This window comes from Pseudorhodoferax sp. LjRoot39 (genome assembly GCF_964253035.1).
GTDB lineage: Bacteria > Pseudomonadota > Gammaproteobacteria > Burkholderiales > Burkholderiaceae_C > Pseudorhodoferax.
In genome coordinates, this window is record NZ_CAXUQL020000001.1 from 5,885,440 (window position 1) to 5,941,276 (window position 55,837).

50 protein-coding genes (2 of these 50 running past the window's edge) are annotated in these 55,837 nt (G+C 69.8%); 14 read left to right on the plus strand and 36 right to left on the minus strand.

Annotated elements, in window-relative coordinates; all coding sequences use genetic code 11:
* Window positions 1-334, minus strand: partial view of a type II toxin-antitoxin system HipA family toxin gene (locus tag ACSQ4M_RS27535; protein WP_436192570.1) — the 5' portion only. The gene continues 968 nt to the left of window position 1, outside the view; 334 of the gene's 1,302 nt are visible here — the first part of the coding sequence; the start codon lies at window positions 332-334; its stop codon lies beyond the left edge, outside the window.
* On the minus strand, window positions 331-648 hold the full coding sequence (locus tag ACSQ4M_RS27540) for a helix-turn-helix transcriptional regulator (protein WP_436192571.1): 318 nt from the start codon (window positions 646-648) through the stop codon (window positions 331-333). The genes ACSQ4M_RS27535 and ACSQ4M_RS27540 overlap by 4 nt, the downstream gene beginning before the upstream one ends.
* A 222-nt stretch (window positions 649-870) precedes the next feature.
* Here ACSQ4M_RS27540 and clsB point away from each other — a divergent pair, with 222 nt between their 5' ends.
* From clsB to ACSQ4M_RS27565, 5 genes are all read left to right on the plus strand, one after another.
* Window positions 871-2,127, plus strand: coding sequence for a cardiolipin synthase ClsB (clsB, locus tag ACSQ4M_RS27545; RefSeq protein WP_436192572.1), 1,257 nt, complete (start codon window positions 871-873; stop codon window positions 2,125-2,127).
* Window positions 2,124-3,104 carry a lysylphosphatidylglycerol synthase domain-containing protein gene (locus ACSQ4M_RS27550; protein WP_436192573.1) on the plus strand — a complete coding sequence of 327 codons (981 nt, stop codon included), beginning with the start codon at window positions 2,124-2,126 and terminating at the stop codon, window positions 3,102-3,104. The genes clsB and ACSQ4M_RS27550 overlap by 4 nt, the downstream gene beginning before the upstream one ends.
* Window positions 3,101-3,844, plus strand: a complete 744-nt coding sequence (gene otsB, locus ACSQ4M_RS27555) for a trehalose-phosphatase (RefSeq protein ID WP_436192574.1) — start codon at window positions 3,101-3,103, stop codon at window positions 3,842-3,844. Before ACSQ4M_RS27550 ends, otsB begins: the two co-directional genes overlap by 4 nt.
* A gap of 44 nt (window positions 3,845-3,888) precedes the next feature.
* The gene (locus tag ACSQ4M_RS27560) at window positions 3,889-5,313 is read left to right on the plus strand and encodes an alpha,alpha-trehalose-phosphate synthase (UDP-forming) (protein ID WP_436192575.1); all 1,425 of its coding nucleotides are present in this window, start codon (window positions 3,889-3,891) and stop codon (window positions 5,311-5,313) included.
* A gap of 83 nt (window positions 5,314-5,396) precedes the next feature.
* The gene (locus ACSQ4M_RS27565) at window positions 5,397-7,412 is read left to right on the plus strand and encodes a diguanylate cyclase domain-containing protein (RefSeq protein ID WP_436192576.1); all 2,016 of its coding nucleotides are present in this window, start codon (window positions 5,397-5,399) and stop codon (window positions 7,410-7,412) included.
* Here the strand turns inward: ACSQ4M_RS27565 and treY are convergent.
* From treY to glgB, 6 genes are read right to left on the minus strand one after another with little or no spacing between them, the layout of a single operon-like run.
* Window positions 7,402-10,332 (minus strand): malto-oligosyltrehalose synthase, encoded by a 2,931-nt coding sequence (treY, locus tag ACSQ4M_RS27570; RefSeq protein WP_436192577.1) that lies wholly within the window; start codon window positions 10,330-10,332, stop codon window positions 7,402-7,404. The two genes, ACSQ4M_RS27565 and treY, sit on opposite strands and share 11 nt — an antisense overlap.
* The gene (gene treZ, locus ACSQ4M_RS27575) at window positions 10,329-12,092 is read right to left on the minus strand and encodes a malto-oligosyltrehalose trehalohydrolase (RefSeq protein WP_436192578.1); all 1,764 of its coding nucleotides are present in this window, start codon (window positions 12,090-12,092) and stop codon (window positions 10,329-10,331) included. Before treZ ends, treY begins: the two co-directional genes overlap by 4 nt.
* A 2-nt stretch (window positions 12,093-12,094) precedes the next feature.
* On the minus strand, window positions 12,095-12,793 hold the full coding sequence (locus ACSQ4M_RS27580) for a mechanosensitive ion channel family protein (protein WP_436192579.1): 699 nt from the start codon (window positions 12,791-12,793) through the stop codon (window positions 12,095-12,097).
* 15 nt (window positions 12,794-12,808) lie between these two features.
* Window positions 12,809-16,162 (minus strand): maltose alpha-D-glucosyltransferase, encoded by a 3,354-nt coding sequence (treS, locus tag ACSQ4M_RS27585; protein WP_436192580.1) that lies wholly within the window; start codon window positions 16,160-16,162, stop codon window positions 12,809-12,811.
* On the minus strand, window positions 16,159-18,261 hold the full coding sequence (locus ACSQ4M_RS27590; RefSeq protein ID WP_436192581.1) for an alpha-1,4-glucan--maltose-1-phosphate maltosyltransferase: 2,103 nt from the start codon (window positions 18,259-18,261) through the stop codon (window positions 16,159-16,161). The genes treS and ACSQ4M_RS27590 overlap by 4 nt, the downstream gene beginning before the upstream one ends.
* Window positions 18,251-20,173: a 1,4-alpha-glucan branching protein GlgB gene (gene glgB, locus ACSQ4M_RS27595; protein ID WP_436192582.1), complete on the minus strand. Its 1,923-nt coding sequence runs from the start codon at window positions 20,171-20,173 to the stop codon at window positions 18,251-18,253. Before glgB ends, ACSQ4M_RS27590 begins: the two co-directional genes overlap by 11 nt.
* 134 nt (window positions 20,174-20,307) lie before the next feature.
* On the opposite strand from glgB, the gene ACSQ4M_RS27600 reads away from it, so the two are divergent.
* The 5 genes from ACSQ4M_RS27600 to ACSQ4M_RS27620 all read left to right on the plus strand — a co-directional run bounded on the left by ACSQ4M_RS27600 (window position 20,308) and on the right by ACSQ4M_RS27620 (window position 25,568).
* Window positions 20,308-20,535 carry a hypothetical protein gene (locus ACSQ4M_RS27600; RefSeq protein ID WP_056661726.1) on the plus strand — a complete coding sequence of 76 codons (228 nt, stop codon included), beginning with the start codon at window positions 20,308-20,310 and terminating at the stop codon, window positions 20,533-20,535.
* 112 nt (window positions 20,536-20,647) lie between these two features.
* The gene (locus ACSQ4M_RS27605; protein WP_436192583.1) at window positions 20,648-21,667 is read left to right on the plus strand and encodes an ABC transporter substrate-binding protein; all 1,020 of its coding nucleotides are present in this window, start codon (window positions 20,648-20,650) and stop codon (window positions 21,665-21,667) included.
* 6 nt (window positions 21,668-21,673) lie between these two features.
* Window positions 21,674-23,887 carry an ABC transporter permease gene (locus ACSQ4M_RS27610; RefSeq protein ID WP_436192584.1) on the plus strand — a complete coding sequence of 738 codons (2,214 nt, stop codon included), beginning with the start codon at window positions 21,674-21,676 and terminating at the stop codon, window positions 23,885-23,887.
* The gene (locus tag ACSQ4M_RS27615) at window positions 23,884-24,933 is read left to right on the plus strand and encodes an ABC transporter ATP-binding protein (RefSeq protein ID WP_436192585.1); all 1,050 of its coding nucleotides are present in this window, start codon (window positions 23,884-23,886) and stop codon (window positions 24,931-24,933) included. The genes ACSQ4M_RS27610 and ACSQ4M_RS27615 overlap by 4 nt, the downstream gene beginning before the upstream one ends.
* 5 nt (window positions 24,934-24,938) lie before the next feature.
* Window positions 24,939-25,568, plus strand: coding sequence for a class I SAM-dependent methyltransferase (locus ACSQ4M_RS27620; RefSeq protein WP_436192586.1), 630 nt, complete (start codon window positions 24,939-24,941; stop codon window positions 25,566-25,568).
* 12 nt (window positions 25,569-25,580) lie between these two features.
* Here ACSQ4M_RS27620 and ACSQ4M_RS27625 read toward each other — a convergent pair whose 3' ends face one another.
* Window positions 25,581-25,733, minus strand: coding sequence for a hypothetical protein (locus tag ACSQ4M_RS27625; RefSeq protein WP_436192587.1), 153 nt, complete (start codon window positions 25,731-25,733; stop codon window positions 25,581-25,583).
* On the opposite strand from ACSQ4M_RS27625, the gene ACSQ4M_RS27630 reads away from it, so the two are divergent.
* Window positions 25,722-25,943: a TOBE domain-containing protein gene (locus ACSQ4M_RS27630; RefSeq protein ID WP_436192588.1), complete on the plus strand. Its 222-nt coding sequence runs from the start codon at window positions 25,722-25,724 to the stop codon at window positions 25,941-25,943. The genes ACSQ4M_RS27625 and ACSQ4M_RS27630 overlap by 12 nt on opposite strands.
* A 61-nt stretch (window positions 25,944-26,004) precedes the next feature.
* Here ACSQ4M_RS27630 and ACSQ4M_RS27635 read toward each other — a convergent pair whose 3' ends face one another.
* A complete protein-coding gene (locus tag ACSQ4M_RS27635) occupies window positions 26,005-27,663 on the minus strand; it encodes a tannase/feruloyl esterase family alpha/beta hydrolase (protein WP_436192589.1) in 1,659 nt (552 codons plus the stop codon).
* Between the two features lie 164 nt (window positions 27,664-27,827).
* On the opposite strand from ACSQ4M_RS27635, the gene ACSQ4M_RS27640 reads away from it, so the two are divergent.
* On the plus strand, window positions 27,828-28,535 hold the full coding sequence (locus ACSQ4M_RS27640) for a Crp/Fnr family transcriptional regulator (RefSeq protein WP_436192590.1): 708 nt from the start codon (window positions 27,828-27,830) through the stop codon (window positions 28,533-28,535).
* Window positions 28,536-28,569: 34 nt separating this feature from the next.
* On the opposite strand, the gene ACSQ4M_RS27645 is transcribed toward ACSQ4M_RS27640, so the two are convergent.
* From ACSQ4M_RS27645 to ACSQ4M_RS27725, 17 genes are all read right to left on the minus strand, one after another.
* Window positions 28,570-29,661 (minus strand): transporter, encoded by a 1,092-nt coding sequence (locus ACSQ4M_RS27645; RefSeq protein ID WP_436192591.1) that lies wholly within the window; start codon window positions 29,659-29,661, stop codon window positions 28,570-28,572.
* Between the two features lie 260 nt (window positions 29,662-29,921).
* Complete coding sequence (locus ACSQ4M_RS27650; protein ID WP_056661740.1) at window positions 29,922-30,257, minus strand: hypothetical protein; 336 nt, start codon at window positions 30,255-30,257, stop codon at window positions 29,922-29,924.
* Window positions 30,258-30,381: 124 nt separating this feature from the next.
* The gene (hisC, locus tag ACSQ4M_RS27655; RefSeq protein ID WP_436192592.1) at window positions 30,382-31,497 is read right to left on the minus strand and encodes a histidinol-phosphate transaminase; all 1,116 of its coding nucleotides are present in this window, start codon (window positions 31,495-31,497) and stop codon (window positions 30,382-30,384) included.
* A 1-nt stretch (window position 31,498) separates the two neighbouring features.
* Entirely contained in the window at window positions 31,499-32,857 is a 1,359-nt protein-coding gene (locus ACSQ4M_RS27660) for an FAD-binding oxidoreductase (protein WP_436194076.1), read from the minus strand.
* A gap of 17 nt (window positions 32,858-32,874) precedes the next feature.
* A complete protein-coding gene (gene hutG, locus ACSQ4M_RS27665; RefSeq protein WP_436192593.1) occupies window positions 32,875-33,693 on the minus strand; it encodes an N-formylglutamate deformylase in 819 nt (272 codons plus the stop codon).
* Complete coding sequence (locus ACSQ4M_RS27670) at window positions 33,690-35,075, minus strand: formimidoylglutamate deiminase (RefSeq protein ID WP_436192594.1); 1,386 nt, start codon at window positions 35,073-35,075, stop codon at window positions 33,690-33,692. Before ACSQ4M_RS27670 ends, hutG begins: the two co-directional genes overlap by 4 nt.
* The gene (gene hutI, locus ACSQ4M_RS27675) at window positions 35,072-36,298 is read right to left on the minus strand and encodes an imidazolonepropionase (protein ID WP_436192595.1); all 1,227 of its coding nucleotides are present in this window, start codon (window positions 36,296-36,298) and stop codon (window positions 35,072-35,074) included. Before hutI ends, ACSQ4M_RS27670 begins: the two co-directional genes overlap by 4 nt.
* Before the next feature lie 18 nt (window positions 36,299-36,316).
* On the minus strand, window positions 36,317-36,862 hold the full coding sequence (locus tag ACSQ4M_RS27680) for a HutD/Ves family protein (protein ID WP_436192596.1): 546 nt from the start codon (window positions 36,860-36,862) through the stop codon (window positions 36,317-36,319).
* 23 nt (window positions 36,863-36,885) lie between these two features.
* Window positions 36,886-37,554, minus strand: a complete 669-nt coding sequence (locus tag ACSQ4M_RS27685; RefSeq protein ID WP_436192597.1) for an amino acid ABC transporter permease — start codon at window positions 37,552-37,554, stop codon at window positions 36,886-36,888.
* A 753-nt stretch (window positions 37,555-38,307) separates the two neighbouring features.
* Entirely contained in the window at window positions 38,308-39,042 is a 735-nt protein-coding gene (locus tag ACSQ4M_RS27690; RefSeq protein ID WP_436192598.1) for a transporter substrate-binding domain-containing protein, read from the minus strand.
* A 59-nt stretch (window positions 39,043-39,101) separates the two neighbouring features.
* Window positions 39,102-39,947, minus strand: coding sequence for a phytanoyl-CoA dioxygenase family protein (locus tag ACSQ4M_RS27695; RefSeq protein WP_436192599.1), 846 nt, complete (start codon window positions 39,945-39,947; stop codon window positions 39,102-39,104).
* 2 nt (window positions 39,948-39,949) lie between these two features.
* On the minus strand, window positions 39,950-41,665 hold the full coding sequence (gene hutU / locus ACSQ4M_RS27700) for a urocanate hydratase (RefSeq protein WP_436192600.1): 1,716 nt from the start codon (window positions 41,663-41,665) through the stop codon (window positions 39,950-39,952).
* 20 nt (window positions 41,666-41,685) lie between these two features.
* Window positions 41,686-43,239, minus strand: a complete 1,554-nt coding sequence (gene hutH / locus ACSQ4M_RS27705) for a histidine ammonia-lyase (protein ID WP_436192601.1) — start codon at window positions 43,237-43,239, stop codon at window positions 41,686-41,688.
* 37 nt (window positions 43,240-43,276) lie between these two features.
* Window positions 43,277-44,068, minus strand: coding sequence for a histidine utilization repressor (hutC, locus tag ACSQ4M_RS27710; protein WP_436192602.1), 792 nt, complete (start codon window positions 44,066-44,068; stop codon window positions 43,277-43,279).
* A gap of 1 nt (window position 44,069) precedes the next feature.
* Window positions 44,070-44,852, minus strand: a complete 783-nt coding sequence (locus ACSQ4M_RS27715; protein WP_436192603.1) for an ABC transporter ATP-binding protein — start codon at window positions 44,850-44,852, stop codon at window positions 44,070-44,072.
* Window positions 44,853-44,860: 8 nt separating this feature from the next.
* Complete coding sequence (locus ACSQ4M_RS27720) at window positions 44,861-45,718, minus strand: ABC transporter permease (RefSeq protein WP_436192604.1); 858 nt, start codon at window positions 45,716-45,718, stop codon at window positions 44,861-44,863.
* Window positions 45,719-45,721: 3 nt separating this feature from the next.
* Entirely contained in the window at window positions 45,722-46,684 is a 963-nt protein-coding gene (locus tag ACSQ4M_RS27725) for an ABC transporter substrate-binding protein (RefSeq protein WP_436192605.1), read from the minus strand.
* Between the two features lie 346 nt (window positions 46,685-47,030).
* On the opposite strand from ACSQ4M_RS27725, the gene ACSQ4M_RS27730 reads away from it, so the two are divergent.
* Together ACSQ4M_RS27730 and ACSQ4M_RS27735 are read left to right on the plus strand one after the other, a co-directional pair.
* Window positions 47,031-47,192, plus strand: coding sequence for a hypothetical protein (locus tag ACSQ4M_RS27730; protein ID WP_436192606.1), 162 nt, complete (start codon window positions 47,031-47,033; stop codon window positions 47,190-47,192).
* Between the two features lie 3 nt (window positions 47,193-47,195).
* Window positions 47,196-47,621: a PIN domain-containing protein gene (locus ACSQ4M_RS27735; RefSeq protein ID WP_436192607.1), complete on the plus strand. Its 426-nt coding sequence runs from the start codon at window positions 47,196-47,198 to the stop codon at window positions 47,619-47,621.
* A 1-nt stretch (window position 47,622) separates the two neighbouring features.
* On the opposite strand, the gene ACSQ4M_RS27740 is transcribed toward ACSQ4M_RS27735, so the two are convergent.
* The 9 genes from ACSQ4M_RS27740 to ACSQ4M_RS27780 all read right to left on the minus strand — a co-directional run.
* Window positions 47,623-48,543 (minus strand): ribokinase, encoded by a 921-nt coding sequence (locus ACSQ4M_RS27740; protein WP_436192608.1) that lies wholly within the window; start codon window positions 48,541-48,543, stop codon window positions 47,623-47,625.
* A gap of 5 nt (window positions 48,544-48,548) precedes the next feature.
* Window positions 48,549-49,466, minus strand: coding sequence for a dihydrodipicolinate synthase family protein (locus ACSQ4M_RS27745; RefSeq protein WP_436192609.1), 918 nt, complete (start codon window positions 49,464-49,466; stop codon window positions 48,549-48,551).
* 166 nt (window positions 49,467-49,632) lie between these two features.
* Window positions 49,633-50,505 carry an isocitrate lyase/PEP mutase family protein gene (locus ACSQ4M_RS27750; protein WP_436192610.1) on the minus strand — a complete coding sequence of 291 codons (873 nt, stop codon included), beginning with the start codon at window positions 50,503-50,505 and terminating at the stop codon, window positions 49,633-49,635.
* Between the two features lie 4 nt (window positions 50,506-50,509).
* Window positions 50,510-51,298 carry an SDR family NAD(P)-dependent oxidoreductase gene (locus ACSQ4M_RS27755; protein ID WP_436192611.1) on the minus strand — a complete coding sequence of 263 codons (789 nt, stop codon included), beginning with the start codon at window positions 51,296-51,298 and terminating at the stop codon, window positions 50,510-50,512.
* Window positions 51,295-52,080, minus strand: a complete 786-nt coding sequence (locus ACSQ4M_RS27760; protein WP_436192612.1) for an SDR family oxidoreductase — start codon at window positions 52,078-52,080, stop codon at window positions 51,295-51,297. Before ACSQ4M_RS27760 ends, ACSQ4M_RS27755 begins: the two co-directional genes overlap by 4 nt.
* Window positions 52,077-53,093 carry a TRAP transporter substrate-binding protein gene (locus tag ACSQ4M_RS27765; RefSeq protein WP_436192613.1) on the minus strand — a complete coding sequence of 339 codons (1,017 nt, stop codon included), beginning with the start codon at window positions 53,091-53,093 and terminating at the stop codon, window positions 52,077-52,079. Before ACSQ4M_RS27765 ends, ACSQ4M_RS27760 begins: the two co-directional genes overlap by 4 nt.
* A 28-nt stretch (window positions 53,094-53,121) precedes the next feature.
* Complete coding sequence (locus tag ACSQ4M_RS27770) at window positions 53,122-54,399, minus strand: TRAP transporter large permease (protein ID WP_436192614.1); 1,278 nt, start codon at window positions 54,397-54,399, stop codon at window positions 53,122-53,124.
* Window positions 54,396-54,926, minus strand: a complete 531-nt coding sequence (locus tag ACSQ4M_RS27775; RefSeq protein ID WP_436192615.1) for a TRAP transporter small permease — start codon at window positions 54,924-54,926, stop codon at window positions 54,396-54,398. The genes ACSQ4M_RS27770 and ACSQ4M_RS27775 overlap by 4 nt, the downstream gene beginning before the upstream one ends.
* Window positions 54,926-55,837: the 3' portion of an FAD-binding oxidoreductase gene (locus ACSQ4M_RS27780; RefSeq protein WP_436192616.1), read on the minus strand. The gene runs 513 nt beyond the window's last position; the window shows 912 of its 1,425 coding nt (coding positions 514-1,425); its start codon lies beyond the right edge, outside the window; it ends in the stop codon at window positions 54,926-54,928. Before ACSQ4M_RS27780 ends, ACSQ4M_RS27775 begins: the two co-directional genes overlap by 1 nt.

The window sequence follows — 55,837 nt, forward strand, 5'->3', positions numbered from 1 at the left end:
ACAGCTCGAACTCGTCGTCGGGGCTGCAGCGGCGCTCGCGCGCCAGCCGCTCGCGGTTGTGGCCCTCGGGCAGCAGGTTGGCGAACCAGGCCGGCCAGCGCCCGCCCAGCTGCACCAGCCGCGCGTCATGCGGCGCGGCGAGGATGGCGCGCGTGTCGTCCTCCCGCGCACCGCGGAAGGCCAGAGACAGCGTGGGCCGGCCCGGATCGGCGATGTAGTCGGCGTCGAACGAGGCACGCAGGATGTCGCCGTACTGCGAGAGGTAGCCGATGGCGCGCCGGCTGCGGTCCGGCAGGTGCAGATGCATCCGCAGGTAGCGGATGGCGGTGCTCATCCCCTGTCTCCATCGTGCTGGCGCCCGATCGCATCGACCACCGAAGGCGGGGCGCCAGCGCCTGCCGGCTGGCCGAGCAGGCGGCCGCCGGCACGCACGAAGGCTTCGAGCTCGGGGCGCAGCGCGGCCGGAACCGCCAGCGCCTCCAGACCCAGCACCCGGCCCATTTCCAGCAGCGAGGACAGGCGCGGGTCGATGTCCCCGCTCTCGATGCGCTGGACCGTCATGCGCGACAGGCCCGCCGCCTCGGCCAGGGCGGCCTGGGTCATGCCCATGCGTTTGCGGGCTTCGGACAGTTGGGCGACGATGCTCATGACAATGATCTTTTTTAGTAAAAAGCGTAGTTATTTTATCTCTCGACAGCAATATAGATCACTTTAATATGCATTTTCTACAAAAAGCATATTTTAGTTATCATTTTCACACCATCAACCCATGTCAGGGCGTCGCGACACAGCCCCAGCCGCCCTTGTCCTACAGGAGCCCGGCCGACTGCGGGGTACACCTCAAGCCTGTCCCTTGTCACACCACCACCCATGAACGCGACGCGCTGGACCAGCGGCAACGAGTTGGAACTCCTGGAGAACGGCGAGCAGTTCTTCCCGCGCGTGTTCGACGCCATCGCCAACGCCCGCCAGGAGGTGGTGCTGGAGACTTTCATCCTGTTCGAGGACAAGGTCGGCCTGGCCTTGCACGAAGCATTGCTGACCGCCGCGAAACGCGGCGTGCAGATCGACGTGACGATCGACGGCTTTGGCTCGCCCGACCTGTCGGACCGCTTCATCGGCAGCCTGTGCGAGGCCGGGGTGCGCGTGCATGTGTTCGACCCGGGCCTGCGCATCTGGAAGTGGCGCACCAACATGCTGCGGCGCATGCACCGCAAGATCGTGGTGGTCGATGCGGAAGTGGCCTTCATCGGCGGCATCAACTACTCGGCCGACCACCTGATGGACTTCGGGCCCCAGGCCAAGCAGGACTACTCGGTGCGCATCCGCGGCCCCCTGGTCGGCGACATCCACCGCTTCGTGCACGCCATGCTGGCAGAGGGCCTGCGCCACCAGCAGGGTGTGCGCCGCTGGTTCCGCCACCGGCCGATGATGCGCCAGCGCGCCCGCGCGCTGCCGCCGGCCGGCGATGCGCAGGCCATGCTGGTCACGCGCGACAACACGCGCCACACCAACGACATCGAGCGCTACTACCGGCTCGCCATCCGCGCCGCACGCGAGCACGTGACGATTGCCAACGCCTATTTCTTCCCCGGCTACCGGCTGATCCGCGAACTGCGCCGCGCCGCCCGGCGCGGCGTGCAGGTGCGCCTGATTCTGCAGGGCGAGCCCGACATGCCCATTGTCAAGGTGGCGGCACGCATGCTCTACCACCACCTGGTGCGTGGCGGCGTGGAGGTCTACGAGTACTGCGAGCGTCCCTTGCACGGCAAAGTGGCGCTGGTGGACGACCGCTGGGCCACCGTGGGCTCGAGCAACCTGGATCCGCTGAGCCTGGCGCTGAACCTGGAAGCCAATGTGCTGATCCACGACCGCGCGTTCAACCAGACCCTGCGCGAACGGCTGGACCACCTCGTGGACAACGCCTGCCAGCAGATCGACCGCGACACCATCGGCGAACCCAGCGGCTGGCAGCTGTTGCGCAGCTATGTGGTGTTCCACGTGCTGCGCCGCTACCCCGGCTGGCTCGGCGGCCTGCCGCGCCACGTCCCCAAGCTGGTGCCCGCGCTGGAGAGCGATGGCCTGGTGGAAGCCTGCCCCACGGCTGCGCGCGAGGCGGCACGATGAGCGCCGTGGCGGCCGGCACCGTGGCGCGGCGCCCTGCCCTGCGCGCGCGCCCCTGGTGGCCTTGGCTGCGCAAGGCCTTCTGGCTGGCCTTCTTCGCGCTGCTGGGCTACCTGCTGGTCAGCCAGGCGCGCAGCATTGCCTGGGACGAGGTCGCCCAGACGCTGCGCGCGCTGCCCCTGCCCGTGCTGCTGGCGGCCGGCGGCCTCGCGTTCGCGAGCCACCTGCTCTACTCCACCTTCGACCTGCTGGGCCGGCGCGCCGTGGGCCACTGCCTGCCCGCGCCTCAGGTCATGCTGGTCACCTTCATCAGCTACGCCTTCAACCTCAACATGGGCGCCCTGGTCGGCGGCGTGGCCTCGCGCTACCGGTTGTACGGACGGCTGGGCCTGGACGAGATGCAGGTCACGCGCGTCATGGCCGTCAGCATGGTCACCAACTGGCTGGGCTACCTGCTGCTGGGCGGCCTGGCGTTCGCGCTGTTCCCGCTCGCCCTGCCGGCCGAATGGGACATCAGCGACGCGGTGCTGCAGATCGCAGGCGGCCTGTTGGCTGCCGTGGCTCTGGGCTATGTGGCGGCCTGCGCCTTCTCGCGCAAGCGCAGCCTCGCGCTGCGCGGCCAGACCTTCACGCTGCCTTCGGGCCGCACGGCGCTGCTGCAGCTGGCCATGTCCTGCCTGAACTGGTCGCTGATCGCCGGCGCCATCTTCGTGCTGCTACAGGGCCAGGTGGACTACGTGACCGTGCTCACCGTGCTGCTGCTGGCCGCCGTGGCCGGCGTCGTCACCCACGTGCCGGCCGGGCTGGGCGTGCTGGAGGCGGTGTTCGTCGCCCTGCTCGGCACGCAAATTGCGCCCGCCCAGCTGATCGGCACGCTGCTGGCCTACCGCGCGCTGTACTACCTGGCGCCGCTGGCGCTGGCCGTGCTCTGCTTCCTGTTCCTCGAGATCCGCCACAAGGCCCCCGCCCGCAACGCATGACCCAGGCCACCGACTTCTCCTTCGCCCCGCTGCTGGACGCCGATGCGTCCGCCCTGTTCCTGGACTTCGACGGCACGCTGGTCGAGCTGGCGCCCGAGCCCGACGCCATCGTGATCCCGACCGACCTGGTGCCGCTGCTGGCCGCGCTGCGCGACAGGCTGGGCGGTGCACTGGCGGTGGTCTCCGGCCGCTCGGTCGGCGCCATCGACACCTTCCTGCACCCGCTGGACCTGCCGGCCGCCGGCGTGCACGGCAGCGAGCGCCGCGCCGCCGACGGCAACCTCGTGCTGCTGCCCACGCCCTCGCTGGACACCGTGGAGCAGGCCGCGGCGCAGCTGCTGCACGACCACCCGGCCCTGGCCGTGGAGCCCAAGCGCGGCGCCGTGGCGCTGCACTACCGCCAGGCGCCCCAGCTCCAGGACCTGTGCCGGCGCACCATGGAGGCCGCCGTCGCGGCCTCGCCGGGCGTCACGCTGCTGCACGGCAAGATGGTGTTCGAGGCCAAGTCCTCGCTGGCCAACAAAGGCAAGGCGCTCGGCGCCTTCCTTGAGGAGTCGCCCTTCGCCGGCCGCAAGCCGGTGTTCCTGGGCGACGACACCACCGACGAGCCCGGCTTTCAGGTCGCCCAGCAGCTGGGCGGTGTGGGCATCAAGGTCGGCCCGGGCGACACGCTGGCGCAGCACCGCATCGCCGGCCCCGCCGCCGTGCGCGCCGGGCTCGCCGCCTGGCTCGCCCGCTGACCCGCTTCTCCTTCCAACGCCATACCCAAGAAAAGGAACAACGCGTGGCCCGTCTCGTGTGCATCTCCAACCGCGTCGCCGACCCCCGCAAGACCGAGGCCGGCGGCCTCGCCGTGGCCCTGTCGGGCGCTTTGCAGGCCAATGGCGGCATGTGGTTCGGCTGGAGCGGCAAGATCCTGCCGGAGGACGGTGCCACGCCGCCCGACACGCCAGTGCACCAGCAGCAGGCCGGCAACGTCACGCTGGCCACGCTGGACCTCTCGCAATGGGACCACGACGCCTACTACCTGGGCTACTCCAACGCCGTGCTGTGGCCGGTGTTCCACTACCGGCTGGACCTGGCGGACTTCGACGCCGGCTACATCGACGGCTACCGCCGCGTGAACCAGCTGTTCGCGGCCAAGCTCATGCCGCTGTTGAAAGAAGACGACATCGTCTGGGTGCACGACTACCACCTGATCCCGCTGGCCAGCGAGCTGCGGGCACTGGGCTGCCGCAACAGGATCGGCTTCTTCCTGCACATCCCGCTGCCACCGCCGCAGATCTTCACCGCCATCCCCGCGCACGACTGGCTGGCGCAGGCCCTGTTCGCCTACGACCTGGTGGGCTTCCAGAGCGAGGCCGACCTGGAGCACTTCAACCGCTACGCCGCCACCGAAGCGCGCGCCGAAAACCGCGACGGCGATGGCCGCCGCTGGCGCGCCTTCGGCCGCACGCTGCGCACGGCAGCGTTCCCGATCGGCATCGACGTGGAAGAGTTCGACATGCTCACCCATGCGCACGACGCCACCGAGATGTACCGCCGCATGCGCGAGGAATACTCGCGCCGCCAGCTGCTCGTGGGCGTGGACCGGCTCGACTACTCCAAGGGCCTGCCGCAGCGGCTGCGCGCCTTCCGCGAGCTGCTGCGCCGGCACCCGGACAACATCCGCCGCGCCACGCTGATCCAGATCGCCGCACCCAGCCGCGAAGACGTGGACGCCTACGGCGACATCCTGCGCGAACTGGAAAGCCTGGCCGGCTCCATGAACGGAGACTTCGGCGAACTGGACTGGGTCCCCGTGCGCTACATGCACCGCACCATGGCCCGCAAGCGCCTGCCCGGGCTCTACCGCGCCGCACGCGTGGCCCTGGTCACGCCGCTGCGCGACGGCATGAACCTCGTGGCCAAGGAGTTCGTCGCCGCACAGGATCCCGACGACCCCGGCGTGCTGGTGCTCTCGCGCTTTGCCGGCGCGGTCGAGCAGATGCGCGAAGGCGCGGTGCTGGTCAACCCCTACGACAGCACGGCCACGGCCGATGCGATCCAGTTCGCGCTGCAATTGCCACTGGCCGAGCGCAGACGCCGCCACCAGAACCTGATGGCCACGATCCGCCGCTTCGACGTGCACTGGTGGTGCCAGGCCTTCCTGGAGGAGCTGGCCACGGCCGACGCCGAGCAGACCGGGCCCGACTGGCTGCGCCTGTAAGGCTGCGTTTTTCCGCCAAGCTGCGGACAGCATGGTGCGATCCCGCTTGACGCGCGCGCCCAGCCTTCCACAATCGCCGGCCAATGCAATCCCCGGAAACCGGCTCCGCCCCCCTGGAAGCTGCCCAGCGGCGGCGCGGGCCGGTGACGTTGTTGCGGCGGCGCAGCCACCGCGAGTGGGCGCTGTGGGCCCTGACCTGGCTGCTCTTGCTGGCCCTGGCCTGGCATGCCAGCTGGCGCGCCCGCGACCGCATCGTCGCGCAGGACATGCAGCGCCTGCAGGGGCAGGCCCAGGCCGTCGAGATCCACCTCACCCGCCACCTGAAGGCCATCAGCGCGGCGTTGGCAGGCGCCGGCCAGTTGCTGCCGCAAGACCTGGCCGGCGCGCCTTCGGTGCCGTTCCCGCTGAAGCTGCTGGCCGAGGCGATGCCGGGCGTGCGCGGCCTGCAGATCACCGACCGCGAAGGCCGCGTGGTGGCGGCCAGCCAGCCCGAGCTGACGGACCGCGACGTCAGTGCACGACCCTACTTCACGACCGTGCGCGACAGCGGCCATCCCGACACCCTGTATGTGTCGCCACCGTTTCGCTCGGTGCTCGGCAACTTCACCACCGTGCTGTCGCGCACGCTGCACGACACGGATGGCCGCTTCTCCGGCGTCATCAGCGCGTCGTTCGACATCGACTACTTCGAGATCGTGCTGCGCGCCCTGCTCTACGCCCCCGACGCACGCGCCACCATCGCGCACGGCGACGGACCGATCATCGTGAGTTCGCCCCTGGAGGACGCGCGCATCGGCTTCGACCTGAACCAGCCGGGCTCGCTGTTCCGCGTCCACATGCAAAGTGGCCGCATGCACAACCTGCTGCAGGGCGAGGTCGTCGGCACGTCCGAAATGCGCATGATGGCCTTGCGCGCCGTGGAGCCGGCGGCGCTGCTGCTGGACCGCCCACTCGTGGTGTACATGAGCCGGCGCACCGACGCCGTGCTGGCCCCCTGGTGGTCCGCGCTGCGCACCGAGCTGCTGCTGCTGGCGCTGACCATGGCCGTCAGCGCCGTGTGGCTGCGCTGGCACCAGGGCCGGCGCCATCTGCAGGAACGCACCGAACGCAACGCCGCCCAGGCCGAACGCGAGAGCGCGCGCCGGCTGGAGTTCGGCCTGCGCGGTGCCGACCTGGGCCTGTGGGAATGGAACCTGGCCGACGACACCATCACCGTCAACGCGCGCGAGATGGAGATGCTGGGCTACCCTCCCACCGACGAGCCGCTGCGCGCGGAATTCTGGCGTGGCCTGATGCACCGCGACGACCAGGCCGAAGCCGAACAGGCCATCGTCGCGCACCTGCGCAACGAAACCCCGAGCTACCGGCTGGAGCACCGCTACCGCCACCGCGATGGCCACTGGATCTGGGTGCTGACGCATGCGATGGTGATGCAGCGCAACGCCCGCGGCAAGCCGCTGCGCGTGGTGGGCACGCACCTGGACATCTCCGAGCGCAAGCGCTCGCAGCTGGAGCTCGAGCGCATGAACGCCCAGCTGGCCGCGCTGTCGCTGACCGACGGGCTCACGGGCGTGGCCAACCGCCGCCAGTTCGACCAGACGCTGGCGCTGGAATGGGCGCGCGGCCTGCGCAACCACCAGCCGCTGGCGCTGCTGATGCTGGATGTGGACCACTTCAAGCGCTACAACGACCACCTGGGCCACCCCGAAGGCGATGCCGCGCTGCGCGCCGTGGCCCAGGTCCTGTCGGCCTGCCTGCGCACGCCGGTGGAAAAGCTCATGCGCTACGGCGGCGAGGAATTCGCGGTGCTGCTGATCGACGCCGATGCACACGCCGGCGCCCGCGTCGCGCAGCGCTGCCTGGATGCGATCGCCCAGGCACGCTTGCCGCACCCGGACTCACCGCTGTCGCCCTGGATCAGCGTCAGCATCGGCGTGGCCAGCCTGGTGCCCCAGCCCGAGCACGTGCACGAGCAGCTCGTGATGGCGGCCGATGCGGCGCTGTACCGCGCCAAGCAGCAGGGCCGCGCGCGCTACGAGACTGCCACCGCGGACGACGCGCTGAAGCGTCCGACCGGCATGCAGCCGCTCATGCCGTGACGGCCGGCCCGCGCGAGTCGACCCAGTAGACCGCCACCGGCAGCGCCTGCAGCGCATCGGCCAGCCGTAGCGGCCCGCGCGGAAGCCGGCGCTGCACATGGCCCATGAGTTCCAACGCCGTCACGTCGCCGGCGCTGCCGTTCCAGTCCTTGAAGGCCGGTGTCAGATCCACGCTCGCATCGCCCCAGCAGGCCTCGCCCACGGGCGCGGCATCAAGGCTCTTGAGCAGGCGCGCGAACAGGCGCGCGGCCAGCACCACGAGCAGGCCCGTGGCCGTGCGCCGCGCATAGGCCACCACATGCTCGCGCGCGCGGCCGGTGCCGCGCAGCGCGATGTAGGCACCGTCGCGCAACAGGGCCGGGTCTTCGCGGCGCAGCGCCAGCAGCCGCCAGGTGGCCCAGAGCTTGAGCCGGCCATCGGCAGGCGTGGCCGACATGCGCGCCAGGCCCGCGAGCCGGTCGGGCTCGGCAGCCAGCAGCAACGCCTCGTGCGCGGCCAGCGTGCCCTGGCGCTGCGCGTAATCCACGGGCCGGCGGTTGTCGGGGTCGACCAGGCTCAGGTCCTGCATCTCGTTGCCCTGGTAGATGTCGGGCACGCCGGGCGAGGTGAACTTCAGCGCCACCATCGACAGGCTGTTGAGTGCGCCGAACCAGGCCAGCTGTTTCGCCAGTGCACGCAGGTCCGACAGCGCGGGATTGGGCGCCAGCCGGCCCAGCAAACCGTCGATGAAGGCCTGCAGGGCCTGCTCGTAGTCCGCGTCGGGCCGCACCCAGCTCGTGCGCAGCTTGGCCTCGCGCGCGGCCTTGGCCATGTACTGGCCCACGCGCGCGCGCAGCGCGGCCAGGGTCTCGGCGTCGATCTCTCCGTCCGGCAGCACGCCCAGCAGCACCTGGTAGAGCAGCAGCTCGTCGTCGCGCGAAGGCGCCGTGCCGCCGGGCAGTTCGCGCCGCAGCGAGCGCGTGAGCTGGTGCCAGCGCATCAGGCCCAGCCGCCACAGCGCCGGCCGCTCCGACAGCACAGCGATGCGGTTGCGCACGTCCTCCGAGCGCTTGTTGTCGTGCGTGGAGGTGGCCAGCATGGTGTGCGGCCAGCGCGCCGCGCGGTCGCTGCTGGCGCCATGGAAGGCCGCCAGCGTGAGGCCCTGCGCGGTCGGGTCGCCGCCGACCTCGTTGAGCGAGACCAGTTGCAGGTAGCGGTAGAACACGCAGTCCTCCACGCCCTTGGCCGCCAGCGGCGCGCAGAACTGCTGGAAGCGCCACGCGAAGCGCCGCACCGGCAACAACGCGTCGGCACCGCTGCCCTCGCTCGGCTCGCCCAGCAGGCAGGCGCGCAGGAAGTCGAACACGCTGGCGTCGGCAATCGCCGTGCGCCGGCGCGCCTGGGCAATGGCCCAGTCGATGAAGCGCCGGTCCTCCTCGCCCGCCGCATCGACCACGTAGGTCCGGTAGACCGGCATGCCCGCAGCGGCCTCGGCCACCGCCGTGCGCAGCGTGGTGAAGCCGTAGTCGCGCGTGCGCCGGTTGGCGCCCGCCACGCGCTTGAGCTGCGTGGCCAGCAGGTTGAGCTCGGCGCCGAGCGCACCGTAGGCCACGGCCAGCTTGGCGTCGAAGACCATGTCTTCGAGGCTGCCCTCGGCGCCCGTGAAGCCGCGCCAGACGCGCTCCATGCGCGCGGCCTGGCTGCGGTCGCTGAACAGGCTGTTGAGCAGTGCACCGAAGCGGTAGCCGGTGGTGCCGTGCAGGCGCCAGTCCGCAGGCAGGTCGGCATGGGCGGCCGTGATCTTCTCGGCCACCACGTAGAGCGGCAGCGCGGGCGCGGGCGCAGAGTCGTCGGGCCGCAGCTGGGCCAGCCTGCGCGCATGGCCGTCCTGCAGCCGCGCGAAGTACTGGGCCGGGTCGCGCAGGCCGTCAGGGTGGTCGATGCGCAGACCGTCGACGATGCCGGCGGCCGTGAGGTCCAGCGCCAGCGCGTGCGTGGCCTCGAACACATCCTCGGCCTCCACGCGCAGCGCGGCCAGTTCGTTGATGTCGAAGAAGCGCCGGTAGTTGATCTCGTCGGCCGCCACGCGCCAAAAGCCCAGGCGCCAGGGCTGGGCTTCCAGCAGTGCGTGCAGCACGTCGTGGCCGGGCTCCTGGTTCAGGCGCTCCAGCGCGGCAGCGATGGCCGCGTCCGCGGGGCGGCGCTGCGCCAGCAGCTCCTGCAGGCCCTGGCGCAAGCGGCCCGCGGCCGCGGCACGCTCGCGGGCACCAGCGGCGCCGCGGTCCTCGCGCGGCGGCATGGCGTCGGCACGCTCGGCCAGCGCCGTGAGGCCCTCGGCCGTGTCGGCGTCCTCGGCCTGGTCGGCGGCCAGGCGCAGCACCGCGCCCCAGCTGGCCGGGTCGGTGGGAAAGCCGTGCTCGAAGTAGCGCAGCACGAAGCGACCGGCCTCGCCCTCCTCCTTCGTTTCCCAGGCCAGCTGCAGCTGGCCCTGGTCCAGCACCTCGCCGTAGGGCGCGCCCAGCACGGGCAACAGCACCTTGCCGGCCATGGCCGCGTCCATCGGGCGCCAGTCGATGTCGAAGAAGCCGGCATAGGCCGAGGCCTGGCCGTGCGTGAGCACGTCGGACCACCAGGGGTTGTCGCTGCCGATCACGCCCATGTGGTTGGGCACGATGTCCAGCAGCAGCTGCAGGCCCAGCGCGCGCGCGGCCAGCGCGAAGCGCTCGAAGCCTCCGCGGCCGCCGAGCTCGGGGTTGATCTCGCGCGGGTCGGCCACGTCGTAGCCGTGCATGCTGCCCGGCCGCGCGCGCGTGATCGGCGAGCAGTAGACATGGCTCACGCCGAGCGCCTGCAGGTAGGGCAGAACGGCCTGGGCGGCCGCGAAGTCGAAATCCTTGTGCAGCTGCAACCGGTAGGTGGCGCGGGGAATGGAGGCGGTCATGCGGGATGGAGGGTGACGCGGACGGACCAGGGCGGCAGGTCCGCCTCGGCATGGGTGCTGTAGATGGGCTGGCCTGCGGGCACCGGCGCTGCGAAGGACCGGTCCTGCAGATTGGCCTGCAGTTCCCAACGGGCGCCGCCGGCCAGTGGCCAGAGCACGTGCACGAAGCCGCCCGTGCCCAGAGAACGGCCGCCATGCGGCACACCGGCCAGCCGCGGCACCAGGTGCGCGTGGCGCAGCGCGAGCAGGCGGCCCACCAGCGCCAGGCGCTCGCGGTGCGGCGAGGTCTCGCGCTCGGCCCAGCGCAGCTTGGACGCGGCGAAGGTGGCCGCCGCATTGGGGTCGGGGATGCGCGCCCGCGCGGCCTCGTCGGCGAAGGCCGCGAAGCGCTGGAACTCGGCACGCCGGCCCTGGCGCACGGCCTCGGCCAGCTCGCCCTCGAAGTCGCAGAAGAACAGGAAGGGCGTGGACGCCGCGAACTCCTCGCCCATGAACAGCATGGGGATGTGCGGCGCGAGCAGCAGGCAGGCGTAGAGCGCCTCCAGCTTGCGGGCATCGGCGAGCCGGTCCAGCCGTTCGCCCATGGCGCGGTTGCCGACCTGGTCGTGGTTCTGCAGGAAGGAGACGAACGCCGTGGGCGGCAGCGCGCCGCTGGACTCGCCGCGCGGCACGCCCAGGTGCGGCGAGACCTGGCCCTGGTAGACATAGCCCTCGGCCAGCGCGCGGCCCAGGAGTTCCGCGGGCGCCTGGGCGTAGTCGGCGTAGTAGCCGTCGGTCTCGCCGGTCAGCAGCACGTGGGCGGCGTTGTGCAGATCGTCGTTCCACTGCGCCGTGGCCGCGCCCACCGGAGCCAGCCGCTGCGCCTGGTTGTGCTCGTTCTCCAGCACCAGGTGCACCTGGCGCTGCCGGCCCGGCCCCTGCACGAGGGCCTGGGCGATCTCCTCGACGATGGGCAGCGTGGAGTCGTCGCGGATCTGGTGCACGGCGTCCAGCCGCAGTCCGTCGGCGTGGAATTCCTCGATCCAGTAGCGTGCGTTGGCCACGAAGAAGGCGCGCACGGCGGCGCTGTGCTCGCCGTCGTAGTTGATCGCGGCCCCCCAGGGCGTCTGGTGCGCCGGGTTGAAGAACTCCGGGCAGTAGCCGTGCAGGTAGTTGCCGTCGGGACCAAAGTGGTTGTAGACCACGTCGATGAGCACCATGAGGCCCAGCCCGTGGGCGCGGTCGACCAGCGCGCGCAACTCGTCGGGCGTGCCGAAGCTGCTTTCGGGCGCGAACAGCAACACGCCGTCGTAGCCCCAGTTGCGTCCGCCCGGGGTGTCCGCCAGCGGCATCAGTTGGATGGCCGTGATGCCCAGCGCCGCAAGCTCGGCCAGGCGTTCGGCCGCGGCCGCAAACGTGCCCTCGGGCGTGAAGGCGCCGACATGCAACTCATAGACCACCGCCTCGTGCCAGGGCCGGCCGCACCAGCCGGTGTCCTGCCAGGCGTAGGTGGAGGGATCGACCACGGCGCTGGCGCCATGCACATCGTCGGAATTGGACCGCGAGGCGGGGTCCGGCACTGGCATGCCGCCGTCGAAGCGGTAGCGGTAGCGCGTGCCCACGCCGGCCCCGGCGACGACGGCCTCATGCCAGCCGCCGGCCAGCGCCTGCATGGCATGGCCGCCGCCGGGCTCCAGCAGCACCTCGGCCTGCCGCGCACCGGGTGCCCAGACACGGAACCGCACCCCGCCCGCGGCCAGGACCTGCGCACCGAAGTCCATGTTCAGCGCAGCCGGCTGGGCGGATCGCGCGGCTCGTCCTTGGACGGCCACCAGCGCTCCAGATGGGCCGCCGCCCAGTCCTTGCCGCCCAGCCCGAAGGCCAGCGCCAGCGCCAGCACCACGCCGCCCAGGATCAGCAGGAAGGCATCGCGCACGATGCTGCCGCCCACGCCCATCTGGTCCAGCGCGATCATGACCACGAAGGCCAGGATGGCGTAGTAGGCGATGCGGCCCAGCGCCTGGCCGTCGCGCATGCCCACGCCCTTGCAGTAGGTGGCGACCGCGTTGGACAGGAAGCGCGCGAAGTACGCGCCGAAGGCCAGCACCAGCAAGGCCACGATCAGCTGCGGCACGAACAGCATCACGCGGCTCAGCAACTCGGTCACGTGCGTGAGCCCCAGGCCGTTGAAGGCCACGATCAGCGCCGCGAGGATCACCACCCAGTACGCCAGCACGCCCAGCACGCCGATGGTGTCGATGTGCGTGCCGCCCTGCTGCAAGAAGCCGTCCAGGCCCGCGCGCTTGGTCACGATGTGGAAGTTGATCGCGCGCAGCCCCTTCTCGACCGCAAAGCGCACGGCCTTGGCCACGAGAAAGCCGGCGACCAGCACGAGCAGCGCGATCGCCAGGCGCGGCAGGAAAGCGCCTGTCTGGATCAGAAAGGCCCGCACGGGCTCCAGCATCACATTGATTTGTTCCATGTGCTTCCTTTCGGTTCAAGCCGCCCTGGCCAGTGCCAGGATGCCGGCCAGCGGGATGTGCACCCAGTCCGGGCGGTTCTCGAGTTCGTAACGCAGCTCGTACAGCGCCTTTTGCAGCTCGAACAGCGCGAGCAGGCTCAGCGCCTGGTCGGACATGGCCAGCGGCGTGCCGGCCAGCGTGTCCCGGTAGCTCTGCAGGAAGGCCGTGCGCGAAGCCGCCTCCCAGGCCCGCGCGGGCTCGGCCAGGGGCACCTCCTCCTCCGGCGTGTGGGCAGCCTGGCGCAGCGCCACGGCGCGTGCGTAGTCGAAGGAGCGCAGCATGCCGGCCACGTCGCGCAGCGGCGACTGCTTGGCGCGGCGCTCGGAGAACGCGCGGCCGGGCTCGCCCTCGAAGTCCACGATCACGAAGTCGTTGCGCGTGAGCAGCACCTGGCCCAGGTGGTAGTCGCCGTGGATGCGGATCTTGCGGCCCTCGTTCTCCAGCACACCGCCTGCGGCGATGCGCTGCGCGAGCGCCGTGCTGGAGGCCAGCACGGCGCGTCCATCGTCCTGCACGCCTGCGGGCAGCCGGCCCAGCGACGATTGCAACAGAGTGAGGCTTTGCTGCAGATCGGCCTGGGTCTGTTCGCGCCAGGCCACCACATCGGCCGTGGCCAGGGGTTCGGGGTCGAAGGCGGCGTCGCCGCTGTGCGTGCCCAGGGCCAGGTGCAGTTCGGCCGTGCGCCGGCCCAGCGTCTGCATGAGCGCCAGGTGCGCGCCGTGCACGTCGTCCGGCATGGCGGCCGCGACAGGGGTGCGCAGCTCTTCCAGGTGGCGTTCCAGGTAGCCGACCAGGTAGGCCCAGCCGTCGCCCTGGTTCTCGATGTGGGCCTGCAGCAGTGCCAGCGTGCTGGTGCTGCCGTCGGCCGCGACGAACTCCACGGCGCCGGCCACGGGCGCGCACTGCGGGAACTTGGCGACCTCGGTCAGGAAACGGCCGACCTCGAACTCCGGGTTCACGCCCTTGCGGATGCGCCGGTAGCCCTTGAGGAACAGGCGCTCGTCCACCATCACGATGGTGTTGCTGCTCTGCGCCTGCGGCCGCGCCACCGGCAGCTGTGCGACGTCGGCACCGGCCAGTTCGGCGAAGGCGCGGGTGGCCACGAAGCGGATGCTGCCGGTGTTGGTGGCGAGTGCCCGGCCTGCGCCGATGGCGGCGATCACCGCGCGGCAGAAGCGCTCGTCGGCGAAGGCATCGGCCATGTAGCCGACCTCGGCCTGCTGGCGCACGCGGGCCACGGCCGCGGGGCCGAAGGCGCGGTAGCGCTCTTCCTCGCGCTCCTCCCAGGCCAGCGCGAGCGGCGCGAAGTAGACGGAGTCGGCCGGGCCGTCGAGCTCCACGAGCGGCAGCAGCCAGCCGTCGTCGCCCTGCTCCCACAGCGTGTGCTGCACCATGCGCGCGCGCTGCACGGGCGTGCCCTTGCTCGCGTACCAGCGCTGGGCCTCGATGTGGCGCGGCAGGATCTCGTTCTCGAACTGCTGGCGCGTCTTGACGGCCATGCCGATGCGCCAGGGCACGACCTGGTCGCGGAACAGGCTGTTCCAGCCGTCGAACAGCACGAGCACGGGCCGGTCCTCGGCCGGCAGCAGCTCCTGGTGCCAGCTCGGCACGGCCACGTCGGTCGCCAGGCGCAGCCAGTAGAAGCCGTGCGCGGCGATGGTCATGAGGTAGGGCAGCTCGCCGATCGGCGGGAAGGCCGTGCGGCCCAGCATCTCCACGGGCACGCGGCCCTTGAAGGCCGAGAGGTCGAGCTCGGCCGGCTGGGCCGAGCGCGCGAGGTTGACCACGCACAGGATCACCTCGTCGCCGTAGACGCGCAGGTAGGCCAGGATCTTGCGGTTGCCGGGCTTCAAGAACAGCAGGTCGCCGCGGCCAAACGCCTTGCTGGTGCCGCGCACGGCCAGCATGCGGCGCATCCAGTTCAACAGCGAGGCCGGCTCGCGCTGCTGCTGCTCGACGTTGAGCGCCTCGTAGCCGTAGACCGCGTCCATGATGGGCGGCAGGTACAGGCGCTGCGGGTCGGCGCGCGAGAAGCCGGCGTTGCGGTCGGGGCTCCACTGCATGGGCGTGCGCACGCCGTTGCGGTCGCCCACGAACACGTTGTCGCCCATGCCGATCTCGTCGCCGTAATACAGCACCGGCGAGCCGCGCATGGACAGCAGCATGCTGTTCATGAGCTTGATGCGGTCGCTGTCGTTCTCCATGAGCGGCGCCAGGCGCCGACGGATGCCCACGTTGATGCGCGCACGCGGGTCGGCCGCGTACGTGCTGTACATGTAGTCGCGCTCCTTGCTGGTGACCATCTCCAGCGTGAGCTCGTCGTGGTTGCGCAGGAAGATGGCCCACTGGCAGCTCTGCGGGATGTCCGGCGTCTGCTGCATGATCTCGATGAGCGGGAAGCGGTCTTCCTGCGCGATCGACATGTACATGCGCGGCATCAGCGGGAAGTGGTAGGCCATGTGGCACTCGTCGCCGTCGCCGAAGTACTCGCGCACGTCCTCGGGCCACTGGTTGGCCTCGGCCAGCACGAAGCGGTTCGGGTAGTTGGCGTCGATGGCCGCGCGCAGCTGTTTCAGGATGGCGTGGGTCTCGGGCAGGTTCTCGTTGTTCGTGCCCTCGCGCTCGATCAGGTAGGGGATGGCGTCGAGCCGGAAGCCGTCCACGCCCATGTCCAGCCAGAAGCGCATGACCTCGAACACGGCCTCCAGCACGGCCGGGTTGTCGAAGTTCAGGTCGGGCTGGTGGCTGAAGAAGCGGTGCCAGAAGTAGGCCTTGGCGACCGGATCCCAGGTCCAGTTGGACGTTTCCGTGTCGGTGAAGATGATGCGCGTGCCCTGGTACTTCTGGTCGCTGTCGCTCCAGACGTAGAAGTCGCGCTCGGGCGAGCCCGGCGGCGCCTGGCGCGCGCGCTGGAACCAGGGGTGCTGGTCCGAGGTGTGGTTGATGACCAGCTCGGTGATGACCTTGAGGTCGCGCTTGTGCGCCTCGGCCAGCATCTCCTTGAAGTCGGAAAGCGTGCCGTACTGCGGGTGCACGTCCATGTAGCTGGAGATGTCGTAGCCGTCGTCGCGCAGCGGCGAGGGGTAGAAGGGCATCAGCCAGATGGTGTTGACGCCCAGGTCCTTGACGTAGTCGAGCTTGCTCGTCACGCCCTTGAAGTCGCCCACGCCGTCGGCGTTCGAGTCGACGAAGGCCTTGACGTTGAGCTGGTAGATCACCGCGTCCTGGTACCACAGGGCCTCGTCGGTGACCGGGGTGACCGGGCCCTGCCCGGCCTCGGGCAGGTGCGGGATGCTGTCGGCTGCTGCCGCCTGTTCTGGATTCTTCATGCGTTCCCTCTGATCTCGATCACATGGGCCGGCATCTGGGACGGAACCAGTATCACGAAGTTGCCACCGTCCTGCCAGTCGAAAGACCGGTCCGTGAGCAGGTCATGGGCGATGAAACTGCCGCCCGGCACACCCAGCCAGGCCGCGTCCACGTGCACCCAGCCGCTCTGCGTGAAGGTGGCGTCGATGTTGACCACGGTCAGCACTGCATTCCTGCCGTCCGGATCGCGCTTGGCATAGGCCACCAGGTAGGGGTTGCTGGTATCGAAGAAGCGCAGCGAGGCGTTGGAATGCAGCGCCGCATGCTCCTTGCGGATGCGGTTCACGGTGGCGATGAAGCCGGCGATGCTGTCCTTGCGGTCCAGTGTGAGTTCGCCCCAGTGGCGGACCTGGTACTTCTCGGAGTCCATGTACTCCTCGCTGCCCGGTTTGACGGGCTCGCCCTGCAACAGCTCGTAGGGCGGGCCGTAGATGCCGTAGCTGGCCGACAGCGTGGCCGCCAGCACCAGGCGTGCCATGAAGATGGAGCGCGGACCGTGGTGCAGGTGCTCGTTGAGGATGTCGGGCGTGTTGGGCCAGGCATTGGGGCGGTAGTAGTCGGCACCGGGGCCATGGGCCAGCTCGGTGAAGTACTCCATGAGCTCGTGGCGGTTGTTGCGCCAGGTGAAGTAGGTGTAGCTCTGCGAGAAGCCCAGCTTGGCCAGGCGGTGCATGACCTTGGGGCGCGTGAACGCCTCGGCCAGGAAGAGCACGTCGGGGTGCTCGGCCTTCACGGCACCGATCACCCATTCCCAGAACGCGAAGGCCTTGGTGTGCGGGTTGTCGACGCGGAAGATGCGCACGCCCTCGCCGATCCAGTGGTCGAACACGCTCTTGAGTTCCAGCCACAGCGCGCGCCAGTCTTCCGTCTCGAAGTCGAAGGGGTAGATGTCCTGGTATTTCTTGGGCGGGTTCTCGGCGTACTGCACGCTGCCGTCGGGCCGCTTGCGGAACCAGTCCGAATGGGCCTTCACGTACGGATGGTCGGGCGCGCACTGGAAAGCGATGTCGAGCGCAAGTTCGATGCCCAGCGCATTGGCGGCGCGCACGAGTTCGCGGAAATCCTCGGGCGTGCCGAGGGCGGGCAGCACGTCCTTGTGGCCGCCCTCGTCCGCGCCAATGGCCCAGGGGCTGCCCACGTCGCCGTCCAGGGCGACCAGCGTGTTGTTGCGGCCCTTGCGGCGCGCCCGGCCGATGGGGTGGATGGGCGGCAGGTACAGCACGTCGAAGCCCATCTCGGCCACGTAGGGCAGGCGCGCCTGCACGTCCTTGAAGGTGCCGTGGCGGCCCTCTTCCAGCGCGGCCGAGCGCGGGAACATCTCGTACCAGCTGCTGAAGGCCGCGCGCTCGCGGTCCACCACCAGCGGCAAGCCCTCGGCGCTCCACCAGACGGCGTGGCTGCGGTCGGGCCAGCGATCGGCCAGGGCAGCGAGGTCGTCGCTGAGTGCGGCGTCTTTGATGGACGCCACCTCCAGCGAGACCGAATCCATCTCGGCGATGGTGGCGCGGCCGGCAGTCTCTGCGCGGCTGCGCAGGTTCTCGGCCAGGCTGGCCAGCTTCGTGCGGTCCTCGCCCTCGGCACGCTCGGAGGCCTGGCGCACAAGTTCGGCGCCCACGCGCGCGGCGATCAGGATGTCGGCCAGGTCCACGCGACGCAGCAGTTCAGCGCGCCAGGACTGGAAGTGGTCGACCCAGGCGCAGACCGTGTAGCGCCAGCGGCCTTGCGCGTCGGGCGTGCAGCTGGCGGACCAGACGTCGTTGCCTTCGGGCTGCATCTCCGCCTCCTGCCATGCATCGCTGCCCTCCTTGCGCCAGCACAGCCGCGCACGCACCTTGTCGTGGCCGTCGGTAAAGACGTGCGCCGTGACGGTCAGCGCCTCGCCCACCACGCGCTTGACCGCGAAGCGGCCGGCGTCGACCTGCGGCAGCACCGCATCGATGACGGCGCGGGACTGGCCCTGCTCCGGCAGCACGGGTTCGGGCACGGACACGGCCGGCACCACGGCGAGTTTGGCACGCGTGCGCCTGGGCTTCTTGTCGGCTTGGGGTTCAGTCGGCATGGGCATCCGGTTCCGGGCGGAACATCAGGGTGGACAGGGGCGGCAGGGTCAGCACCAGCGAATGGGGATGGCCGTGCGCGCCCTGGTCCGAGGCCCGCACGCCGCCATGGTTCCCGAGGCCGGCGCCGCCGTAGTCGTGCGCATCGGTGTTGAGCAGTTCGCGCCACAGGCCGGGCTGCGGCACGCCGAGCCGGTAGCCCTGGCGCGGCACGGGCGTGAGGTTGCTGACGACCAGCACGGGCGGCTCGCCATCGGCGCCCTTGCGCAGGAAGGCAAACACACTGGCCTCGCTGTCGTCGTGGGCGACCCAGGAAAAACCTTCGGAGCTGAAGTCACGCTGGTACAGGGCCGGCTCGCTGCGGTAGAGCCGGTTCAGGTCGCCCACCAGCTTGGCCACGCCGGCATGCCAGGGCTCGCGCGACTGCGCCCAATCCAGTTCACCCTCGTGCGCCCACTCGCGGCCCTGGCCGAACTCGCCGCCCATGAACAGCAGCTTCTTGCCCGGGTGGCCCCACATGAAGCCGAACAGCGCACGCAGGTTGGCGAATTTCTGCCAGGCATCGCCGGGCATGCGGCCCAGCAGCGAGCCCTTGCCGTAGACCACCTCGTCGTGCGAGAGCGGCAGCACGAAGCGCTCGTGGAAGGCATAGACCAGCGAGAAGCTGAGCTGGCCCTGGTGGTGCCGGCGGTAAAGGGGATCGAGGCCGAAGTACTTGAGCGTGTCGTGCATCCAGCCCATGTTCCACTTCATCGAGAAGCCCAGGCCGCCTTCCTCTTGCGGGTGCGACACACCGGGCCAGGCCGTGGACTCCTCGGCGATCACGAGCGCGCCGGGCTGCTCGCGCGCCACGGCCGCGTTGAGCGTGCGCAGGAAGTGCACGGCCTCCAGGTTCTCGCGGCCACCGAACTGGTTGGGGATCCACTCGCCGCTCTTGCGCGCATAGTCGAGGTAGAGCATGGAGGCCACCGCGTCCACGCGCAGCGCATCGAAGTGGTACTCGCGCAGCCAGAACAGCGCCGAGGACAACAGGAAGCTGCGCACCTCGTTGCGGCCGTAGTTGAAGATGCTGGAGTTCCACTCGGGGTGAAAGCCCTGGCGCGGGTCGGCATGCTCGTACAGATGCGTGCCGTCGAATGCCTGCAGGCCGTGCGCGTCGGTCGGGAAGTGCGAGGGCACCCAGTCCAGCACCACGCCGATGCCCAGGCCATGCAGGTGGTCGATGAAGAATTTCAGATCCTGCGGCGTGCCGTAGCGCGCCGTGGGCGCGAAGTAGCCGGTCGTCTGGTAGCCCCAGGAGCCGTAGAACGGGTGCTCGGTCACGGGCATGAGCTCCACATGCGTGAAGCCCATGGCCTGCACGTGCTCGCCGAGCGCCTGGGCCAACGCGCGCCAGCCCAGGAACTGGCCGTCATGGCGACGCCAGGAGCCGGGGTGCACCTCGTAGATCGACATGGGCGCGTCGCCGGCCTGGCGCTCCGCGCGGGCGGCCAGCCAGTCTGCGTCGCTCCATTCGAACGCCAGCGACCACAGGCGCGAGGCCGTGGCCGGCGGCGGCTCGGTGGCCAGCGCATAGGGGTCGGCCTTGTCCAGCGCCAGGCCATCGGCGGTCACGATGCGGTACTTGTAGCTCTGCCCGTGCCGCGCGGCAGCGGCATCACCCTCCCAGATGCCGCTGCCGTCTGCGCGCCGCGCCAGCGGCTCGGCATCGGCCCGCCAGCCGTTCCACTCGCCGATCACGCTGACGGCGTTGGCATTGGGCGCCCAGACCGCGAAGTGCGCGCCCTGCCCGCCGGGCCGCAGCGCGCCGCCGAGCCGGCCGGCCAGCGCGCTGTGCGTGCCCTCGCGGAAGTAGTGCAGATCCTGGTCCACCAACGCGGCGTTGGCGCAGGGCATGGCTGGGTTGTGCTGCATCTGACGCACTTTCCGGGACGCGGGAGGCCGCTGCGAGCGGACAGCGGCCGCAGCACGTGTAGGCCAAGGCCCCGATCTGTCGCGCGGCGATGGTACAACCGGGGCTCCGATCCCCTCTGCCCTCCGCCGCCAACATGAACGAAGAAATCGGCCAGGTGTTCGTTGTCGACTGGTCCTTTCTGCTGATCCTGGCCGGGCTGGCGGCGATCACGTTGGCGCTGTTCGTCCGGCGTCTGCGCATGAAGCGGCGCGCCCGGCACGAGGAGCGCCGCAAGCGCCGACGCGAGTACCGCGCCTGGCTGCGCAACAGCGGCGTGCAGCCTCTGAGCCGTGACGAAGATCATGACCCATCGGGCCGCTGAGCCGCCCGGGTTGCCACCAATGTCACACCGCTGACACATTGCTAGGCTCTGCAGCGGCCCTCGGACCCGGTTCCGAGGGCCGTTTCACTTGTTCCGTATCAGGCGCAGCGCCATGAAAACCATCCACAACATCCTCGTCGCCGGCGCCTTGCTGGCCGCATCCGCGGGCGCTTCGGCCCAGCAGGTCAACGTCATCTGCTCCGTGCAGGCCGACTGGTGCAACATGATCGCCACGGTCTATGCCAAGACCACGGGCGTGAAGATCAACCTGGCGCTCAAGGGCTCGGGCGAGGCCCTGGCCCAGCTCATCGCCGAGAAGGACAACCCCAAGACCGATGTCTGGTTTGGCGGCACGGGCGACCCGCACCTGCAGGCCGCCGAGCAAGGCCTGACGCTGGAGTACAAGTCGCCCTCCTTGCCGCAGCTCTACCCCTGGGCGCAGCAGCAGGCCCAGCAGTCGGGCTTCAAGACCGTGGGCATCTACTCGGGCCCGCTGGGCTTCGGCTACAACACCGAGCTGCTGGCCAAGAAGAAGCTGGCCGCGCCCAGAAGCTGGGCCGACCTGCTCAAGCCCGAGTACAAGGGCGACATCCAGGTCGCCAACCCGGCATCGAGCGGCACGGCCTACACCATGATCGCCACGCTGGTGCAGCTGATGGGTGAGGACAAGGCCTTCGACTACCTCAAGGCCCTGCACAGGAACGTGGGCCAGTACACGCGCTCGGGCACCGGCCCGATCAAGGCCGTGGCGCGCGGCGAGACGGCCGTGTCCATCAGCTTCGTACATGACGCGCCGCAGGAGCGCATGCAGGGCTTCCCGGTGGAGACCGCCACGCCCAGCGAGGGCACGGGCGCCGAGATCGGCTCCATGAGCATCATCAAGGGCGCGCGCAACCTCGAGCAGGCCAAGAAGTTCTACGAGTGGGCCTTGACGCCCGGCGCCCAGGCCTTCGGCGCGGCCGCCAAGCAGTACCAGCTGCCCTCGAACAAGGCCACGGTGGTCGATCCGAACGTGCCCGACTTCAAGAAGATCAAGATGATCGACTACGACTACAAGAAGTACGGCGCGAGCGCGGAGCGGCGGCGGCTCATCGCGCGCTGGGAAAAAGAGGTCAATTCGCTGCCGCGGTAAGCCGTCGTGGTGAAACGTCCCAACGGCGCGGTGTGGTGGTGCACCGCGGCCGGTCTGCTCGCGTACCTGCTGCTGCCCTGGTACGCCATCCAGGACACGAGCTGGTACCAGGCCCTTCCGGGCATTTTTTCCGAAGGTGATGCCGCCAACGGCCTGGTGCAGGCCTTGGCGCAGAACCGCCCCTGGCTGCTGCTCGGCCTGGCTGGCCTGGTCCTGTGCGCCGTGGGTGCGCTGCAGGCGCCGGGCCGCGGCCAGGGACGCTGGCTGCTGGCCGGTGGCCTGCTCGGTGCGGTGGGCCTGGCCGTCACCGGTTTCACGATCGGCGCGCGCGGCTGGAGCGTCGCGGCGCTGAACACCACCTTCGGCGAGCTCGCGACCAACCAGTTCGGCATCGGCGCAGGCGGCTTCGTGGCGCTGACCATGCTGGTGCTGCTGGCCGCGTTCGGCCTGGCGCGGCTGGGTTTTTTTCGCGGCGACCTGTTCGTCTCGGGCGCCGTGGTCGGCTGCGGCGTGCTGCTGGCGCTGTTCATCGCCTACCCGGTCGGCAAGGCGCTGGCCGGCGCCTTCCTGACCGAGGACGGCGGCTGGTCCCTGATGGCCTTCTTCGAGCGCGTGTTCACCGAGCGCATCTGGGGCCTGGGTTGCCTGGCCGGCGCCACCTCTTGCGGCGTGGCCTGGAACACCCTGCTGCTGGCGCTGCTGACGGCCACGGGCACGACCGTGCTGGGCACCATGATCGCGCTGATGGCCGAGCGTGGCAGCAGCCGCCTGCAGGCGCCGCTGCGCGTGATCGCGCTGCTGCCCATCATCACGCCTCCCTTCGTCGTGGGCCTGGGCCTGATCCTGCTGTTCGGCCGCGCGGGTGTCGTCAACCAGCTGCTGGAGAGCTGGTTCGGCATCGCGCCTACGCGCTGGTTCTACGGCCTGCCCGGCATCCTGACGGCGCAGCTGTTCGCGTTCACGCCGATCGCCTTCATGATCATGCGCGGCGTGGTGCAGGGCATCGCGCCCAGCCTGGAGGAAGCCGCGCAGATGCTGCGCGCCGACCGGCGCCGCGCCTTCTTCACCGTCACGCTGCCGCTGCTCAAGCCCGGGCTGGCCAATGCCTTCCTGGTCGGCTTCATCGAGAGCATCGCGGACTTCGGCAACCCGGTGGTGGTGGGCGGACAGTACAGCGTGCTGTCCACCGACATCTTCTTCGCCATCGTCGGCGCGCAGTACGACGCCGGGCGCGCGGCCTCACTGGCCTGGGTGCTGACGATCTTCGCGCTGGCGGTGTTCGCGCTGCAGCGTGGCGTGCTGGGCAAGCGCAACTACACCACCGTGAGCGGCAAGGGCGATGCCGGCATCGCCATGCCCCTGCCGGATGGGGTTCGCCGTGCGTGTCATGGCGTGGCCCTGCCCTGGATCGCGTTCACCGTGGTGGTCTACGGGTTCGCGTTCGCGGGCGGCTTCGTGCAGACCTGGGGCCGCGACTACACGCCCACGCTCAAGCACTTCCACACGGCCTTCGCGCTCGAATGGGGCCAGTTCGGCCTGGTCTGGGCCGGCACGGCCTGGAACTCGCTGATCACCACCGTGAAGCTGGCGGGCATCTCGGCGCCGATCACCGCGGCGCTGGGCCTGCTCATCGCCTGGCTGCTCGCGCGCAACGAGTTCAAGGGCCAGGGCGCCTTCGAGTTCGCCGCGCTGCTGGCCTTCGCGATTCCGGGCACGGTGCTGGGGGTGAGCTACATCCTGGCGTTCAACGTGCCGCCGCTGGAACTCACGGGCACCGGGCTCGTGATCATCCTGTGCTTCATGTTCCGCAACCTGCCGGTGGGCGTGCGGGCCGGCACGGCCGCCTTCAAGCAGCTGGACCGCTCGCTCGACGAGGCCTCGCTGATGCTGCGCGCCTCCACTGCGCAGACGCTGTTCCGCGTGGTGCTGCCGCTGCTCAAGCCGGCGCTGGTGGCCGCCCTGGTCTACAGCTTCGTGCGCGCCATGACCACCGTGAGCGCGGTGATCTTCCTGGTCACGGCCGAGAACGAGCTGGCCACCACCTACATCATCGGCCGCGTGGGCAACGGCGACTACGGCGTGGCGCTGGCGTATTGCACGGTGCTGATCGTGCTGATGTCGCTGGCCATCGCGCTGATCCAGTTCCTGGTCGGCGAACGCAAGCTGGGCCGGCGCAAGACGCCGGCGCACCAGGGGCACCACAAGATGGAAGCTGTATGAACGGAATCGAGTTTCGCAACGTCACCAAGCGCTACGGCACGGACGCCAGCGCACCGCTGGCCGTCAAGGGCATCAGCTTCGAGGTGCCGCAGGGCACGCTGACCACCATCCTGGGGCCCTCGGGCTGCGGCAAGACCACCACGCTGCGCATGATCGCGGGGCTGGAGTCGCCCACCGGCGGGCAGATCCTCATGGGCGGGCGCGACGTGACCACGCTGGGCCCGGGCGAGCGCAATGTCTCGATGATGTTCCAGAGCTACGCGCTGTTCCCGCACATGAACGTGGTGGAGAACGTGGCCTACGGACTGCGCATGAGCGGCGTGGCCAAGGCCGAGGCGGCGGCGCGCGCGAGCGACGCGCTCAAGGGCGTGGGCCTGGTCGGCTTCAACGAGCGCCTGCCCAGCGAGCTGTCGGGCGGCCAGCAGCAGCGCGTGGCACTGGCCCGCGCACTGGTGCTGGAGCCCGCCGTGCTGCTGTTCGACGAGCCACTCTCGAACCTGGACGCGCGGCTGCGCCGCGAGATGCGCGAGGAGATCCGCGCGATCCAGCAGCGCCTGCAGCTCACGGTGGCCTATGTCACGCACGACCAGAGCGAGGCGCTCGCGGTGTCGGACCAGATCATCGTGATGGACCATGGCGTGATCGCCCAGCGCGGCACGCCCGAGGCGCTGTACAGCCGGCCGCAGAGCGAGTTCGTGGCCGGCTTCATGGGCGAGGCCATGGTGTTCCCGGGCCAGGCCCAGGCCGATGGCCAGGTCACGCTGGGGCCGTTGCGGCTCACGCCCAAACACCCGGTCGCGGCAGGCCCCGTCAAGGTGGCCGTGCGGCCCGAGGCCTGGCAGATCGGCATGGCCGGTGGGCTGCCTGCCACACTGCGCAAGGCGGCCTACCTGGGCGGCTTCTACGAGTACGGCTTCGAGACGCCGCTGGGGCCGGTGTTCGTGGTGTCCTCGGACCTGGAGCGCGTGCTCGCGCCCGGCACCGAGACGGCGCTGGGCCTGGGCCGGCACGGGGTGTCCGTGGTGCAGCAACCGGGTTCGGCCTGAGCACAATGCAGGACTACTACGCCGCCCGCGCCCAGGAATACGACCGGGTCTACGCCAAGCCCGAGCGCCAGGACGACCTGCGCCGCATGGAATCCTGGCTGCCCGGCGTGCTGGCCGGGCGCCGCGTGCTGGAGCTGGCATGCGGCACGGGCTACTGGACCCGGTTCTACGCCGCCGCGGCGCACAGCGTGGTGGGCATCGACAGCGCGCAGCAGACGCTGGACATCGCCCGCGCGCGGCTGCCGGCCGGTGTGCAGCTGCTGCAGGGCGACGCCTATGCCCTGCCGCGCTTCGATGCGCCGTTCGACGCGGCCTTCGCCGGCTTCTGGTGGTCGCACATCCCGCGCCAGCGCATCGGCGGCTTCCTGCAGGGCCTGCACGCGGCGCTGCAGCCGGGGGCCAGGGTGGTCTTCATGGACAACCGCTTCGTGCCGGGCAGCAGCACCCCGGTGGCCGAGCGCGATGCCGACGGCGACAGCTTCCAGCTGCGCACGCTGGACGACGGCTCGGTGCACCGCGTGCTCAAGAACTTCCCGTCCGCCGAGGCCTTGCTGGCTGCCGCCGAGCCCTTTGCGGCCCAGGCCAGCTACCACCAGTGGCGCTTCTTCTGGGCGCTGGAGTACACGCTGCGCTAGCAGCGCGGCCGCTCAGAAGCTCTTGCTGACCCGCACCTGCGAGTAGGTGCCGTTCTTGGCGTTGCGCGACTGCACGGTGGCCATGTGCTGCAGCGTGAGCGCCCCACGTCGAGCACCGGTCGGCTTCGACGAACGCCTGCCCAGCGAGTTCTCGTGCGGCCGCAAGCCTGGCGCCTGGACGTGCCGGGCGGCCTGCCCGCAACGCTGAAGAAGTCGGCCTATCTGGGCGGGTTCTACGCGTACAGCTTCGACACCCCGCTGGGTTCGGTGTTCGTGGTTTCCACCGAACAGGAGCAGCCGCTCGCCCCGGGCGCGCCGACCACGCTGGGCCTGGGACAGCACGGCGTGGCGGTGGTCGCGCGGCCGGCCGGCTGACCGCCCGCGCCGGCAGCGCAGGCCACGCGCCGTGGCGGGCATGGGCCGCCACGGTGATGCATCACTCAGCGACGCATTCGAAGCTGGCGGCAGCGTTCACGTCACCGCTGCCCTTGTACTTCGGCCAGCTGGGGTAGACGCACATCGGCCGCGTGCGCAACGCGTTGCCCGAGCGCATGTCCGAGACCACCAGGTGGCCAGGTGCAATGCCACGTTCGACCCAGTCTTCCAGCGCGTCGAGTGCTGGAATGCCGCCTTCCGCCGCGAAGGACCCGCCGACATGGGCAAAACCGGGGATGGTGTAGAAGCGCAGCGTCTTGTCCAGTTCGGCACGTCCGTACCGCGCGGCCAGGCTGTCGTAGTACTCCACGGTGGCCGACGCCAGCGGCAACTGGTCTTCCAGGCCATGGGCCATGATCCAGCGGCCACCGCGGGCAATGAAGGCGCTGACATCCGGATCGGTGGCGTCGACCAGCGCGGAAACTTCCTGCACGCGCGCCAGATGCTCCCCGGGCTGGGTGATGTCGAACGCTGCGGTGTCCGCATTGGCATCACGCATGATGAAGAAGCGGGTGAATGCATCACCGAAGTTGTGAATGCTCCCCAATGTGGTGCCACCGGTACCAGACAGCGCCGATGCCAGATCAAAGAGAGGACTGTTGCCCAACGACGAGGCGAAAAACGCACCTGGATAGTAGGCAGGCACGGACTGCAGCCCGTTGGCCATCGCGTACTGGAAGGTCTGGCGCGAATAGATGACCTTTGTCGTGGCGATCTGCGCGTCGGAAAGACAGGTGTCGCCCGTGTCCGCACCGCCTGGGCAACGCAGGACCGCGGGGTCATGCCTGCAAGCCGCCACATGGCTGATGACACCGTCGGCCACGCCGTCCAGCGCGTCGCACGCGGCCATTTCCGATGCCTGCAGCAGCCGCGCCTTCGCCGGGCTCAGCCAGCCGGCACCACCGTCGGCGCGCATCGCATTGCCGATGGCCAGCCACTTGAACATGGCCGCCGTCCAGTTGAAGACGGGGAACAAGGTGAAGACCCCGTCGTAGTCGGCGGGGAAGCGCTGCACCACCATCATCGACTCACGGCCGCCCTCGGAACCACCGATGAAGTAGGTCTTCTCCTGCGCCGTGCCATAGCGTTGCCGGATCAGCTCCACGGCAACGTCGCGGGTCTTCTTCAGTTGCTCGTGCGTGAAGTTGCGCAGCTCTTCCTCGTTCAGGGCGAACGTGCCGATGTTCACCCCGGGCTTGGCCACGTGGCCGCTGTCCGAGCCCACCACGGCGTAGCCCCGCTTCAACGGCACGGGCGGGCTGGTCAAGCCGCTGCTGGCCGTCGTGACGTCGGTCACCGTGCCATTGAAGCCACCACCGCCCAGATGCATCAAGCGCTTGTTCCACTCCGTTGGCAACGCCAGCGCGAACCGGATCGGTTGCGCGCTGGTGTCCACGGAGTCGATCACGCCGCTGACGGCACAGTACTCGGGCAGACCGGCCGTCGCCCCTTTCAGCGCAGCCGCGGTGACGGTCGCACCGCGGGTGGGAAGGCCGATGCTGGCCGGTGCGATCCGGGCGTCGGCGAGCTTTTCGCAGGCCTGCTGCGGCGTCAGCGCGCCGACATCGGGGTTCGGCGCAGCGTCGTCGCTGCCGCCGCATGCGGCGAGCGACAACACGAGGGTGGCGCCAACGGCGCGGACGGGAAGTCTTGCGTTCACGGGTGTCTCCTGTTGAAAACCTGCGCATTCTGAAAGCGCCCCCACGCACCGAATGTCGGCCCGTGGGCAGTTGCCCATCGGGGATACCCTGGAGAACCGGATCGGTGTGGGCCCGCACGGTGCGGCGGGCCGCCGCACGGCCATGGCGCCGCTACGATCCACCCATGCAGAACAGGAAGACGCAGCCGCTGAAGACGCTGCTGCAAGAGGTCGCGTGGATGCAGGAGCTGCCAGCGCCGGCCCGCCAGTTGATCCTGGCCGATGCGCGCGACTGCTGGTTCGACGAAGGCGAATCGGTGGCCCGCATCGGCGAGCCCGCGCATGCCTGGATCGGCGTGGCCGACGGGTTGCTGAAGGTCAGTGCCGTGCAACGCTCGGGCAAGATCGTCATGTTCACCGGCATACCCAAGGGCAGTTGGATGGGCGAGGGCTCGCTGGTGCGCCGGGGCCTGTTCAAGTTCGACGTGATCGCGATGCGGCCCAGCCGCGTGATCTTTCTGCCTGGCGCCACCTTCCGCCGCCTGCTGGACGAGAGCGTGGAGTTCAACCACGTCATCATCTCGCACCTGAACGAGCGGCTGGCTCAGCTCATGGCCATGCTGGAGATCGACCGCAGCAGCGACCCCGTGACCCGCCTGGCACGCACCATCGGCACCTTGTACAACCCGGTCCTCTATCCCAACCTGGGGGCGGTGCTGGACCTGTCGCAGCGCGAACTGGGCGAGTTGGTGGGCCTGTCCCGCCAGAGCGTCTCCGCCGCCTGCAAGGCCCTGGCCGACGAAGGACTGATCGCCAGCAAGTACGGCGGCATCGTGGTGCGCGACCTGTCGGCGCTGGTGCACTACGAAGACCCGCGATCGCGCGGCGGCTGAGGCGCGCGGGAACACCTCCCCGCGTCTTCGCGTGTCAGAACGTCTTGCTGAGCCGCACCTGCGAGTAGGTGCCGTTCTTGGCGTTGCGCGACTGCACGGTGGCCATGTGCTGCAGCGTGAGCACCACGTCCAGCACCGGAACGCGGGTGGTCCAGAACAGACCGGCGTTGGTGGAGCGGTAGCGGCTCGGGCCCCAGCGGTTATTGCTGTCGTCCTGGAACTGCTGGGCATGGACGACGTGCACGCCGACCGGGCCCAGGCGCGTCATATACCCGGCAGCGCCTTCCAGGCTGGCCCAGTTGCCGCTGCGCAGCTCGTTGTCGCGGTTGCGCGTGTTCAGGCCCACGGTGACCCGGCCCGCCAGCGCGATGTCGGGTCGCGGCAGGTAGACCAGCTGGGCCGCGGGCCGCAGCGTGTAGAAGTTGCCGAAGCCGATGTCGGGGCCCGAGGCCTGGTTGTAGCGCCCGGTGGGCAGCACCAGCGAGGCGCCGGCCAGCACGCGCAGCTGGTCGGTGGCGTGGCGCCAGCCCGCGTGCAACTCCATGTCGCCGATGCCCGAGACGCTGCCGCCCTCGGCCGCCGCCATGGCCGCGACGGTGCTCTGGAACTGCTGGTCGAAGCCGGCCTGCACCGCCGCCTGCGTGGCCGCCGGCACGGCCGGGTTCCAGTGCAGCGTCGGCGTGGTGGCCTGGGCGCCGAAGCCCTGCTTCTTGATGCCGTAGGGCAGGTTCATGGCCAGCGCCAGCCGGCCGCCGCCGTAGCGTGCGGCGCTGAGCCAGGCCAGGCCCAGGTTCCACTGCACGAGCGAGCCGCGGGCATCGATGACGCCGGTGGCCGGACCGTAGGTGGGGTACAGCGCCGACGGCGCGGGCGCCGGCAGCGGCAGCGTGCCGCCCGGCAGGGTCTGCGTGAGGCGCTCGCCGTCGTTGCCCGTGATCTTGTGGATGTCCACGCGCGTCAGCGCGATGCCGCCGGTCAGGCCCTGCAGGTCGGGCGGCGCGAAGATCTCGCCGCCCAGGCTGCCGGCCAGGTTGTAGCGCACCTGGAAGTCCTCGCCGGCCTGGGCCGCGGAGCTTGCGGCGACGGTGCAGGCAAGAGACAGGGCGAGCCGGGCAATGGCGTTCATGGTGGGGCTGGGCGCGGACAGGAGAGGCGCGGCACCTTAGCATCGCGTTGCAACTTGTCACACCGCTTGTCGCCAGTGCACGACGGCTTCTGCGCAAACGGCTGCACAAGTGCACGCAGCACCCCCGCGAATTGGACCGGCAACGCAGTTCAGCAGCGTGGCTCGCCGGCCCTACCGGCGCACGGTATGCGGCCGGTTCAGCCAGTGCAGCAGGGGCAGGTCCTGCGCGGCCATGGGGCGCTGGCGCACGTGCGCTGGCGTCATGCCGCGGCGCCGCCCCGGTGCGCCTTCTTCAGGCGACGGACCTCGCGCAGCTGGTAACGGAAGGCCGCCACGGCCTCCTGCGCCTCGGGTTTCCATTCGGCAACCGGCAGGTGGTTCAGCACCGCTTCCAGCGCGTCGCCCAGCTGGCCGATCTGGCGGCCGTAGCTGCCCACGTCGTCCAGGATGCGGCGCTCCAGCGCGGGGTCGGAGGACTTGCCCAGGTTGATGTTGACCCAACCGATCTGGCTGTGGGCGAAGGGGTTCACCCAGGTCCAGGGGTTGATGTCCTGCTGCAGCTGCGCTGGCGCCAGCGACGCGTAGAAGTTCGACATGTTTGCATCCTTGGGGCGGCCAGCCGGCCGCACGATGGATTGTGCGGCGCAGCATGGCGGCATGCATCCTGCGGATGCAGGATGGATCGGTCCGGCACCAGCGCAGGCCGGCGCCGGCAACGGCCTAGCGCGCGAGTGCGTCGCGCAGCGCCTGCAGGCACTGCGCGTTGTCTTCGTCGCTGCCCACCGTGATGCGCAGGAACTGCGTGAAGCCGGCATCCTTCCAGGGCTTGACGATCACGCCAGCGGCCAGCAGCGCCGCGTTGACAGGGCCGTTGGGCCGGCCCAGGTCGACGAACAGGAAGTTGGTGGCCGAAGGCGCGACACGCAGGCCCATGGCCTCGAGCGCGCGCAGCATCCCTTCGCGCTGCGCCACGGTGCGCGCCACGGCCTGGCGCATGTGGGCCTCGTCCTCGAGCGCCGCGCGCGCGGCCAGTTGCGCGGCGGTGTTCACGCCGAAGGGCGTGCACACGCGGTCCAGCAGCTGCACGAGCGCGGCGTCCGACGCGATGCCGTAGCCCACGCGCAGCCCGGCCAGGCCCCAGGCCTTGGAGAAGGTGCGCAGCACGGTCCAGACGCCGCCCCAGTCGCGCAGCATGGGCAGCGCATCGGGGAAGCCCGGCGTGAGGCGCGCGTACTCCACGTAAGCCTCGTCGACGACCAGCAGCGTGCCGGCCGGCGTGGCGGCCAGCAGCCGCGCGAAGGCGCCGGTGTCGAACAGGCAGCCGACCGGGTTGGAGGGATTGGCCAGCATGGCGATCTTGGGACCACGGGCGAGCGCGGCGCACCAGGCGTCCACGTCGAAACCGAGCGCGGGCGTGAGCGCCAGCAGCTCGACCTCGGCGCCCATCATGCGCGGGTAGATCTCGTGCAGGCCGAAGGCCGGGCGCTGCGTCAGCACGCGCTCGCCGGGCGAGAGCAGCGCCAGGCAGAGCGTCTGCAGGATGGACTCGGAGCCGTTGCCCACGACGATCTGCGCGGGCGTGGCGCCGCTGTGGCGCGCCAGCGCCTCGCGCAGCGCCTGGCTGTCGGCGTCCGGGTACCAGTGCACCTGCCCGGCGAGGCTGGCCAGCGCTTCGGCCACGCGCGGGCTCGGGCCATAGGGGTTTTCGTTGCTGCCCAGGCGCGCGATGCGGTCCACGCCGTAGCGCGCGCGCACGGCCGCGGACGAGAGGCCCGCGTTGTAGACCGGTAGCGGCGGCACCTCGGGGCGGGCCAGGGCCAGGATGTCGGATGCCATGTCAGTCGAAGATCTTTCCGGGGTTCATCAAATTCAAAGGGTCGAGCGCGGTCTTGATGGCGCGCATCGCGGCCAACTCGGCCGGCGTGCGGCTGCGACCCAGGTAGGGCTTCTTGTGCAGGCCGATCCCGTGCTCGGCCGAGACGCTGCCCGCGAAGTCGCCGACCAGGCCGTAGACCAGGTGCTCCAAGCCCTCTACGTCGCCGCCGATGGTCGAGGCGTCGGTGGAGACATGCAGGTTGCTGTCGCCGATGTGGCCGAAGAACACGCTGGCGTGGCCGGGCCAGCGCGCGTCGAGCGCGGCGCGGCAGGCGACGGCGAAGCGGCCGATCTCGGCCATGGGCAGGCTCACGTCGAAGTTGACGGGCGGGTGCATGTTGGTGGGCAGCTCGGCCGTGGCCTCGCGGATCTTCCAGAACGCACGCGCCTGGGCCTCGGATTGCGCGATGGCGGCGTCCAGCACCAGGCCGTCGGCCAGCGCCGGGGCCAGCACCTCCTCGAGCGCGGCCTGCAACTGGGCCGCGTCGGGGCCGTCGAGGTCGACCAGGGCCAGCAGCGGGTGCGGCGCATCGAAGGGCTCGCGCAGCCTCTGCCAGGCCAGTGAGGCGACCACGAAGTCGCGCCACATGAGTTCGAAGGCGGCCAGGCCAGCGCCGGCACGCACCTGCAGGCGCGACAGCAGCGCCAGCGCGGCGTCGTAGTCAGGCACAGCGGCCAGCATCGTCACGCGCGCGCTAGGCGCCGGGTGCAGCCGCAGCAGCGCGCGCGTGATCACGCCCAGCGTGCCCTCGGCACCGATGAAGAACTGCTTCAAGTCGTAGCCCGTGTTGTTCTTCTGCATGGGGCGCAGCATGGGCAGCACGGCCCCATCGGCCAGCACCACCTCCAGGCCCAGCGTCTGCTCGCGCATCATGCCGAAGCGCAGCACACCGTTGCCGCCCGCGTTGGTGGCCAGTGCACCGCCGACCTGGGCCGAGCCGCGCGCGCCGAAATCCACGCCGAACAACAGGCCCTGGGCGCTGGCCGCCTCCTGGATGGACTGCACGGTGGCGCCGGCCTGCACGGTCAGCGTGCGCGTGGCAGCGTCCAGCTGTTCGATGGCCTGCATGCGGTCCAGCGACAGGGCCACGCCGTGGGCCAGCGGCTGGGCCGCGCCGGCCAGGCCGGTCATGCCGCCCTGCGGCACGACAGGCACGCGGTGCTGCGTGCACAGCTGCAGTGCGGCGCTGACCTGCTCCGTGCTGCGCGGGCGCAGCAGCGCGAGCGGGCGCACGGGCGGCACGCCGCTCCAGTCCGTCAGCCGGTGCGCAGGGATGGCCTCGCCGGTGGCGACGGCGTCCTCGCCCAGGGCCGCGCGCAGGGCGGAGAGCAGCGCGCTCACCGTGGCGCTTCGGCGAAGTCCAGCACCGCCTGAAGCATGCGTTGCAGGTGCGGCTGCACGCCGGCCGCCACGGCTGGCAGGTAGTCGAAGGGCAGCGCCTCCTGCATGTAGCTGCTCTGCGTCATCTCCAGCTGCACGGCGTGCTGGCCGTCCTGCGGCCGGCCGTGGTGGCGCGTGATGTAGCCGCCCGTGAAGCGGCCGTTCAGCACGCTGGTGTAGCCAGTGGCCTGCTTGCCGATGGCGAGCAGGCGTTCGGCCAGGACCGGGTCGCAGCTCTGGCCCTGGGCGGTGCCCAGGTTCAGGTCGGGCAGCGTGCCCTCGAAGAAGCGCGGCAGCACGGAGCGGATCGAATGCGCGTCCCACAGCATGGCGATGCCGTGCTGCGCCTTGATGCGTGCGAGTTCCTCGGCCAGCTTGGCGTGGTACGGGTGCCAGATCGCGTCGCGGCGCGCGGCGATCTCGGCCTCGCCGGGGTGGTCGGCCGCATCCCGGTAGACGGGCGTGTCGTCGAAGGTGTCGACGGGGCACAGGCCCGTGACGCTCTGGCCCGGGTACAGGCTTGCGCCGTCCGGCGCGCGGTTCAGGTCGATCACATAGCGCGAATGCGTGGCCACGAGCACCGAGGCGCCCAGCGCGTCGGCGAAGTCGTACAGGCGCTCCAGGTGCCAGTCGGTGTCGGGCACCTGCTGCGCCTCGGCCGTGAAGCGCGCGGCCAGCGCGGGCGGCACGTGGGTGCCGACGTGGGGCATGGAGACCAGCAGCGGGCGGCTGCCCTGGCGGAAACGGAACGGGGCTTCGGTGGTGGAAAAGCTCATGGGCTGTCCTTGAGAAGTTGGGTACGGGCTGCGACCAGGCCGCGCACGGCGTCCTGGTGCGCGGCATGGCGCGCGGCGCGCACGCGGACCTGGCCTGCCGCATGGACGGTGTGCACCGCGCTCGTGCGGTGGCTCGCGAACACGTGGGCCGACAGCATCTCGGCGGCCGGCAGGCCGGCCAGCGCCGGGTGCTGCGCGTCCAGCGTCACGAAGTCGGCCTGCTGGCCGGGGGCCAGGCCGGCAACCGGGCGGCCGGCCGCCTGCGCGCCACCGGCCACGGCGGCCAGGGTCATGGCGGTGGCGACTTGCGGCTGCGCGGGCGTCGCCATCACGTTGCGCCGGCGCGTGGCCAGGCGCTGGCCGTATTCGAGCAGCATGAGTTCCTCGGCCGCGTTGACGCAGGCATGGCTGTCCGATCCCACGCCCCAGGCGCCGCCCGCGGCCTGCCAGGCCGGCCAGTCGAACAGGCCGTCGCCCAGGTTGGCCTCGGTGCTGGGACACAGGCCGGCCACGGCTCCGCTGGTGGCGGCGCGGCGGTATTCGTCGGCATCCATGTGCGTGGCGTGCACCAGGCACCAGCGCACGTCCACGGGTGCGTGGTCCAGCAGCCAGGCCACGGGGCGCTGGCCGCTCCAGGCGATGCAATCGGTCACCTCCTGGGTCTGCTCGGCGATGTGGATGTGCACGGGCGCCGTGGCGTCCTGCGCGTGCAGGCCGGCCACTGCGGCGCGCAGCGCGTCGGGCGGCACGGCACGCAAGGAATGCGGCGCCAGGCCCAGGCGCGCGCCTTGCGCGGCGCACAGCGGGCGCAAGCGCTCCAGCAGGCGCAGCATGTTGTCGGTCGATCGGATGAAGCGGCGCTGGCCCTCGCCCGGCGGCTTGGCGCCGAAGCCGCTGGCCTGGTAGAGCACGGGCAAGAGCGTGAGACCGATGCCGGCGCGCTGCGCGGCGCGCAGCAGCGCCAGCGCGAGCTCGGCATCGTCGGCGTAGGGCCGTCCGCCCTGCTCGTGGTGCACGTAGTGGAACTCGCAGACGGCGGTGTAGCCGGCCTCCAGCATCTCCACGTACAGGCCGAAGGCAATGGCTTCGAGCAGGGCCGGGTCGAGCTTGTTCGCGAAGCGGTACATCAGCGTGCGCCAGCTCCAGAAGCTGTCCTCGGCGGCACCGCGGTACTCGGTCAGGCCGGCCATGCCGCGCTGGAAGGCATGCGAATGCAGGTTGGGCAGGCCGGGCAGCACAGGGCCTGCGGCCTGGGCCACGCCCTCGGGGCGCGCGGCATCGGGCTGCACCTGCGCGAGCGTGCCGGCAGCATCCCAGCGCAGCAGCACGTCGCGCGCCCAGCCGGTGGGCAGCAGTGCGTCGGCGGCGAACAAGGTGTTCATGCCGAGCCCTCCGCGATCCGGCCTTGGCGCACGACCGTGCGCACCGGGCGCTGGCCGAACCAGTAGGCCAGCTCGGCCGCGTCCTGCAGGTTCCACAGCACGAAGTTGGCGGGCCGGCCGGCTGCGAGTTGGCCATGCGAGTCCTGCAGGCCCAGCGCGCGCGCCGCGTGCGTGGTGATGCCGGCGATCGCCTCGGGCACCGTGAGCCGGAACAGCGTGCAGGCCATGTTGGCCATCAGCAGCAGGCTCAGGGCCGGCGAGGTGCCCGGGTTGTGGTCGGTCGAGACGGCCATGGGCACGCCAGCCGCGCGCAGCGCCGCGATGGGCGGCAGCTGCGTGTCGCGCAGCGTGTAGTAGGCGCCCGGCAGCAGCACGGCCACGGTGCCGGCCGCCGCCATGGCGGCTATGCCCTCCTGCGACAGGTGCTCGATGTGGTCGCAGGACAGCGCGCCGTAGCGTGCCGCCAGCGCCGCGCCGCCCATGTCCGACAGCTGCTCGGCATGCAGCTTGACCGGGATGCCCAGGGCCTGCGCGGCCTGGAACACCTGCTCGGTCTCGGCCAGCGAGAACGCGATGCGCTCGCAGAACACGTCGACCGCGTCGACCAGGCCTTCGGCATGCAGGGCGGGCAGCATCTCCCGGCAGAGCAGGTCGACGTAGTCCTGGCTGCCATCCTTGCGCTGGGCGTACTCGGGCGGCAGCGCGTGCGCACCCAGGAAGGTGGTGCGCACGGTCACGCCGTGGGCTTCGGCCAGGCGCCGCGCCACGCGCAGTTGCTTGCGTTCGTGCTCCAGCGCAAGGCCGTAGCCCGACTTGATCTCGATGGCGCAGACGCCCTCGGCCAACAAGCTCTGCAGACGCGCCGAGGCACTGGCGAAGAGTTCGTCCTCGCTGGCCGCACGCGTGGCGCGCACGCTGGAGACGATGCCGCCACCGGCCTTGGCGACCTCTTCGTAGCTCGCGCCGGCCAGACGCATGGCGAATTCGTTGGCACGCTGGCCGCCGTAGACCAGATGGGTGTGGCAATCCACGAGGCCGGGCGTGACGAGCGCACCCTGCCCTGCGTGGCGCGGCAGTGCGGCGTGGGCCGCGGGCACGGCATCGGGCGCACCGGTCCAGGCGATGTGGCCGTCCTGGACGGCGATGGCGCAGGGCTGGCCGTCCAGGCCCGTGAGGTCGGTCCACAGGCCGTCGGCCGAAGGCAGGGTGTCGAAGGAAGGCATGGGGTGTCCGTGATTTTGCTAGAGGGCTGGATGCCATTGCACGGCCAGCAGTGCGGCGTCGGCAGCCGCGGTGTGCAGGCGCCAGCAGCTGGTCGCATCCGCCCACCACAGGCCCTGGCCTTGGCCGAGCGGCGTGTCGCCCGCAACCCAGTTGCCACGCCAGGCCAGCAGCAGGCCGTGCGGGGCCGCGGGCAGTTCGGCCGTGGCGTGCAGCACATGGAGCGCGGCCCGCAGCCGCCCGCGCCGCGTCATCACGTTGAAGTCGCTGCAGGCGGCGCCCAGCAGTGTGCAATCGATGTGCGTGTCGCCGCTGAAAGCGAAGGGGGCCAGTGGCGTCGCCAGCCGGTGGTCCAGGTCGTCGCCGTGCAGGCGCACGCCATCGCCTTCGAGCAGCGTGATGATGCGGTCCACGCCCGCGAAGGTCGAAAACGGGCCGCTGGCCGCGATGCTGGCGACCGAGACGCGCCAGTCGAAGGCCTCGAAGCCCGCGCCGGGCGGCCAGCTGGCGATCTCGCGTGTGCTGCCGCCGCCGTTCTTCCAGGGCGTGGCGGGCAGTGCCGCCATGTCAAAACAATGCACCGAGGCGCTCATCGCACCAACCCTCCCTGGCTCAAACGACGTTCGAAATGCCGCAGCACCAGCATCACGGTGCCGGTCAGCGCGAAGTACACGGCCGCGATCGCCAGATAGACCTCCAGCGAGCGGTAGGACGTGCTGATGATCTTCTGCCCCTCGTGCATCACGTCGTGGATGGTCAGCAGCGACACCAGCGCCGAGTTCTTGATCAGTGCGATGAACTCGTTTCCGAGCGGCGGGATCATGCGCACCACGGCCTGCGGCAGGATGATGTGGCGCATGGCGGTCGGCGCCGTCATGCCCAGCGACTGCGCGGCCAGGGTCTGGCCCTGGTTGATGGACTGGATGGCGCCGCGCACGATCTCCGACACGTAGGCGCCCGAGTACACGCCCAGGCCCAGCACGCCGCACAGGAAGGCCGGCAGCAGCAGGCCGAAGTGCGGCAGGCCGAAGAACAGGATGAACAGCTGCACCAGCAGCGGCGTGCCGCGCACCACGGTCACATAGGCGGTGCAAGCGCCGTAAAGCCAGCGGCGCTGCGGTTGCAAACGGCCGATGCCGACCAGGAGGCCCAGCGCACAGCCCAGCAGCAGCGCGCAGACCGTGATCTCGATGGTGACCAGCGTGCCGCGCGCGAGTGCGTCCCAGCCGCCCCAGACGGGGGAGAAGTCCAGATCCATGTCAGATGTCCATACACGCAGCAACCAGGGCCGAGCGCAGCGATGGCCCGTGTGTGACCCCGCTCCCGGGGCCCCTGTGCCCACGCCGAGGAGCACAGTGGCCTGGGCGGCGCGGGGAACCTCGCGCTTCAACATCTGACTCATCGTGCTTGTTTGAGTGCAGTGAACGCAGTGAACGAAGCGAGTTGCACGATGCGCCCAGGCCGCGAGCACCGCAGGTTGCCCGGAGCGCCAGCGCAGGGACGTGGGCACCGGGGTCGCTTTCTCTTTGGTTACTTTCTCTTGGCGAAACAAGAGAAAGTGACTGCGCCGCCGGGCGCACATCCCGGCCTCTGGTGCTCATGCTCACGCAGTGTTTTCTATGCACACCACTTGCTGATCCGAATGAGGAGGCGGGGATTTCGCCCCCGCACGACGACTGACTTTTCTTGTCTCGCCAAGAAAAGTAAGCAAAAGAAGGCGACCCCGGTGCCCCTGTCCCTGCGCTAACGCTCCGGGCAACCTGTGGTGCTCGCGCCATGGGCTGCATTGCGCAACTCGCACCGTTCACTGCGTTCACTACGCTCGGACAAGCGCAATGAGTCAGTTCACGAAGCGCGAGGTTCCCCGCGCAGCCCATGGCACTGCGCTCCTCGGCAGGGGCACAGGGGAAAGTCCCATACAGGCCATCGCTGCGCTCGGCCCAGGGCTCGGGCCGTCGCTGCGCTCGGCCTAGGCGCGCAGAGGGTTTCATTTCAATCGACCGCGGCCACATCAAGGCGTCGCCGGGAACCACTTCTTGACGATGGCCGCATAGCTGCCGTTCGCCTTGAGCATGGCCAGTGCCTCGTTCACCGCCTTCGTCAGCTCCGGCGTGTCCTTGCGGATCGCCATGCCGTACTCCTCGGTCGTGAGCTGCTCGGGCAGCACCTTGAGGCCCGGCCGCGTGCGCACGTACTGGTAGGCGGCGGGCTTGCCCGTGACGGCGGCATCGCTGCGGCCCACGTCCACCAGGTTGAACATCTCCTGGTTCTTCTCGACCTCGACCAGCTGCGCCTTGGGATGCGCTTCCTTGAGGTAGCCCACCGACTTGGTGCCCACCTGCACGCTGACCTTCTTGCCTGCCAGGTCCGCCGGGCTCTTGATGGTCGCGTTGTCGGCCTTGACCATCACGACCAGGCCGCCCGCGTAGTAGGGCACGGTGAAGTCCACCACCTTCTTGCGCTCGTCGGTGATGTAGATGGCCGAGACGGCCATGTCCACGCGCTTGGAGACCAGCGCCGGGATCAGGCCCTTGAAGTCGATGTCCACCCACTCGACCTTGCGGCCCATCTGCTTGCCGATGGCCTCCACGAGTTCGGTGTCGAAGCCCGTGCGCTGGTTGTTCTCGAAGAACTCCATGGGCGGGAAGGTGGCGTCGGTGGCGACCTTGAGCACGGCCTGGGCGTGGGCACCGAAGGCGGTGGACGACAGCAGGGCCAGGGCAAGCAGATGGCGGCGAAGGGTCATGGGGTTTTCCGTGGAAAAAGTGAAGGAGCGAAAGAGCTAGCAGGATCGGGGCCGGGCGCTCACCCGACCAGGCGCGGGAACAGCGCATGGTCCATGGGCGCGCCGGCCGGCAGTGCATCGGCCAGGCCCGGGAAGTCGGGCGAGGTGGTCCAGCGCCGCGGCGCATGGCGGATGTCGTCGCCCAGGAAGCGCAGCGAGAACACGCGGCGGCGCTGCTGGTTGCCGACACCGGCGGCCGCGTGCAGGGTCAGCATGTGGAAGCAGACGAAGTCGCCCGGTGCGACGTCCCAGCCCAGGATAGAAAAGCGCTCGCGCGCGGCCTCGATGTCGGGCAGGTCCGCCAGGCTGCCTTCGGGGAACCACTTGGCCTGGTGGTCCATGAAGGTGCGCGGCATGAGCCAGGGGCCCTTGTGCGAGCCGGCCACGAACTCCAGCGTGGACGCGCGTGGCACCGGGTCGACCGGGATCCACATGCTCACGTTCTGCAGGCCATCGATGTTGTAGTAGGGCTGGTCCTGGTGCCAGGGCGTCTTCTGGCGCGTGCCGGGTTCCTTCACGAGCAGGTGGTCGTGGTACAGGCGCACTTCGCGCGAGGCCATGAGCCGCTGGGCCAGCAGCGCCAGCGGCGTCTCGAAGACGAAGCGGCGATAGGCGTCGATGTGCTGCCAGTTGCAGAAGTCCTCGAAGAAGCGACCCGGGTCGTCGGGCCGGCTCGCGACCTTGCCGCGCGGGCTGGGCGCGGCCAGGTTCGCGTCGATGCCTTCGGCCAGCAGCGCGAGTTCATCGGTCGTCAGCAGCTGGCGGATCACGCAGGCGCCGTCGCGCTGGAATTGTTCGACGGTCGCAGCGTCCACGCGCTCGGCCACGCGCTGGCGCAGCGCTTCGGTGTCGGGCAGCGCCTGCATGCTCACTTCACCATCGGCAGCTTGAGGCCGAACTTCTTGGCCGTGGCGATGGCCAGTTCGTAGCCTGCGTCGGCATGGCGCATCACGCCCGAGCCGCAGTCGTTGACGAGCACGCGGGCCAGGCGTTTGTCGGCGGCCTCCGTGCCATCGCACACGATGACCATGCCCGCGTGCTGCGAGTAGCCCATGCCCACGCCGCCGCCATGGTGCAGGCTGACCCAGGTGGCACCGCCCGCGGTGTTGAGCAGCGCGTTGAGCAGCGGCCAGTCGCTGACCGCGTCCGTGCCGTCGCGCATGCCCTCGGTCTCGCGGTTGGGGCTGGCCACCGAGCCCGTGTCCAGGTGGTCGCGGCCGATCACGATGGGGGCCTTGAGCTCGCCCGTGCGCACCATCTCGTTGAAGGCCAGGCCCGCGAGGTGCCGCTCGCCCAGGCCCAGCCAGCAGATGCGGGCCGGCAGGCCCTGGAAGGCGATGCGTTCGCGCGCCATGTCCAGCCAGCGGTGCGTGTGCTTGTTCTGGGGAAACAGCTCCTTGATCTTGGCGTCGGTCTTGTAGATGTCCTCGGGGTCGCCCGAGAGCGCGACCCAGCGGAACGGGCCCTTGCCCTCGCAGAACAGCGGCCGGATGTAGGCCGGCACGAAGCCGGGAAAGTCGAAGGCGTTCGCCACGCCTTCGTCCTTGGCCACCTGGCGGATGTTGTTGCCGTAGTCCACCGTGGGCACGCCCATGGCCTGGAAATCCAGCATGGCCTGCACGTGCACGGCGCAGCTCTTCGCAGCCGCCGTCTTCAGGGTGTCGTGCAGCGAGGGCTCGGCCCAGGCGGCCTTCCATTGCGCCACGGTCCAGCCGGCGGGCAGGTAGCCGTGGATCAGGTCGTGGGCCGAGGTCTGGTCGGTGACCAGGTCGGGCTTGATCCCGCCGGCCTTGGCGCGCCGCACGAGTTCGGGCAGCACCTCGGCCGCATTGCCCAGCAGCGCGATGGAGACAGCCTCCTTGGCCGCCGTGTGCTGGCGGATCAGTTCGATGGCGTGGTCGATGTCACGGGCCTGCTTGTCCACATAGCGCGTGCGCAGCCGGAAGTCGATCGAGCTCTGCTGGCACTCGATGTTCAGCGAGACGGCGCCGGCCAGCGTGGCGGCCAGCGGCTGCGCGCCGCCCATGCCGCCCAGGCCGGCCGTCAGGATCCACTTGCCGGCGAGGTCGTTGTTGTAGTGCTGGCGGCCGGCCTCGACGAAGGTCTCGAAGGTGCCCTGCACGATGCCCTGGCTGCCGATGTAGATCCAGCTGCCCGCCGTCATCTGGCCATACATGAAGAGGCCCTTGCGGTCCAGCTCGTTGAAGTGCTCCCAGTTGCCCCACTTGGGCACCAGGTTGGAGTTGGCCAGCAGCACGCGCGGCGCGTCGGCATGGGTCTTGAACACGCCGACCGGCTTGCCCGACTGCACCAGCAGCGTCTCGTCCTCGTCCAGATCCTTCAGAGAAGCGAGGATCTGGTCGAAGCACTCCCAGTTGCGCGCGGCACGGCCGATGCCGCCGTAGACCACGAGGTCCTCGGGGCGCTCGGCGACGTCGGGGTGCAGGTTGTTCTGGAGCATGCGGAACGGCGCCTCGGTCAGCCAGCTCTTGCACGTGAGCTGCGTGCCCGTGGGCGCGGCGATGCGGCGGCTGGGGTCGTGGCGGGTGCCGATGTTGGCGACGAAGGGGGCTGGTGCATTCATGGCGGTCTCCTTGGGGGTGTTCAGGCGTGGCTGGGCAGGATGGCGGTGACGGCGGCAGGCCAGATACGACCCTGGGCACCAAGCGCCCATTGCCGCATGGATTCCACATCGGGCGCAAGGTAGCGGTCCTGCTCGATGAAGCCCACGTGCGCGCGGATCGCGTCGAACTCGGCCTCCATCAGGGGGCTGGACTTCAGCTCGTGCTTCAGCTCGATCCCCTGGCAGGCGGCCATGGCCTCGATGCCCACGACCACGGCCGTGTTCTCCACCATGTCGCCCAGGCGGCGTGCCGCGAAGGTGGCCATGGACACATGGTCTTCCTGGTTGGCCGAGGTGGGCAGGCTGTCCACGCTGGCCGGATGCGCCAGCGACTTGTTCTCCGACGCGAGCGCCGCGGCCGTGACCTGGGCGATCATGAAGCCGGAGTTCACGCCCCCGTCGCGCACCAGGAAGGGCGGCAGCATCGACAGGCCCGAGTCCAGCAGCAACGCCATGCGGCGCTCGGAGATCGCGCCGATCTCGGCGATGGCCAGCGCCAGGATGTCGGCCGCGAAGGCCACGGGCTCGGCGTGGAAGTTGCCGCCCGAGATGACCTCGCCCGTGTCGGTGAAGACCAGCGGGTTGTCGGACGCGGCGTTGGCCTCGATCACCAGCACGCGCGACGCGTGGGCCAGGTTGTCCAGGCACGCGCCCATGACCTGCGGGATGCAGCGGATCGAATACGGGTCCTGCACGCGGCCGCAGTTGGCGTGGCCGGGGATGATCTCGCTGCCTTCGAGCAGTGCGCGCACCGCGCCGGCCACGGCCATCTGGCCCGGCTGACCCCGGGCTGCGTGGATGCGCGCATCGAAGGGCTTGATCGAACCCTGGATGGCTTCGAGCGACAGCGCACCGGCCATCAGCCCGGCGGCGAACACGTTCTCGGCGCCGAACAGGCCGGCCAGCGCCAGCGCGGTCGAGACCTGGGTGCCGTTCAGGAGTGCCAGGCCTTCCTTGGGGCCCAGCACGAAGGGTTCCAGTCCGAGCGAACGCATGGCCTCGGCGCCAGGCACCACGCGGCCGTCCGCGAGTTCGGCCTCGCCCTCCCCGATCAGCACGCAGGCCAGGTGCGCCAGCGGCGCCAGGTCGCCCGAGGCGCCCACCGAGCCCTTGGCCGGGATGCGCGGCAGCACGCCCGCGTTGAACAGCGCCAGCAGCGCATCGACGATCTCTGGCCGGATGCCCGAGTGCCCGCGCGCCAGGCTGACCGCCTTGGCCGCCAGCACCAGCCGCACCACGCCGGCCGCCAGCGGCGCGCCCGTGCCCACCGCGTGCGAGAGCACCAGGTTGCGCTGCAGCTCGGCCAGCCGCCCGGGCGGGATCACGGTCTGCGCCAGCTTGCCGAAGCCGGTGTTGATGCCGTAGACCACGTCCCCCGCGTCGAGGATGGACTGCACGGTGGCCTGGGCGGCCAGCAGGCCCGCGCGCGCGCTGGCGTCCAGCGCCAGGCGCACGCCGCCGGCATGGATGCGGCGCAGCTGGGCCAGGCCCACGTCGCCGGGTGACAGCGTCAAGGTGTTGGTTTCGGTGGTCATCGGTTTTCCTGTCTATACAAGTACGGGCGCAAAAAACTCAGGCCAGCCCCTGGTTGCCGTCGTTGCGCAAACGGCTGCCCAGGCGGTAGCGGGACGCGGGATGCAGGCATCGCACCAGCGTGATGGTCTTGCCGCGCGCCCAGGTGCGGCGCGTCAGCAGCAAGCAGGGCTCGGCCGCGTCCATGGCCAGGCGCTCGGCCTGCTCGGCCGTGGGCAGCACGGCATCGACCAGGTGCTCGATCTGGTCGAACGGCACGTTGCGCACCAGGTATTCGCTGGGCGGCACGCTGGAGAAATCCTGCTCCAGAAAGGTCGGCACGATGCGCGGGTTCACGTAGCGGTCTTCCAGTTGCACGGGCACGCCATCCTCCAGGTGCAGGCAGACACAGTGCACGAGGGATTCGCCCATGCGCACGTCCATCCAGACGGCCACGTCGGGCGAGGCCGCCACGCGCTCGGCCGCGATCAGCTGGAAGCCGTAGTCGTGCCCACGGCTGCGGATCTCGCTGGCGATGTTGGCGATTTGCAGCAGCGTGGACTGCGGCTTGGCCTCGGCCACGAAGCTGCCCACGCCGGCCACGCGCACCACCCGGCCCTGGTCCATGAGTTCGCGCAGCGCGCGGTTGGCCGTCATGCGCGAGATGCCGAACTGCGCCACGAGCTCGTGCTCGGACGGCAGGCGGTGCCCGGCCGGCCACTCGCCGCTCTGGATGCGGCGTGTGATGTGCTCCTTGACCTGCTCGTACAGCGCCAGCGCAGGCGCGGCTTCCGAGCGTGCAACCCCGGAGCGTGCAGAAGCGTGGCGGGCGGTCGCGGGGTTGGTCTTCATCTCAATGCTCGGCGGCCGCCATGGACTCGGCGCGGATCTCTTCCGTCAGCCGGGCCTTGAGCTCCATGAACGCGGGCGTGGTCTTGACCGTGTAGTGGCGCGGGTGCGGCAGGTCCACCGCGATCTCGGTCTTGATGCGGCCCGGCCGCGCGCTGAACACGGCCACGCGGCTGGCCATGAAGATGGCCTCGTCGATGTCGTGGGTCACGAACAGCACGGTCTTGTGCTCGGCCTCCCAGATGCCCAGCAGCAGCTCCTGCATGAGCACGCGGGTCTGGTTGTCGAGCGCGCCGAAGGGCTCGTCCATGAGCAGGATCTTGGGGTCGTTGGCCAGCGCCCGCGCAATCGCCGTGCGCTGCTGCATGCCGCCCGAGAGCTGCTTGGGGAAATGCTGCTCGAAGCCGCGCAGGCCGACCTTGGCGATGAAGTAGTCGGCCCGCTCCTTCTGCACGCTTTCCGGCAGGCCGCGCTCGCGCAGGCCGAAGCGGATGTTCTGCTCGATGTTGAGCCAGGGGAACAGCGTGTAGCTCTGGAACACCATGCCGCGGTCGGCGCCGGGGCCTTCGATGGTCTGGCCGTCCAGCAGCACCTGTCCGCTGGTCGGGTAGTCCAGCCCCGCGACGATGCGCAGCAGCGTGGACTTGCCGCAGCCCGAGGGGCCGAGGATGGTCACGAAGTCGTTCTTGCGGACCTCGAAGTCCACCGGCAGCAGCGCCTGGGTGGATTGGCCGCCCGGGCTTTTGAAGGTGCGCGAGACGCCGCGGATCGAGAGTTGATTGCTCATGTCGACTTTCACAGACTGGCCCACGCGAACAGCTTGCGGTTGACCGCCTTGAAGATGAAGTCCGACACCAGCCCGATCAGGCCGATCACGATGATGCCGAAGATGATCTGGCCGGTGTTCAAGAGCGCCTGGCTGTCGGTGATCATGTGGCCGATGCCCGAGGACGAGCCGATCAGCTCGGCCACGATCACATAGGTCCAGGCCCAGCCCAGCACCAGGCGCAGCGTCTCGGCGATGCCGGGCGCGGCGCCAGGGATCAGCACGCGGCGCACGATGCCGCGGCTGTCTGCCCCCAGCGTGTAGGCCGCCTCCACGAGGTCCTTGCGCGCACCGCCCACGGTCACGGCCACCATCAGGATGATCTGGAACACCGAGCCGATGAAGATCACGAGCAGCTTCTGCGTCTCGCCGATGCCGGCCCACAGGATCAGCAGCGGGATGAAGGCCGAGGCCGGCAGGTAGCGGCAGAACGAGACGAAGGGCTCCAGGAAGGCCTCGACCGGCTTGTACGCCCCCATCGCGATGCCCAGCGGCACGGCGACCACGGCCGCCAGGATGAAGCCGCCCAGCACGCGCCACACCGTCATGCCGATGTCGTGGATGAAGCCATATTCGGTGAACAGCAGCCAGGCCTCGTGCACCATCGTCGGCGGGCTGGCCAGGAAGGTGGGCGAGACGAAGCCGCCCAGCGTGAAGAACGCCCAGACGGCGACGAACAGCACGAAGAAGGCCAGGCCCAGCAGCCAGCGCGCCTGCGCGCTGACCGGCTCCAGTGGCACCATGCCGCGGCGGCGCCGGCCGACAGGGGCAGCCGGCAGCGACGCAGGCAACACGGTCGTCTGGGCGCGGGCGGTGTCGCTGGCCATGGCTTACTTGATGAAGCTGGCGTCGTACATGGCAGCCCAGTTGTCAGGCTGCTTGCGGATCACGCCGGCCTCTTGCAGGATCACCGCGGCCTCCTTCATGAAGGTCTCCAGCTCACCGGCGAAGAACTTCTGGTTGGCCGCCTTGTCCTGCCAGCGCAGGAAACTCGCGGACTTGGCAAACGCCTCGCCGGTCTGCTTGACGGCGCCGCCCATGATCTCGTTGGCCTTGGCCGTGTCGGTCTTGATCATCTCCAGCGCCTGGAAGTACGAATCCACCAGCGCCTTGGCGGCGGCGGGGTTGGCCTTCAGGAAATCGGGCGCGCAGCCCAGCGTGTCCTGGATGTGCGGAAACTCCAGCGTGGTCGCCAGGATCTTGCCGGCGCTGGGGTTGTCGCGCACGGTCGAGAGGTAGGGCTCGTAGGTCACGGCGGCATCGTTCTGGCCGGTCACGAAGGACTGGGCGGCCGGCTGCGGCGCCAGCGTGACGGTCTTGACGTCCTTGATGCTCATGCCGTTCTTGCTCAGCAGCCAGGCCAGCGTGAAGTACGGCGCGGTGCCGGGCGCGTCCACAGCCACGGTCTTGCCCTTGAGGTCGGCGAAACTCTTGATGTCGTTGCGCACGGCGATGCCGTCGGCGCCGTAGGACTTGTCGAGCTGCACGATCTGCACGATGGGCACGCCGTTGGTGTTCCAGGCCACGTGCGTCTCCACGGTGGTGGCGGCGCACTGGATGGACTTGGAGGCCAGGGCCAGGTGGCGGTCCTTCTGCGGAATCATCTTGATCTCCACGTCCAGCCCGTTCTTCTTGAAGATGCCGGCGCGGTCGGCCAGCGTCAGCGGCGCAAAGCCGGTCCAGCCGGACATGCCGATCACGACCTTGGTTTGGGCGGCAGCGCCCTGGGCCAGGGTGGCGAGCACGCCTGCGGCCAGCACGGTGGCGAGCTTGGAGAAAACAGTCTTGGCCATGCGGCCCTCCTCGGTTTGGGGTTGAACGCTTCGGTCTCGCCGACGATCGCGGTGGGGGTTCACACGGACCGGCGGCAGTCTCATTCACCTGAGCAGACCTGTATATACAGATTAACCCGAAAACAGCCCCAGGATGGGGCGGTTCAGGGGCTGGGCTGGTGCGCGGTCACCGCGGTGGTGCCTGCGCGGGCAGGGCTGCCGGCGAATGCGGGGGACTTTGCAGGGAGCGTGCCAGGGTTGAAGCACATCAAACTTGCGCACATGTGTGAACTGGAGGCACTCTTGAACATCACGCTTTCCGTGGACGAGCAGGGTTGCACAGCGTGCCCGCGAGGCCGCGCAGAAGATGGACAAGAGCCTGAACCAGGCCGTACGCGACTACCTGGAGCAGTTGGCGGGCAACGCCCAGCGCGAGCAGCGATGGGCGCAGTTCGAGCAGGACTGCCTGAAGTCGACGGCCCGGCTGGACGGCTGGCGCTTCGACCGCGACGAAGCCAACACGCGCTGAGCCATGGCCGAACGCAGCTTCATCGACACCCATGTCCTCGTCTACGCCGAGGCGAGCGACCTGCCCGCCAAGCAGCGCGTCGCGCTGGACCTGCTCAAGCGGCTGTACGAAGAAGCCAGCGGCGTGCTGTCGACGCAGGTGCTGCAGGAGTACTGCAATGTCGCGCCCAAGAAACTGCGGATGCCGGCGCAGCGGCTGCGCGCGCGGCTGGACCTGTATGAGCAGTTCGAGATCGTCCAGGTGACGCCGGTGATCGTCCGGGCCGGACTGGACCTGCACCAGACGCGCAGCCTCGCGTTCTACGACGCACTCATCGTGGCCAGCGCGCAGACGGCTGGCTGCAATGTGCTGTTCAGCGAGGACATGAACGCCGGCGAGAAGATGGGGCCGGTGCGCATCGCCAATCCGTTCGCGGCCGGTCCTGCCTGAGTCAGCCGCGCTGCATGAGCAGCGCATCCACCTGCGCGGCCGTCGGCATGCCGCCGATGGCGCCCTGCCCCGTCACCGACAGCGCCGCCGCCGCATTGGCCCGCTGCATGGCCTGCTCGAGCGGCAGGCCGCGTGCGAGTGCCGCGGCCAGCGCACCGTTGAAGGTGTCGCCGGCGCCGATGGTGTCCGCCACCGTGTCCATGCGCCAGCCCGGGATGGACAGCGGCGCGGCGCCCGGGCGCCAGAGCCGACAACCTTCCGCACCCAGCGTGGCCAGCACGGCGCCGACACCGCATGCCAGCAGGCGCTGCGCGCCCTGCTCCAGCGGCGCGTCGGCTGGCAGGTCGGTCAGGCGGCGCAGCTCGGTCTCGTTGGGCGTCAGCAGGTCTGTCAGGCCCAACAGCTCGCCCGGCACCACGACCGCAGGTGCGGGGTTCAGCAGCGTGATCACGCCGGCCGCGCGCGCGATGCGGAAAGCCGCCAGCGTGGCGGCCTGCGGCACTTCGTTGGAGGCGATCACGACGCGAGCGCCCGCGATGGTGGCCTGCGCGGCCTGCACCTGGGCCACGCCCAGACCCGCGCCCGCACCTGGGGCGACCGCAATGCTGTTATCGCCGTCGTCGAACACGAGGATCTGCGCCACGCCGCTGCGTTCGCCGTCCACCTGCTCCACGTGTGTGGTCAGGATGCCCTCGCGCGCCCACAGGTCCAGCCCCATGCGACCGAAGTCGTCACGGCCAATGCGCGCGACCACGGCCGTGCGCGCACCCTGGCGCGCGCAGGCCACGGCCGCGTTCGAGCCCTTGCCGCCCGGGCTGATGTCGAAGGAACGTGCCAGCACGGTCTCGCCGCGCGCCATCGGCCGCGCCACGCGCGACACCAGGTCGGCGTTCCAGCTGGCGATGCAGACGACATCCACCATGGCGATCAGTCCTTGCTGCGGTCGAGCGCGAAGGCGGCCATCTGCGCCTCGATGCGCGCCAGCTCGGCCTCGTCCAGCACCACCAGCGGCGGACGCACGCGACGCCAGCCGGCGTCGTTGTCCAGGATGGCCATGATGGCCTTGAACGCGGCCGTCATGCCGTAGCCGCCCAGGATGTCCAGGAAGGCGCGCACGCGCTGCAGGTCACGCTGCGCGGCCTCGTCACCCTGCGCCAGCGCCAGGCGGCCGACCAGGTGCGGCATCACGTTGGCGATGCCGCTCACCGCGCCCAGACTGCCGCGCGCGCCCATGGTCGGCAGGTCGGGCTCGTTGCCGACCCAGACCTGCATGCCGGGCATGAAGGCTTCCGCATAGGCGATGGAATCGGCGCGCGTGCAGCCGCTGTCCTTCAGGCCGACGATGGTGTCGGGGTACAGCAGGCGCAGCGTGGAGATGACCTGGTGTGACAGGCGCACGCCCGAGACCTGGGGGATGTGGTACAGCACCACGCGCAGGCGGGCGTCGGCCACGCCGTCGATCACGTAGCGGTAGGCATCGATGATGCCCTGGTCGGGCACGCCCTTCAGGAAGAACGGCGGCAGGATCAGGCAGCGCGTGGCACCGACCGACAGCGCGTGGCGCGTCAGCTCCAGCGTGTCGGGCAGCGCGGCGCAGCTGGTCGAGACCAGGATGCGCTCGGCCGGCACGCCGCCAGCGATCAGGCCTTCGAGTGCGGCACACCGCTCGGCCACCGTGAACGAGGGGCCCTCGCCCGTGGTGCCGAAGGGCGTCACGCCGGCGCAGCCGCCATCGATCAGCGCCTTGGCGTGTTTGGCGAACTTGGGAATGTCGATGCTGAGGTCTTCGTTCAGGGGCGTCAGCAGTGCGGGCCAGATGCCGGCATGGGGAACAGGGGTGGTCATGGCTATGTCCAGGAGTGAACTGTCGTTGGGGTGGTGGGCTACAGCGCCAAGTCGGGCTGCTGGCCGGGCGAGGACACCCGCGGAACTGGCTCTGCCAGGCCGCTGGGTGTGCCCCCTGGGGGGTATGGGATGTCTACACGCAGTGAGACATCCAAACGGGGGAGAGTCATGTGCTCCCGCCGAACTGTTCGTCCAGCTGCTGGTGGTGTGACAGGCCGACGGTGTCGGCGAAGGCGGCATAGGACAGGCCCGGCTGCACCAGCGCGCCCGGCGTGCCGCCGGCGTGCAGGGCGGCCAGCGACTCCTGCACGGCACGCGCGGCGCTGAACAGGGCTGTGACGGCGTAGAACACGACGGCAAAGCCCATGGCCTGCAACTCGGGCGCCGTCAGGGCCACGGCCGGCGTGCCGTCGACGATGGAGACGACCTTGGGCCCGGCCACGCGGCGCGCAACGGCCTCGACCTCGGCCACGGTCTTGATGCCGTCCACGAACACCAGGTCCACGCCGGCGTCCTGGTAGCGCTGGGCGCGCGACACGGCTTCGTCGATGCCGGCGGCCGGCAGCGCATCGGTGCGGCCGATGATGAGCAGGCCGTCATCGCCACGCGCCTGCACGGCGCAACGCAGGCGGCGCGCGTTCTCGGCCGCGTCGATCAGGCGGATGCCGGCCATCTGGCCGCAACGCTTGGGCGCCACCTGGTCCTCCAGGTGGATGGCCGCGACGCCGGCCTGCACGTACTCGCGCACCGTGCGCTCGATGTTGGACGGGCCGCCGTAGCCGGTGTCGGCATCGGCGACCACGGGGATGCCCACGGCGCGCACCATGTCGCGCGCGTGCGTGGTCATCTCGGTCTGCGTGAGCAGGCCGATGTCGGGCTGGCCCAGCCGCGTGGCCGTGGCGCCGAAGCCCGTCATGTAGATCGCGGGAAAGCCCGCGCGCTCGACCAGGCGGGCGCTCAGGCCGTCGTAGGCGCCGGGCGCCTGGACGATGGTGCCGCTGGCGAGCAGGTTCTTGAGTGTGGTTGCGGGGTGGTGCATGGGTTCAACTCATCATGAGCCCGCCATCGACATTGATGGCCTGGCCCGTCATGTAGTCGGATTCTGGCGCTGCCAGGAAGGTCGCGACGTCGGCCACGTCCTCAGGGCGCTGCGGGCGGCCCATAGGGATGCCGGCGATGCGCTGTTGCCAGATCTGACCCTCGCCCAGGCCTTGCAGTGCGCCCCAGTCGCGGTCCATGCCGCGCCACATCTCGCTCTCGACCAAACCGGGGCAGATGGCGTTGACGGTCAGCTGCGGTGCGAACGCGATGGCGGCCGACTGCGTGAGGCTCAGCACTGCGGCCTTGCTGGCGCGGTAGTGCGGGATCACGGCGGCGATCGGCCCGGCGCCGCTGCGCCCGGCGATGGACGCCATGGTGATGATCTTCCCAAGCGGCCGGCCCTCGGCCAGCGGCGCTTGCTGCAGCATCTGCCGGGCAGCGGCCTGCAGACTCAGGAAGCAGCCCTTGACGTTGACGCCCAGCATGCGGTCCCAGTCGGCACCTTCCAGTTCGAGGAAGGGCTTGAGCTGCATGATGCCGGCGTTGCAGACCATCACGTCGAGCCGGCCGTGTTCGGCCACGATGCGCTCGACGAGATGGCGGCATTGCGCCGCATCGGTCACGTCGGCCTGCACGCCCAGCGCGCCGATGGCGTCGGCCGCGCGCTGGCAGCGCCCGGCATCGATGTCGGAGATGACCACGCGCGCGCCGCGCTCGGCGAACTTGCGCGCCACGGCCAGGCCGATGCCCTGGCCCGAGCCGGTGACGGCCACAACCAAGGGTGCGGTCATGCGGGCTTCTTGCGGGTCAAGGGCTGGTCCTGCACGTAGGTGCGGTTCCACACCGGCGAGATCACCAGTTCGTTGACGCACACATGCGCGGGCGCCTCGGCGATGAAGCGGATGGTGCGGCCCAGGTCGGCCTCCTGCAGCATGCGTGCCTTGTCCGCCTCGGTCGGCTGCACGGGCCGCTTCTTGAGGATGGGCGTGGCCACCTCGCCCGGGCACAGCGCCGTGGCGCGCAGGCCGTTCACGCACTCCTCGATGTTGAAGGAATGCGTGAGCGCCATCATCGCGGCCTTGCTCGAGGTGTAGGCCGGGCCCGTCATGTACTCGTAGTGGAAGCCCGCGAACGAGGCCACGTTGATGATCGTGCCCTGCCCGCGCGCGCGCATGCCCTTGACCACGGCCAGCGTGCAGTAGGTCGCACCGTTCAGGTTGATGCCCACCACGTCGGCGAAGGTCTCGGCGTCCGTGTCGCACCAGTAACGCTTGGGGTAGTTGATGCCCGCGCTGTTGACGAGGATATCGACCCGCCCGAACTCGGCCTGGATCGCGTCCGCCACCGCGTTCACGGCCTTGGCGTCGGCCACGTCCAGCGGCTTGGCCGTGATGCGGCCGGCAGGCGCGCCGCGCCCTTCAGCCTCGACGATGGCCGCGTCAAGCTTGGCCGCATCGCGGCCCGAGACCACGACGCGCGCACCGGCCTTGGCCAGGTCCACCGCACCGGCCAGGCCGATGCCGCTGCCGCCGCCCGTGACCCAGGCGACCTGTCCGTCCAACGCTCCGCTCATTGCCCGCGGATCCGCTTGAGTTCTTCGGTCACCAGCGCGATCGGCTCTTCGCCGATGGCCTTGGCGTGGCGCTCGTAGATCACCTTGGTCTTCTCGCGGATGCGCGCGGTCTCGGCCGGGCTGATCTCGTTGACGGCCATGCCCTTGCTACGCAGGTTGTCCACGCTCTTGGCTTCCATGGCGCGGTTGGCCTTGCGCTGTTCGGCGCGGCCGACCACGGCGCATTCCTTGAGCACGGTGTGCTCCTGCTCCGACAGGCCGTCCCAAACCTTCTTGGAGAACAGCACCAGCGTCGGGCTGTAGGCGTGCTTGGACAGCGTGAGGTACTTCTGCACCTCGTAGAACTTCATGTTCTCGATGTTGGTGAACGGGTTCTCCTGGCCGTCCACCGTCTTGGTCTCCAGGGCGGAGTAGACCTCGGTGAAGGCCATGGGCACGGCGTTGCTGCCCAGGGTCTTGAAGGTGTCCAGGTAGACGTTGTTCTGCATCACGCGCATCTTCACGCCGTCGAAGTCCTCGACCTTGGTGATCGGGCGCTTGGAGTTGGTGGTGTGGCGGAATCCGTTCTCCCACCAGGCCAGGTTGATGAGGCCCACGGCCGGCATCTTGGCCGAGAACCAGTCACCCACCTTGCCGTCCAGCAGCTGGTCGGCCTCGGCCGCGGTGTTGAACAGGAACGGCAGGTCGAACACGCCGAGCGCCGGCACGATGGACACCACGGGCGCGGTGGAGGTCAGCACCATGTCGATGGAGCCGGTGCGCACGCTCTGCGTGCTGGTCAGGTCGCTGCCCAGCGCGCCGTCCCAGAAGGCCTGGATCTTCATCTTGCCGCCGGATTTCTCCAGCGTGCAGGCGCCCATGGCCGTCAGGCCGTTGCCCATGGGGTGCTCCTTGCTGACGCCGTTGGAGACGCGGAAGTTGCGGTCCTTGAACTGGGCGCTGGCGCTGCCGGCGGCCAGCAGCAAGGTGGCGCCGGCCACGGCGGTCAGGGCAAGACGGGAAATGTTCGTCATGGTCATGTCTCCAGGGTGGGGAAAAGGGTCAGCTCAGCCACTTGAGCGGCACGAGCACGAGATCGGGGAACAGCACGAGCAGGAACAGCACGGCCAGTTCGGCCCACAGGAAGGGCCACAGCCCCTGCATCAGGTCCTTCATCGAGATCTTGGCCACGCCGCAGATCACGTTCAGCACGATGCCCACGGGCGGCGTGATCAGGCCGATGGCGTTGTTCATGATGAACAGCACGCCGAAGTACACCGGGTCGATGCCGGCCTCCTTGATCACCGGCATGAGCACCGGCGTCAGGATCATCAGCGTGGGCGCGAAGTCCAGCGCCGTGCCGACGATGACCACGATCACCATGATCACGAACATCAGCACGATCTTGTTGAACATGAAGGGCTGCAGCAGCGCCGAGACCTGTTGCGGCACGTCCGAGGTGGTGATGAGCCAGGCCGAGACCAGCGCCGCGGCGATCAGGAACACCACCACCGCCGTGCTCTTGGCGGCCGCCACCAGCAGCGGGTAGAGCTGGCGCAGCGGCAGTTCGCGGTAGACGAAGGCGCCCAGCACGAAGGCGTAGACGCAGGCCACCACGCCGGCCTCGGTCGGCGTGAACACGCCGAACTTGAGGCCGCCGATGATGCCCAGCGGCATCAGCAGCGCCCAGATGCCGTCGAACGCGGCCCGGCCGCGCGCGGCCATGCTCTGGCGCGGCAGCACGGAGACCTGGTCGCGCCGCGCCACCCACTGCCAGGTCAGCAGCAGGGCCAGGCCCATCATCAGGCCCGGGAAGATGCCGGCCAGGAACAGCTTGCCGATGGAGACGTTGGCGATCACGCCGAACACGATCAGGCCGATGGACGGCGGGATCACCGGCGCGATCACGCCGCCGGCGGCGATCAGCCCGGCCGAGCGCGGCACGTTGTAGCCGGCCTTGCGCATCATCGGGATCAGCAGCGCGCCGATGGCGGCCGCGTCGGCCGCGGCGCTGCCCGAGATGGCGGCCATCAGCACCGAGGCGAAGATCGCCACCACGCCCAGGCCGCCGCGGATGTGGCCGACCCAGGCCAGCGCGAAGTGCACGATGCGCTTGGAGATGCCGCCCGCGTTCATGAGCTCGCCGGCCAGCATGAAGAACGGGATCGCCAGCAGCGGGAAGCTGTCGGCGCCCTCGACCAGCTTTTGCGACAGGATGGTGGTGTCGATCTGGCCCTGCGCCACCATCAATGCGGCGCCGCAGACCAGCAGCGCGAACGCGATCGGCAGGCCCAGCATCATGGCGCCGAGCAGCGAGAAGGTGAAGACGGCAATGGTCATGGCCGGGCCTCCACGGGGGTCGTCGGATGCAGGTTCTCCTCGCTCTCGCTGATGGAGACGAGTTCGCTGTCGGTGATGCGGCCCTTGGCGATGCGCCACAGCGTGCGCAGTGCCATCGCGCCGATGGCGATGGCTGTCAGGTAGGCCACGCCGAACACCCAGATCATCGACAACCCCGTCACGGGCGCCGCCGTGGTGGCGTTGATCTCGTGCTGCACCCAGGTGCCGCGGAACATCATTGCGCAGCACAGCAGCGTCAGACCCTGGCACAGCGTGAGGCAGACCAGCTTGCCGCGGCGCGACAGCTTGTTGACGAAGTTGTCCATGCCCAGGTGCGTGCCGTCGCGCATCGCGACGATGGCGCCGATGAAGGTCAGCCAGATGAAGAAGAAGCGCGACATCTCCTCGGACACCTGGATACCGGAGTTGAAGGCGTAGCGCAGCAGCACATTGCCGAACACCATGAGGACCATGCCCAGCAGCAGCGCCGCGAGCACGGCCTCGATGGCCTTGAAGACGCGGTCCATCAGATGACCTTGCCGGGGTTCAGCAGGTTCTGCGGATCGAGCGCGGCCTTCAGCGTGCGCATGAGCGCGATCTCTTCGGGGCTGCGTGCGTACGACAGGTAGGGTTTCTTGGCCGTGCCGATGCCGTGTTCGGCCGAGATGCTGCCCGCAAAGTCGCGCACGGTGCCGTAGATCACCTCGTCCATGCGCTTCTTGGGTTGCTCCTCGATGGACAGGCCCTCCACCCAGGCCACCAGGTGCACATTGCCGTCGCCGATGTGGCCGTAGTAGACGCTCTGGCAGCCCGGGATCTGGTCCAGCAGCGCAGCCTTGCACTGCGCGGCGAAGGCATCCATGTCGCGCACTGCGAGCGCCACGTCGTAGGAGACGTGGGGGCCGAGGGCCTGGAAGAACTCGGAACACGCGTCGCGCAGCGCCCAGAACGACTGGGTGTCGGCCACCGACTGGGCCAGCGCCGCATCGGCCAGGCCGCCGCCGTCGGCGAATTGCTCCAGCCAGGCCGCGAAGCGCGGACCGTCCACGGCCTCGTCCGTGCCCTGGGCTTCCACGAGCACGTAGAAACCATGGTCGCCGGCCACGGGCGGGCGCACGCCAACCCGCTTCGTCACGACTTCCCAGTAGTCGGGCCACATCACCTCGAAGGCCGACAGCAGCGGCCCCAGGCCGCGGCGCGAGGCGTTGAGCAGGCGCACGACGGAGGCATAGTCCGGCAGCGCGCACAGCGCCGACATGGTGCAGCCCGGCTGCGGGTGCAGCTTGAGCACGATGCGCGTGATGATGCCCAGCGTGCCTTCGCTGCCGATGAACAACTGCTTGAGGTCGTAGCCCGCGTTGTTCTTCATCATCTTGTTCAGGCTAGTGACGATGGTGCCGTCGGGCAGCACCCATTCCAGGCCCAGCACCAGCTCGCG

Excerpts from the sequence above, each read along its gene's own strand:
- ACSQ4M_RS27540 (WP_436192571.1), bottom strand. The coding sequence starts at position 648 with ATGAGCATCGTCGCCCAACTGTCCGAAGCCCGCAAACGCATGGGCATG.
- clsB (WP_436192572.1), top strand. The coding sequence starts at position 871 with ATGAACGCGACGCGCTGGACCAGCGGCAACGAGTTGGAACTCCTGGAG.
- ACSQ4M_RS27550 (WP_436192573.1), top strand. The coding sequence starts at position 2,124 with ATGAGCGCCGTGGCGGCCGGCACCGTGGCGCGGCGCCCTGCCCTGCGC.
- otsB (WP_436192574.1), top strand. The coding sequence starts at position 3,101 with ATGACCCAGGCCACCGACTTCTCCTTCGCCCCGCTGCTGGACGCCGAT.
- ACSQ4M_RS27565 (WP_436192576.1), top strand. The coding sequence starts at position 5,397 with ATGCAATCCCCGGAAACCGGCTCCGCCCCCCTGGAAGCTGCCCAGCGG.
- treY (WP_436192577.1), bottom strand. The coding sequence starts at position 10,332 with ATGACCGCCTCCATTCCCCGCGCCACCTACCGGTTGCAGCTGCACAAG.
- treZ (WP_436192578.1), bottom strand. The coding sequence starts at position 12,092 with ATGGACTTCGGTGCGCAGGTCCTGGCCGCGGGCGGGGTGCGGTTCCGT.
- ACSQ4M_RS27580 (WP_436192579.1), bottom strand. The coding sequence starts at position 12,793 with ATGGAACAAATCAATGTGATGCTGGAGCCCGTGCGGGCCTTTCTGATC.
- treS (WP_436192580.1), bottom strand. The coding sequence starts at position 16,162 with ATGAAGAATCCAGAACAGGCGGCAGCAGCCGACAGCATCCCGCACCTG.
- ACSQ4M_RS27590 (WP_436192581.1), bottom strand. The coding sequence starts at position 18,261 with ATGCCGACTGAACCCCAAGCCGACAAGAAGCCCAGGCGCACGCGTGCC.
- glgB (WP_436192582.1), bottom strand. The coding sequence starts at position 20,173 with ATGCAGCACAACCCAGCCATGCCCTGCGCCAACGCCGCGTTGGTGGAC.
- ACSQ4M_RS27600 (WP_056661726.1), top strand. The coding sequence starts at position 20,308 with ATGAACGAAGAAATCGGCCAGGTGTTCGTTGTCGACTGGTCCTTTCTG.
- ACSQ4M_RS27605 (WP_436192583.1), top strand. The coding sequence starts at position 20,648 with ATGAAAACCATCCACAACATCCTCGTCGCCGGCGCCTTGCTGGCCGCA.
- ACSQ4M_RS27615 (WP_436192585.1), top strand. The coding sequence starts at position 23,884 with ATGAACGGAATCGAGTTTCGCAACGTCACCAAGCGCTACGGCACGGAC.
- ACSQ4M_RS27620 (WP_436192586.1), top strand. The coding sequence starts at position 24,939 with ATGCAGGACTACTACGCCGCCCGCGCCCAGGAATACGACCGGGTCTAC.
- ACSQ4M_RS27640 (WP_436192590.1), top strand. The coding sequence starts at position 27,828 with ATGCAGAACAGGAAGACGCAGCCGCTGAAGACGCTGCTGCAAGAGGTC.
- ACSQ4M_RS27645 (WP_436192591.1), bottom strand. The coding sequence starts at position 29,661 with ATGAACGCCATTGCCCGGCTCGCCCTGTCTCTTGCCTGCACCGTCGCC.
- ACSQ4M_RS27650 (WP_056661740.1), bottom strand. The coding sequence starts at position 30,257 with ATGTCGAACTTCTACGCGTCGCTGGCGCCAGCGCAGCTGCAGCAGGAC.
- hisC (WP_436192592.1), bottom strand. The coding sequence starts at position 31,497 with ATGGCATCCGACATCCTGGCCCTGGCCCGCCCCGAGGTGCCGCCGCTA.
- hutG (WP_436192593.1), bottom strand. The coding sequence starts at position 33,693 with ATGAGCTTTTCCACCACCGAAGCCCCGTTCCGTTTCCGCCAGGGCAGC.
- ACSQ4M_RS27670 (WP_436192594.1), bottom strand. The coding sequence starts at position 35,075 with ATGAACACCTTGTTCGCCGCCGACGCACTGCTGCCCACCGGCTGGGCG.
- hutI (WP_436192595.1), bottom strand. The coding sequence starts at position 36,298 with ATGCCTTCCTTCGACACCCTGCCTTCGGCCGACGGCCTGTGGACCGAC.
- ACSQ4M_RS27680 (WP_436192596.1), bottom strand. The coding sequence starts at position 36,862 with ATGGCGGCACTGCCCGCCACGCCCTGGAAGAACGGCGGCGGCAGCACA.
- ACSQ4M_RS27685 (WP_436192597.1), bottom strand. The coding sequence starts at position 37,554 with ATGGATCTGGACTTCTCCCCCGTCTGGGGCGGCTGGGACGCACTCGCG.
- ACSQ4M_RS27690 (WP_436192598.1), bottom strand. The coding sequence starts at position 39,042 with ATGACCCTTCGCCGCCATCTGCTTGCCCTGGCCCTGCTGTCGTCCACC.
- ACSQ4M_RS27695 (WP_436192599.1), bottom strand. The coding sequence starts at position 39,947 with ATGCAGGCGCTGCCCGACACCGAAGCGCTGCGCCAGCGCGTGGCCGAG.
- hutU (WP_436192600.1), bottom strand. The coding sequence starts at position 41,665 with ATGAATGCACCAGCCCCCTTCGTCGCCAACATCGGCACCCGCCACGAC.
- hutH (WP_436192601.1), bottom strand. The coding sequence starts at position 43,239 with ATGACCACCGAAACCAACACCTTGACGCTGTCACCCGGCGACGTGGGC.
- hutC (WP_436192602.1), bottom strand. The coding sequence starts at position 44,068 with ATGAAGACCAACCCCGCGACCGCCCGCCACGCTTCTGCACGCTCCGGG.
- ACSQ4M_RS27715 (WP_436192603.1), bottom strand. The coding sequence starts at position 44,852 with ATGAGCAATCAACTCTCGATCCGCGGCGTCTCGCGCACCTTCAAAAGC.
- ACSQ4M_RS27720 (WP_436192604.1), bottom strand. The coding sequence starts at position 45,718 with ATGGCCAGCGACACCGCCCGCGCCCAGACGACCGTGTTGCCTGCGTCG.
- ACSQ4M_RS27725 (WP_436192605.1), bottom strand. The coding sequence starts at position 46,684 with ATGGCCAAGACTGTTTTCTCCAAGCTCGCCACCGTGCTGGCCGCAGGC.
- ACSQ4M_RS27730 (WP_436192606.1), top strand. The coding sequence starts at position 47,031 with ATGGACAAGAGCCTGAACCAGGCCGTACGCGACTACCTGGAGCAGTTG.
- ACSQ4M_RS27735 (WP_436192607.1), top strand. The coding sequence starts at position 47,196 with ATGGCCGAACGCAGCTTCATCGACACCCATGTCCTCGTCTACGCCGAG.
- ACSQ4M_RS27740 (WP_436192608.1), bottom strand. The coding sequence starts at position 48,543 with ATGGTGGATGTCGTCTGCATCGCCAGCTGGAACGCCGACCTGGTGTCG.
- ACSQ4M_RS27745 (WP_436192609.1), bottom strand. The coding sequence starts at position 49,466 with ATGACCACCCCTGTTCCCCATGCCGGCATCTGGCCCGCACTGCTGACG.
- ACSQ4M_RS27750 (WP_436192610.1), bottom strand. The coding sequence starts at position 50,505 with ATGCACCACCCCGCAACCACACTCAAGAACCTGCTCGCCAGCGGCACC.
- ACSQ4M_RS27755 (WP_436192611.1), bottom strand. The coding sequence starts at position 51,298 with ATGACCGCACCCTTGGTTGTGGCCGTCACCGGCTCGGGCCAGGGCATC.
- ACSQ4M_RS27760 (WP_436192612.1), bottom strand. The coding sequence starts at position 52,080 with ATGAGCGGAGCGTTGGACGGACAGGTCGCCTGGGTCACGGGCGGCGGC.
- ACSQ4M_RS27765 (WP_436192613.1), bottom strand. The coding sequence starts at position 53,093 with ATGACGAACATTTCCCGTCTTGCCCTGACCGCCGTGGCCGGCGCCACC.
- ACSQ4M_RS27770 (WP_436192614.1), bottom strand. The coding sequence starts at position 54,399 with ATGACCATTGCCGTCTTCACCTTCTCGCTGCTCGGCGCCATGATGCTG.
- ACSQ4M_RS27775 (WP_436192615.1), bottom strand. The coding sequence starts at position 54,926 with ATGGACCGCGTCTTCAAGGCCATCGAGGCCGTGCTCGCGGCGCTGCTG.